This window comes from Mesorhizobium sophorae (assembly GCF_002270415.1).
GTDB classification, from domain to species: domain Bacteria; phylum Pseudomonadota; class Alphaproteobacteria; order Rhizobiales; family Rhizobiaceae; genus Mesorhizobium; species Mesorhizobium sophorae.
The window spans coordinates 288,358-346,028 of sequence record NZ_NNRI01000015.1 but is presented as its reverse complement, the minus strand read 5'-3'; the positions used below and the strand labels follow the sequence as shown (position 1 = coordinate 346,028).

At 60.8% G+C, this 57,671-nt stretch carries 47 protein-coding genes and 5 pseudogenes (1 of these 52 running past the window's edge); 36 read left to right on the top strand and 16 right to left on the bottom strand.

Annotated elements, in window-relative coordinates; all coding sequences use genetic code 11:
• From CGZ66_RS24355 to CGZ66_RS24335, 5 genes are all read right to left on the bottom strand, one after another.
• Positions 1-836, bottom strand: partial view of a biotin/lipoyl-containing protein gene (locus CGZ66_RS24355; RefSeq protein ID WP_095088779.1) — the 5' portion only. Its footprint begins 160 nt before the window's first position; the window shows 836 of its 996 coding nt (coding positions 1-836); it begins with the start codon at positions 834-836; the stop codon falls past the left edge of the window.
• Positions 826-1,821 carry an alpha-ketoacid dehydrogenase subunit beta gene (locus tag CGZ66_RS24350; protein ID WP_095088771.1) on the bottom strand — a complete coding sequence of 332 codons (996 nt, stop codon included), beginning with the start codon at positions 1,819-1,821 and terminating at the stop codon, positions 826-828. Before CGZ66_RS24350 ends, CGZ66_RS24355 begins: the two co-directional genes overlap by 11 nt.
• A 10-nt stretch (positions 1,822-1,831) precedes the next feature.
• Positions 1,832-2,821, bottom strand: coding sequence for a thiamine pyrophosphate-dependent dehydrogenase E1 component subunit alpha (locus tag CGZ66_RS24345; protein WP_095088768.1), 990 nt, complete (start codon positions 2,819-2,821; stop codon positions 1,832-1,834).
• A 29-nt stretch (positions 2,822-2,850) separates the two neighbouring features.
• The gene (locus CGZ66_RS24340; protein ID WP_095088766.1) at positions 2,851-4,149 is read right to left on the bottom strand and encodes a M24 family metallopeptidase; all 1,299 of its coding nucleotides are present in this window, start codon (positions 4,147-4,149) and stop codon (positions 2,851-2,853) included.
• Positions 4,150-4,292: 143 nt separating this feature from the next.
• Positions 4,293-5,261 (bottom strand): NAD(P)-dependent oxidoreductase, encoded by a 969-nt coding sequence (locus CGZ66_RS24335; RefSeq protein ID WP_095088764.1) that lies wholly within the window; start codon positions 5,259-5,261, stop codon positions 4,293-4,295.
• A 344-nt stretch (positions 5,262-5,605) separates the two neighbouring features.
• On the opposite strand from CGZ66_RS24335, the gene CGZ66_RS24330 reads away from it, so the two are divergent.
• The 5 genes from CGZ66_RS24330 to CGZ66_RS24310 all read left to right on the top strand — a co-directional run bounded on the left by CGZ66_RS24330 (position 5,606) and on the right by CGZ66_RS24310 (position 12,363).
• Complete coding sequence (locus CGZ66_RS24330) at positions 5,606-6,637, top strand: LacI family DNA-binding transcriptional regulator (RefSeq protein WP_095088762.1); 1,032 nt, start codon at positions 5,606-5,608, stop codon at positions 6,635-6,637.
• A 387-nt stretch (positions 6,638-7,024) separates the two neighbouring features.
• Positions 7,025-8,590, top strand: coding sequence for a sugar ABC transporter ATP-binding protein (locus CGZ66_RS24325; RefSeq protein ID WP_167392231.1), 1,566 nt, complete (start codon positions 7,025-7,027; stop codon positions 8,588-8,590).
• Positions 8,587-9,576, top strand: coding sequence for an ABC transporter permease (locus CGZ66_RS24320; RefSeq protein WP_095088758.1), 990 nt, complete (start codon positions 8,587-8,589; stop codon positions 9,574-9,576). The genes CGZ66_RS24325 and CGZ66_RS24320 overlap by 4 nt, the downstream gene beginning before the upstream one ends.
• A 41-nt stretch (positions 9,577-9,617) precedes the next feature.
• Complete coding sequence (locus CGZ66_RS24315; RefSeq protein ID WP_095088756.1) at positions 9,618-10,637, top strand: sugar ABC transporter substrate-binding protein; 1,020 nt, start codon at positions 9,618-9,620, stop codon at positions 10,635-10,637.
• A gap of 226 nt (positions 10,638-10,863) precedes the next feature.
• Positions 10,864-12,363: an amidohydrolase family protein gene (locus tag CGZ66_RS24310; protein WP_167392230.1), complete on the top strand. Its 1,500-nt coding sequence runs from the start codon at positions 10,864-10,866 to the stop codon at positions 12,361-12,363.
• A gap of 38 nt (positions 12,364-12,401) precedes the next feature.
• Here the strand turns inward: CGZ66_RS24310 and CGZ66_RS24305 are convergent, their stop codons facing one another.
• The 7 genes and pseudogenes from CGZ66_RS24305 to CGZ66_RS24270 all read right to left on the bottom strand — a co-directional run bounded on the left by CGZ66_RS24305 (position 12,402) and on the right by CGZ66_RS24270 (position 20,334).
• Positions 12,402-12,824 carry a hypothetical protein gene (locus CGZ66_RS24305; RefSeq protein ID WP_095088751.1) on the bottom strand — a complete coding sequence of 141 codons (423 nt, stop codon included), beginning with the start codon at positions 12,822-12,824 and terminating at the stop codon, positions 12,402-12,404.
• Positions 12,821-13,696, bottom strand: a complete 876-nt coding sequence (locus CGZ66_RS24300) for a hypothetical protein (protein ID WP_143748829.1) — start codon at positions 13,694-13,696, stop codon at positions 12,821-12,823. The genes CGZ66_RS24305 and CGZ66_RS24300 overlap by 4 nt, the downstream gene beginning before the upstream one ends.
• Positions 13,697-14,517: 821 nt before the next feature.
• A complete protein-coding gene (locus CGZ66_RS24295) occupies positions 14,518-15,864 on the bottom strand; it encodes an LLM class flavin-dependent oxidoreductase (RefSeq protein ID WP_095088745.1) in 1,347 nt (448 codons plus the stop codon).
• Between the two features lie 48 nt (positions 15,865-15,912).
• Positions 15,913-16,659, bottom strand: a complete 747-nt coding sequence (locus CGZ66_RS24290; protein WP_095088743.1) for an ABC transporter ATP-binding protein — start codon at positions 16,657-16,659, stop codon at positions 15,913-15,915.
• Positions 16,635-17,516 carry an ABC transporter permease gene (locus CGZ66_RS24285; RefSeq protein ID WP_095088741.1) on the bottom strand — a complete coding sequence of 294 codons (882 nt, stop codon included), beginning with the start codon at positions 17,514-17,516 and terminating at the stop codon, positions 16,635-16,637. The genes CGZ66_RS24290 and CGZ66_RS24285 overlap by 25 nt, the downstream gene beginning before the upstream one ends.
• Positions 17,517-17,547: 31 nt before the next feature.
• Entirely contained in the window at positions 17,548-18,600 is a 1,053-nt protein-coding gene (locus CGZ66_RS24280; protein WP_095088739.1) for an ABC transporter substrate-binding protein, read from the bottom strand.
• A 278-nt stretch (positions 18,601-18,878) separates the two neighbouring features.
• Positions 18,879-20,334, bottom strand: a pseudogene (locus CGZ66_RS24270) (ISKra4 family transposase).
• 303 nt (positions 20,335-20,637) lie between these two features.
• Between CGZ66_RS24270 and CGZ66_RS24265 the strand changes: the two are divergent.
• On the top strand, positions 20,638-21,381 hold the full coding sequence (locus CGZ66_RS24265; RefSeq protein ID WP_143748828.1) for a hypothetical protein: 744 nt from the start codon (positions 20,638-20,640) through the stop codon (positions 21,379-21,381).
• 187 nt (positions 21,382-21,568) lie between these two features.
• Here CGZ66_RS24265 and CGZ66_RS24260 read toward each other — a convergent pair whose 3' ends face one another.
• Positions 21,569-22,189, bottom strand: a complete 621-nt coding sequence (locus CGZ66_RS24260) for a TetR/AcrR family transcriptional regulator (RefSeq protein WP_095088733.1) — start codon at positions 22,187-22,189, stop codon at positions 21,569-21,571.
• Positions 22,190-22,301: 112 nt separating this feature from the next.
• Between CGZ66_RS24260 and CGZ66_RS24255 the strand changes: the two genes are divergently transcribed.
• The 14 genes and pseudogenes from CGZ66_RS24255 to CGZ66_RS24190 all read left to right on the top strand — a co-directional run.
• A complete protein-coding gene (locus CGZ66_RS24255) occupies positions 22,302-23,375 on the top strand; it encodes an efflux RND transporter periplasmic adaptor subunit (protein WP_095088731.1) in 1,074 nt (357 codons plus the stop codon).
• Positions 23,372-24,457 (top strand): efflux RND transporter periplasmic adaptor subunit, encoded by a 1,086-nt coding sequence (locus tag CGZ66_RS24250; RefSeq protein WP_095088729.1) that lies wholly within the window; start codon positions 23,372-23,374, stop codon positions 24,455-24,457. Before CGZ66_RS24255 ends, CGZ66_RS24250 begins: the two co-directional genes overlap by 4 nt.
• Positions 24,454-27,525, top strand: coding sequence for an efflux RND transporter permease subunit (locus CGZ66_RS24245; protein WP_095088727.1), 3,072 nt, complete (start codon positions 24,454-24,456; stop codon positions 27,523-27,525). The genes CGZ66_RS24250 and CGZ66_RS24245 overlap by 4 nt, the downstream gene beginning before the upstream one ends.
• Positions 27,526-27,827: 302 nt before the next feature.
• Positions 27,828-28,539: pseudogene (locus tag CGZ66_RS24240) on the top strand (IS6 family transposase).
• 55 nt (positions 28,540-28,594) lie between these two features.
• Positions 28,595-29,050 (top strand): annotated as a pseudogene (locus CGZ66_RS24235) (transposase); the annotation flags it as partial.
• A 296-nt stretch (positions 29,051-29,346) separates the two neighbouring features.
• The gene (locus tag CGZ66_RS24230) at positions 29,347-30,255 is read left to right on the top strand and encodes a hypothetical protein (protein ID WP_143748827.1); all 909 of its coding nucleotides are present in this window, start codon (positions 29,347-29,349) and stop codon (positions 30,253-30,255) included.
• Positions 30,256-30,306: 51 nt separating this feature from the next.
• Positions 30,307-30,693: a transposase gene (locus CGZ66_RS24225; RefSeq protein WP_095088884.1), complete on the top strand. Its 387-nt coding sequence runs from the start codon at positions 30,307-30,309 to the stop codon at positions 30,691-30,693.
• Positions 30,690-31,034 (top strand): IS66 family insertion sequence element accessory protein TnpB, encoded by a 345-nt coding sequence (gene tnpB / locus CGZ66_RS24220; RefSeq protein WP_095088723.1) that lies wholly within the window; start codon positions 30,690-30,692, stop codon positions 31,032-31,034. The genes CGZ66_RS24225 and tnpB overlap by 4 nt, the downstream gene beginning before the upstream one ends.
• Positions 31,035-31,109: 75 nt before the next feature.
• Positions 31,110-32,750, top strand: coding sequence for an IS66 family transposase (gene tnpC, locus CGZ66_RS24215; RefSeq protein ID WP_095088721.1), 1,641 nt, complete (start codon positions 31,110-31,112; stop codon positions 32,748-32,750).
• A 311-nt stretch (positions 32,751-33,061) separates the two neighbouring features.
• The gene (locus tag CGZ66_RS24210) at positions 33,062-34,564 is read left to right on the top strand and encodes a Ulp1 family isopeptidase (RefSeq protein ID WP_245331192.1); all 1,503 of its coding nucleotides are present in this window, start codon (positions 33,062-33,064) and stop codon (positions 34,562-34,564) included.
• 88 nt (positions 34,565-34,652) lie between these two features.
• On the top strand, positions 34,653-34,961 hold the full coding sequence (locus CGZ66_RS24205) for a hypothetical protein (RefSeq protein WP_095088717.1): 309 nt from the start codon (positions 34,653-34,655) through the stop codon (positions 34,959-34,961).
• Positions 34,886-35,209 carry a cold shock domain-containing protein gene (locus tag CGZ66_RS41380; RefSeq protein ID WP_095088715.1) on the top strand — a complete coding sequence of 108 codons (324 nt, stop codon included), beginning with the start codon at positions 34,886-34,888 and terminating at the stop codon, positions 35,207-35,209. The genes CGZ66_RS24205 and CGZ66_RS41380 overlap by 76 nt, the downstream gene beginning before the upstream one ends.
• A gap of 213 nt (positions 35,210-35,422) precedes the next feature.
• The gene (locus CGZ66_RS24195) at positions 35,423-36,379 is read left to right on the top strand and encodes an IS481 family transposase (RefSeq protein WP_095088714.1); all 957 of its coding nucleotides are present in this window, start codon (positions 35,423-35,425) and stop codon (positions 36,377-36,379) included.
• Between the two features lie 310 nt (positions 36,380-36,689).
• Positions 36,690-37,133, top strand: a pseudogene (locus CGZ66_RS24190) (CBS domain-containing protein); the annotation flags it as partial.
• A 302-nt stretch (positions 37,134-37,435) separates the two neighbouring features.
• Here the strand turns inward: CGZ66_RS24190 and CGZ66_RS24185 are convergent.
• Positions 37,436-38,077, bottom strand: coding sequence for a plasmid pRiA4b ORF-3 family protein (locus CGZ66_RS24185; protein WP_095088713.1), 642 nt, complete (start codon positions 38,075-38,077; stop codon positions 37,436-37,438).
• A 713-nt stretch (positions 38,078-38,790) separates the two neighbouring features.
• Between CGZ66_RS24185 and CGZ66_RS24180 the strand changes: the two genes are divergently transcribed.
• The 15 genes from CGZ66_RS24180 (at position 38,791) to CGZ66_RS24110 (ending at position 55,929) form a co-directional block, all read left to right on the top strand.
• Entirely contained in the window at positions 38,791-41,526 is a 2,736-nt protein-coding gene (locus CGZ66_RS24180) for a Ulp1 family isopeptidase (RefSeq protein WP_245331191.1), read from the top strand.
• Positions 41,527-41,702: 176 nt separating this feature from the next.
• Positions 41,703-42,419 carry a hypothetical protein gene (locus tag CGZ66_RS24175; RefSeq protein WP_095088709.1) on the top strand — a complete coding sequence of 239 codons (717 nt, stop codon included), beginning with the start codon at positions 41,703-41,705 and terminating at the stop codon, positions 42,417-42,419.
• 361 nt (positions 42,420-42,780) lie between these two features.
• Positions 42,781-43,137: an IS110 family transposase gene (locus tag CGZ66_RS24170; RefSeq protein WP_167392229.1), complete on the top strand. Its 357-nt coding sequence runs from the start codon at positions 42,781-42,783 to the stop codon at positions 43,135-43,137.
• 882 nt (positions 43,138-44,019) lie between these two features.
• Positions 44,020-46,047, top strand: a complete 2,028-nt coding sequence (locus CGZ66_RS24165) for a conjugal transfer protein TraG (RefSeq protein WP_095088705.1) — start codon at positions 44,020-44,022, stop codon at positions 46,045-46,047.
• A 119-nt stretch (positions 46,048-46,166) separates the two neighbouring features.
• The gene (locus CGZ66_RS24160; RefSeq protein ID WP_095088703.1) at positions 46,167-46,580 is read left to right on the top strand and encodes a CopG family transcriptional regulator; all 414 of its coding nucleotides are present in this window, start codon (positions 46,167-46,169) and stop codon (positions 46,578-46,580) included.
• Positions 46,577-47,545: a P-type conjugative transfer ATPase TrbB gene (gene trbB / locus CGZ66_RS24155; RefSeq protein ID WP_095088701.1), complete on the top strand. Its 969-nt coding sequence runs from the start codon at positions 46,577-46,579 to the stop codon at positions 47,543-47,545. The genes CGZ66_RS24160 and trbB overlap by 4 nt, the downstream gene beginning before the upstream one ends.
• A gap of 11 nt (positions 47,546-47,556) precedes the next feature.
• Positions 47,557-47,865, top strand: coding sequence for a TrbC/VirB2 family type IV secretion system protein (locus tag CGZ66_RS24150; RefSeq protein ID WP_095088699.1), 309 nt, complete (start codon positions 47,557-47,559; stop codon positions 47,863-47,865).
• A complete protein-coding gene (locus CGZ66_RS24145) occupies positions 47,865-48,137 on the top strand; it encodes a VirB3 family type IV secretion system protein (RefSeq protein ID WP_095088697.1) in 273 nt (90 codons plus the stop codon). Before CGZ66_RS24150 ends, CGZ66_RS24145 begins: the two co-directional genes overlap by 1 nt.
• A complete protein-coding gene (gene trbE / locus CGZ66_RS24140) occupies positions 48,131-50,581 on the top strand; it encodes a conjugal transfer protein TrbE (protein WP_095088695.1) in 2,451 nt (816 codons plus the stop codon). Before CGZ66_RS24145 ends, trbE begins: the two co-directional genes overlap by 7 nt.
• Positions 50,578-51,303 (top strand): P-type conjugative transfer protein TrbJ, encoded by a 726-nt coding sequence (trbJ, locus tag CGZ66_RS24135; protein ID WP_095088690.1) that lies wholly within the window; start codon positions 50,578-50,580, stop codon positions 51,301-51,303. Before trbE ends, trbJ begins: the two co-directional genes overlap by 4 nt.
• A gap of 30 nt (positions 51,304-51,333) precedes the next feature.
• Positions 51,334-52,656 (top strand): P-type conjugative transfer protein TrbL, encoded by a 1,323-nt coding sequence (gene trbL / locus CGZ66_RS24130; protein ID WP_095088685.1) that lies wholly within the window; start codon positions 51,334-51,336, stop codon positions 52,654-52,656.
• Complete coding sequence (trbF, locus tag CGZ66_RS24125) at positions 52,657-53,388, top strand: conjugal transfer protein TrbF (protein WP_095088683.1); 732 nt, start codon at positions 52,657-52,659, stop codon at positions 53,386-53,388.
• The gene (gene trbG / locus CGZ66_RS24120) at positions 53,378-54,406 is read left to right on the top strand and encodes a P-type conjugative transfer protein TrbG (RefSeq protein WP_095088680.1); all 1,029 of its coding nucleotides are present in this window, start codon (positions 53,378-53,380) and stop codon (positions 54,404-54,406) included. The genes trbF and trbG overlap by 11 nt, the downstream gene beginning before the upstream one ends.
• Positions 54,407-54,417: 11 nt before the next feature.
• On the top strand, positions 54,418-55,632 hold the full coding sequence (locus CGZ66_RS24115) for a TraB/TrbI/VirB10 family type IV secretion system protein (protein WP_095088678.1): 1,215 nt from the start codon (positions 54,418-54,420) through the stop codon (positions 55,630-55,632).
• A 12-nt stretch (positions 55,633-55,644) separates the two neighbouring features.
• Complete coding sequence (locus tag CGZ66_RS24110; protein ID WP_095088676.1) at positions 55,645-55,929, top strand: DUF2274 domain-containing protein; 285 nt, start codon at positions 55,645-55,647, stop codon at positions 55,927-55,929.
• Here the strand turns inward: CGZ66_RS24110 and CGZ66_RS24105 are convergent.
• Positions 55,904-56,209 (bottom strand): LexA family protein, encoded by a 306-nt coding sequence (locus CGZ66_RS24105; RefSeq protein ID WP_245330990.1) that lies wholly within the window; start codon positions 56,207-56,209, stop codon positions 55,904-55,906. The two genes, CGZ66_RS24110 and CGZ66_RS24105, sit on opposite strands and share 26 nt — an antisense overlap.
• Before the next feature lie 45 nt (positions 56,210-56,254).
• On the opposite strand from CGZ66_RS24105, the pseudogene CGZ66_RS24100 reads away from it, so the two are divergent.
• Positions 56,255-56,569 (top strand): annotated as a pseudogene (locus CGZ66_RS24100) (helix-turn-helix domain-containing protein); the annotation flags it as partial.
• Positions 56,570-56,681: 112 nt separating this feature from the next.
• Here CGZ66_RS24100 and CGZ66_RS40865 read toward each other — a convergent pair.
• A complete protein-coding gene (locus CGZ66_RS40865; RefSeq protein WP_095088674.1) occupies positions 56,682-57,557 on the bottom strand; it encodes a restriction endonuclease in 876 nt (291 codons plus the stop codon).
• Positions 57,558-57,671: the final 114 nt, after the last annotated feature.

Below are 57,671 nucleotides of genomic sequence, written 5' to 3'. Positions count from 1 at the left end.
AATCGCGTCGAAACAACGCATGTGCCGGTGAGGTCGCGCAGGGCCAGGCTGATCTCGCCATCCTCCGGCGTGGCTTCGAGGCGCGACAATGGACTCTGGTCCGGGTCGTGGAAATGCAGGCTGGTGGAGCCCTGTTCGACCCGTATGGATATCTGGCCGTGATCATCGGCCGTGGCCCTTAAGCTCGATGCGGCGAAGGCGGCCCATAAGGCGGCTCGTCCCGCCGTGCCACCTTCCTCCCCGAGCAGCCGAATCATCCCGGCAAGGCCCGCCGGTTTGATCATGGCTTCGATCTCCGAGAGCATCGCCGGAGCGGTGATCGCCGGGGCCGGCGGCAGCGCGTCGAGATCGGCGGCGTGGAAAGGTTGCCTCATGCCGTGCGCGACCAGCCGGCCGAGGTCAATGCCGCGCTCGGCCGCAAGGCGCCTGATCTTCGGCGAGGCAAGGATCCTGCCATCATCGGCTGCTGCCAAGAGCATCCGCTTTTCGAGAGGCGGCTTGGCCGCCGGCACGGCGGGCACCGCCGCGGGTATCGCAAGTTTCTCCGTAGCGGGTGGCGACGGCGCGGCCTTGGCCGGCGTGGAGCCAAGGTCCGGCTTTTCGCTGGATATGATCGCGATGGCGGAACCGACCGGGACATCATCGCCGGCGCCAGCCATCAGCGCGGCCACATAACCGTCATGCCCGGCCTCGACCTCCATCGTCGATTTGTCCGTCTCGACGTCGAGCAGGATGTCGGAAGCCTTCACCGCGTCACCTGGTGCCTTGTGCCAGGCGACGATCAGGCCGGTCTTCTGCGCCATGCCCAGCGCCGGCATGATGATCTCACGCCGCATGGAACAACTCTCCACGCACCGTCAGACGGCCTCGCTCGGCAACCGATTCCGGCGTCGGGACGGTCATGTCCTCCAGCACCGGGGAGAACGGCACCGGGACGTCCATCGCTCCGATCCGCTGGACCGGCGCATCGAGATGATAGAACGCCCTTTCCGCGATGCGGCTGGCGATCTCGGCCGTGACGCCAAAACTCTGGTGGCCTTCATCGACGACCATGGCCCGCCCCGTACGGCGGACGGAGGCAAGGATCGTCTCCATGTCGAGTGGCACGATGGTGCGCGGGTCGATGATCTCGGCGGCGATGCCATCGCGCTCCAGCAGGACGGCCGCCTTTTGCGCGACCTGCACCATCGAGGACGTGGCAACGATGGTGATGTCGCGCCCCGGGCGCAGCACCTCGGCCTTGCCGAACGGAATGAGGTATTCCTCTTCGGGCACCGGCGCCTTCTCCTGATACATCAGCTTGTCTTCGAAGATGACCACTGGATTGTCGTCGCGGATTGCCGTCTTCAGCAGGCCCTTGGCCTCGTAGGCGGAGGACGGCAGCGCGACCTTCAGGCCCGGTATGTGCGCGACGAGGGCATGCAGCGACTGGCTGTGCTGCGCGGCGGAGCGCCGCGTCGCGCCCAGATTGGTGCGCAGCACGAGCGGCACCTTGAGCTTGCCACCGGACATGTAGTGGGCCTTTGCAGCCTGGTTGCAGAGCTGGTCCATGACCAGGAAAAGGAAATCGCCGAACATCAGGTCGACAATCGGACGCGATCCTGTCATCGCCGCGCCAACCGCCAGGCCCATGAAACCGGGCTCCGAAATCGGCGTATCGATGATCCGGTCGGTGCCGAACTCCTCGACAAGGCCCGACAGGACCTTGAACGGGGTGCCTGCCTCCGCGACATCCTCGCCGATGAGAAAGACCGATGGGTCGCGGCGCATTTCCTCCGCGATGGCCTCGTTGACGGCCTTGGAAAGTGTGATCTCGCGCATATCGGTTTCCTCAGGCGACGATCATGTCGGTGAAGACATGGCGTCCCACCTGAGACGCATCGGGGAAGGGCGCCGCCAACGCATAAGCGACCGCGGCACCAGCCTCGGCACCCACCTCGGCATCGATCGACGCCAGCTCCTCTGGCGTTGCAAGCCCCTCAGCGGCCAGCCATCGACCGAAATTGACGATAGGATCGCGCTCTGTCTTCCACAGCGCTTCCTCATCCTTCGAGCGATAGTACTCGCGGTTGATGTCGCCGACGTGGTGGCCGTGGTAGCGGTAGGTATCGAGCTGGATGAAGAACGGGCCTTCGCCCTTGCGACAGCGCGCCACCAGCCGCTCCGCGAGCTTGTTCACCGCCAGCACATCCTGACCATCCACCTTGAAGGCTTCGATGCCGAAGGCCTCGGCGCGGGCGGGAAGCGACCCCGCCGCGATCTCCGCTGTCTTGGTGTACTCGCTGTAGCCGTTGTTTTCGCATGCGTAGATGACTGGCAGCTTCCAGAGCGCGGCCATGTTCATGACCTCATAGAGAAGCCCCTGCGCCGTTGCGCCGTCACCGAAGAAGCATACGGTCACGTCCTTGCGGCCGAGCCGCTTTGCCGAGAGCGCCGCACCGGTGGCTATCCCCATCGAACCGCCGACGATGGCGTTGGCACCGAGATTGCCGTTGGACTGATCGGCGATGTGCATCGAGCCGCCCTTGCCGCCGCAATAGCCTTCGGCACGGCCCAGAAGCTCGCAGAACATTTCCTTGAATTCGGCGCCCTTGGCCACACAATGGCCGTGGCCGCGATGTGTCGAAGTGATCTTGTCGTCGCGCGTCAGCACCTCGCAGATGCCGACCGCGACGGCCTCCTGCCCGGAATACATGTGGGTGAGGCCGGGCATCTTGGCCGACAGATAAAGCTGGTTGGCATTGTCTTCGAAGACGCGGATGCGCACCATCTGCCGGTACATGCGAAGGTAGGCTTCCGCGTTGGTTTTCCTGGCGTTCATCGGTTCGGGTCCTCCCGTCTCTTGCCGTCTCAGTACCGATTGGCGATCGGCAGGGTTTCGGCGGGGAACAGGCTGATAACCTCGCAGCCCTTGTCGGTAACGACCACCTCTTCCTCGATGCGGGCCGCTGAATAGCCGTCCGCCGCGGGGCAGTAGGTTTCGAGCGCAAAGACCATCCCGGTCTCGATTTCCATTGGGTGATCGAGGCTGACGGCACGGCTGATGATCGGCCGCTCGTGCAGCGCCAGACCTAAGCCGTGTCCGAACTGGAGCCCAAAGGCGGCCAGCTCGTTGGGGAAGCCAAGGCTCTCGGCGGTCGGCCAGACCTTGGCGACTACGTCGGTGGTGACGCCCGGCTTGATCAGCGCGATGGCCGCGTCCAGCCACTCGCGGGCCTTGATATAGGCATCGTTCTGCGCCGGCGTAGCCCGGCCGATGTTGAACGTGCGATAATAGCAGGTGCGGTATCCCTGATAGCTCTGCAAGATGTCGAAGAAGGCTTGGTCGCCGGGGCGGAAGTAACGGTCGGTGAAATTGTGCGGGTGCGGATTGCAGCGCTCACCGGCGATGGCGTTGATGGCCTCGACGTCGTCCGAGCCCATTTCGTAGAGCATCTTGTTGGCCATCGCGACGATGTCGTTCTCGCGGATACCAGGCTTCAGTTCCTCCCAGATCATGTGGTAGACGCCGTCGACCATGCTTGCCGCCTGGTTGAGGAGATGGATCTCGTCAACGTTCTTGATCTCGCGTGCGGACAGCATGACCTGCTGGCCGTCGACGACCTTGAGGCCGGCTTCCTGAAGCGCGAAGAACATCGCGGTCTCCGCGTAGTCGACACCGACCGGCATGTCGGCGACACCGGCCATCTTCAGCAAGTTGAAGATCTCTTCGGCGTAGTGCTTCATCAGGCCGAAGGACGGCGGGATCGTACCCCGCATGCCAACGACGCCAGCCCGGCAGCGCTCAGGGTCGAGCCAGTCACAGTACTCTCTATGATGAACGGCAGCCGAGCCGAAGTCCCAGACATAGGGCTCCTCGTCGCCGGCAAGAAGCGCGAAGCGGCACATCTTGTCGCGCTCCCACTCGCCGATCTTGGTGCCGCTGACGTATCGGATGTTGTTGACGTCAAAGAGCAGCAGCGCACCGCAGCCGGACTTGTTGAGGGCCGTCTTGGCGCGGCTTAGCCGATAGCGCCGCAGCCGATCGTGGTCGACCCGACGTTCGAAGTCCACGGCGGTATGGCCTAAGGCCGGCAGGTGCCGGTCCCAACGCCAGTTCGGATCGATATCGCCGGGTTGCAGGATGCGAGGGTTGAGGGCGCTGGACATTTTCTCTCTCCATTGAAGCCTCGGCGCGCGTGGTATTGCGCACTATGCTTGATTGCGTCGCTACACGAGCCGCGCCTTTCCAGACAAACCCTTGTCCCGCCCCCTAGCCGTTCTCGGCAGGAACGGGACAACTCGGCAGGCTCCTATTGACCGACGCTCTCGGGAACCTCCAGTCCCGTAGGTATAGGCACCCCCTCGCTCTTCAATTTGACCCCAGAAGCAAGCGCAACGGTCTCCAGTACAGCCGCGAAGTCTTTGCCAAGATAGTCCTTAGGATCGAGCTGCAGGTTCGCGGCGCCGAAATGCATCTGGAACGCCTCGCGAGTGATTGCAGTGACGGGCATGGGTACGTCGAGCACGCGTCCGGCCGCGAGCCCCAGATCAAGATCCTTGCGCAACAGCGCCGGACTGAAGGTGGTCGTCCAGTCGAGATTGACGAGAGCATCCGATTTGTACCGGGTGAAGGTCGAACCCATCACCGAGTCGTTCATGAAGTTGAGAAACGCACTCCGAGGCACGCCGGCCTTCTGACAAAGAATGGTGATTTCAGCGAGGTTCTGTATGACGACGCCAAGAAAGACATTGTGTGCGATCTTGCAGAAGCGCGCGAGTTCGCCGTCCCCCACATAGGACACGCCCCGCACGGCAAAAGCTGCAATAAGGTTCTCGACCTGATCGAAGGCGGGCCTCGGGCCCGACACAACGGCGCTCAGCTTGCCGGCCCGCACGCATTTAGCATTGCCGCTCACGGGCGAAGCGATGAGTTGGGCGCCACGTGCCCCTAGGCGTCGACGGAGGTCGGCCGATTCCTCGACCCCGATTGACGAGCAGTCAACGAAAATCTTTGGCATGGCGGTACCGCTAAGGACCCCGTCTTGGCCAAAGTAGACCTGCTCGACATCCGCCCCGGTTGAGACCATCGTAAACAGAACGTCGCAGCCTGCGAGTTCACGGGGCGAGTCTTTTAGTGTTGCCCCCAGATCGACCAAAGGCTCTGCCTTGGAGCGCGTGCGGTTCCAAATCTGGACGCAATGCCCTGCCTTCAACAACCGCTCCGCCATCGGATAGCCCATTCGGCCAAGGCCGATCCATCCGATCCTCAATTCTGTCATGATGCGCGCTCCGCTAACTGTTGTTTCATCGAGTGGCCTTTGTAAAAGAACGTCGAGCGGACAATTGGGCGCCACGGGCGATGGTCAGTTTGCCTTCTTGTCTGCAAACGTTTGCATGATATAGCACGCGTAATTTCCCAGCGTCAAATCGGAAGTGCTAAAAAGTGACGATGCCTCCTAAAGAAAGCTGCGGTCGCTACCAACAGGAGGACGAGGCGCGCATTATGGCTGTGTGGAGCGAGGCCCCTGAAGGCTTGAATTCGCATGCAGCTACTTTTTTGCCTAAATCGCGATAGACCCTTGGTGTCCATTGAGTCCTTCAATTTTTGTATGGCGGTTGCATCATGACGACGAAGAAGCGCATCACGCTGCGTGAAGTGGCCGAGGCCGTAGGTGTCCATGTGTCCACCGTTTCACGTGCCCTTGGTCCCAACACCCGGCATCTGATTAATTCGGACGTCGTCGAACAGGTCATCAGGGCAAGTCGACAAATGGACTACCGGCGGCATGCGGCCGCCTACTCACTGAAAACGAATCGTACGAAGACCGTCGGCGTCATTGTTCCCGACATCACCAACGCCATCTTTCCCCCGATGATCCGAGGCATAGAAGATTCGCTTTCCACGGCAGGATATCTGGCGATCGTAGGGAACACTGATGGCGATAACGAGCGAGAGCGCACTCTTCTTGATACTCTCGTTGGCCGAGGTATTGATGGATTGATCCTGGCGAGCGTCGAGCGCAAAGACGATGTGTTTGATCTGGCTGCCTCGGAAAGCATCCCGATCGTGACTGTAAATCGCAGACCGGACCGTGATTCCGTCCATTCGATCGTACACGACGAATCCGAAGGTGTTCGGCGCGCGCTCACCCACTTGGTGTCATTGGGCCACCGGCGGATTGCGATGATCGCCGGCCCGCAGACCCTGTCGACTGGCGCAGAGCGCTACGCAGCATTCGTGCAATCCAGGTCATCGTTGAACCTGGATAGCGACGAAAGCCTGGTGGCGTTCGCCCAGGCATACAACGAGTCTGCGGGCGAACATTGCGTCGAGGAACTCATCGCGGCAGGCCACACGTTTACTGCTATCCTTTGTGCAAACGACCGTCTTGCGGTTGGCGCCTTGGCGGCCCTGAGCCGCCGAAATCTTATCTGCCCCAAAGATGTATCTGTGACCGGATACAACGACATGCCGATGGTTGATCGAATTGATCCCCCTCTTACGACCATAAGGATTCAGCAATACAGGATGGGATTTGAAGCTGGATCGATGTTGCAGAAGCTTATGAATGGGGAATCGCCGGCTCAAGTCGTAGTCTTGCCCGTCGAATTGGTGATCCGCAGTTCGACGGCGAGGGTTTTGGACGGAAGATAAGCCTTCCTGCGCCTTATCGGTTTTCCACGGTAATGGTTGCCTATGACTGCGCTCATATGTCCTGCCCGTGGGGGATGGCAAGCTGAAGCATGGCGTTTTGACGCCCGGACGAGAACCTTGCTGCCGAGCCGGTCACGGAAAATCCCTGCGACAGTTGTGGTTGACTGCCCATTTTCTTTCGGCTACGTTGCAAACGTTTGCAGAGCCTGGCGACCAGACCGGCCTGCAGTGGGAGGAGACGATGAGCACGATACGGCCGCGCGCGATCCTAACGTCTGCAATCAAACACGTCCCGCTCGATTGCCACGCCATGATGGTCATCCATCCGTCTCGCAGTGTCTCCACCGCCTCCTGTTCCCCTCATCAAAAAATCGGGTGAAGCCGGCAATGACGAGCAACCAGCACGCTGCTCAGTTCAACGGCTTTCTTCCGCAAGCAGCCGGAATCGCTCTGTCGGCCACCGGCATTTGCCGGCACTTCGGCGCAACCCAAGCTCTCGATCAGATGGAGTTGCAGGTACTTCCAGGGGAGGTGCATGGACTCGTGGGGGCAAACGGGGCCGGCAAATCCACCCTCGTCAAGATTCTCTCAGGAGCACTGAAGCCCGACTCCGGCACCATCACTGTTGGCGGGTGGCATGGCGAATCTTTGACGCCACGTCGGGTCCAGCAGCTCGGGCTTGCGACGATTTTTCAGGAGCGCAGCCTGGCGCCTAACCTCACCGTCGTGGAAAACATTGTGCTAGGTCGAGAGCGGACCATCGCCGGCCTGTTCTTGACGCCGGATCATCAGCAGCACGATGTCGAGGACGTGCTTCGGCGTGTGGGCCTCAATGTTTCGCCGATGACGCCATTGTCGCAACTCTCGCCTGCTGCGCAGCAACTGGTCGAGATAGCAAAGGCACTCTATCGCGGCGCGCGGCTCATCATCATGGATGAACCGACCGCCGTGCTGGGAGCAGCGGAGACCATCAGACTTCTAGAGCTTGTCCGGGATCTTTCCAGCAAAGGCGTCGCTGTCGTCTACATCTCGCATCACTTGCACGAAACGCTCGCGCTGTCGGATCGCGTTACCGTCATGCGCGAAGGGCGGGCGGTTCTAACTGCCCCGTCTAACAGCATGACGCCGCAGACACTCGTCGAGGCGATGATCGGCCGGCATGTCGCCTTGGCCAGGCCAACCCAGTTGAAACTGGGCGATGTCGTCTTCTCTGCGCGGGCCCTCGGGCAAGGTCGGCGACTTTTCGGGATCAATCTAGACCTTCGCGCCGGCGAGATCGTGGGGCTGACAGGTCTGGTCGGCTCCGGCAGGTCCCGGCTCGCGCGGGTCATCTTCGGTGCGGAGCAGCCAGACAGTGGCGAGATGTTCCTTTTTGGCAAGCCCTACCACCCCGCCAGCCCGGCCGAGGCAATCACTCTAGGCGTAGGGCTAGTCCCCGAGGATCGCAAGACGGAGAGCCTGCTACAGCAAATGACTGTCGCTCAGAACGTGACGCTCACCCGGATGCCCGCGACGCCATATTGCGGTTTCATCCGGCTCGGCGAGGAACAAAGGACCGCCATGGCGTGGGTCAAACGCCTCAAGATAAGGTCGGCCCTGCCTGGGTTCCCTGTCTCCACCCTGTCGGGAGGGAATCAGCAGAAGGTCGCAATTGCGCGTTGGCTCCACACGAAGGCTCGCCTGATGATCTTCGATGAGCCAGGGCAGGGCGTCGACATCGGCGCTAAGGAGGAGATCTTGCAGACAATCGGCGCGCTCGCGGGTGACGACTGCGCGGTCTTGGTGATTTCAAGTGACCTGGAAGAACTCACCCAAGTCGCCAATCGTGTGCTTGTGCTGCGCCAGGGGCGCATTGCCGGTGAACTTACCGGCGCAGAGGTGACGGAGCAGCGGGTGCTAGAGCTGGCCATGGGAACCACTTTGCCGGTCAGCATGGATGAGCCGGTAGCATGACAAGTAACCCTGAAAATGCGGTCGGCGCCCGCACCAACGTGAAGCCCCGGCTACCTGCCCTTGGCCGAACGGTACGCGTCTATCGTTCTCGGATCGCGCTCGCCTCGGTCATCCTGCTGCTGATCGCAATCACAGCCACCCAGTCATCGGTATTCCTGACCGTTCACAATTTTGTCAATGTCGCGTCTCAGGTCGCGGTGCTCGGCGTTTTGGCTAGCGGTACCACGCTGTTAATGGTCTCGCGCGGCATGGATTTGTCGATCGGTTCCAGCCTTTCGCTGTCGGGGATGGTGCTGGCTTTCGTGATGCTGCAAGGCGCCCCGATCTGGCTGGCAATCGTGGCATGTCTTGCGGTTGCAGCGGCAGTTGGTGCGGTCAATGGCACGCTGGCCTCTTACTCCCCCATCCACCCCTTCGTTATCACACTTGGCGTTCTTACACTGCTGCAGGGACTGGCGCTTCTCGTTTCACAGACGCCCCTGTACGGGTTGCCGAACGAGTTTATCACCTGGGGCAGGTTGAAATTTCTCGGACTACCGATCGCGGTTGTCGTTTTCGCGCTTGTTGCCCTTTTTTGCCACATCCTTTTGCGCGCCACAAAGTTGGGCCGTTGGCTCTATGCCATCGGCGGCTCCGAGTCAGCCGCTCACCTCGCCGGTGTCCGCATTAGAACCGTTAAGATCGGCATTTACACGCTCAACGGTCTGCTTGTCGGCATTGGTTCGATCTTGCTGGTGAGCCAGATCGGTTCGGCTGGAGCCACCATGGGGGCAGGGCAAGAGCTCAGCGCCATTGCCGCCGTCGCCGTCGGCGGAACCACGTTGGCGGGCGGCAAGGGCGACATGATCGGAACTCTGCTTGGCGTCCTGTTGCTCGGGTTGATCAGCAATGCTCTCAACCTAATGTCGATCAGCCCCAACTGGCAGTACGTGCTCCAGGGTCTCGTCATTGTCACCGCAGTCATGGCGCAGCGAGACGCAAAATAAGCAATCTCAGCCAACCGTAAGATCAAACAGGGAGGAAAATCATGAATGTGGAGACAAAGTACGGGGCGATCAGGAAGAATCTTGTCGGGCGAAGCGGTGTTGGCCTAGCACTTGCGGCATTTGTGTTCGTGCAACCTGCAAGCTCGGCAGACGGACCTTTGACCGGAAAGACCGTCGCGTACATACAGACCTACAGCAACCCTTACTATGACGGGACCGCCGATGGTGTGAAGCTTGCCGCCAAGAGCTTCGGTGCAAGCACGCTCGTTCTTGTCTCGAACTTCGATCCAGCAACCGAGCGCGCGAATGTTCAGGATGCCATCACAAAGAAGGTTGCCGGCGTGGTGCTCGAACCTTCGACGGCTCAAAGCTCCGCGTCCAACTTGGCCTTGTTGAAAGAAGCTGGAATCCCCGTCGTGGTCCTCTACGGATACTCTCCGGACTTGCGCGCGGAGGCGGCCGGCTTCGTCCATGTCAACTATTCCAAGACTGGTGAAGCGGCAGGTGCTGCCCTCGCCAAGGCTCTCCCTGCTGGGGGCGTGGGCGTGATAACCGGTGCGCTCGGCCGTGGCGACGCTGAAGAGATGCTGGAGGGTTTCAAGCGCGGCCTCCGGGATGACAGCAGGATTGTCAGCGTTGTCGATGGTCTCTGGGATCGCCAAAAGGCATTCAAGGCAGCACAGGACATCGTCACCAAAACGCCCGACCTGAAAGGACTGTTCGTGATGAACGAGCCTATGGCGGCAGGTGCCATCCAGGCCATTGGCGATAAGGCGTCGGAGATCACAATTGTAAGCCAGAACGGTTCGCCCGAGGGCATCACACTCATCAAGCAGGGCACGCTTGTCGCTACATCTGCCTGGTCGCCAGTGGTTGAGGGGATCATTGCGACCCGGATTCTCGATGACACTCTCAACGGAAAGCCACTGGCGGACTCCGACAAGGTCTGTCTTGTTCCATACGTCACCGTCACCAAGGACAATATTGCCGAATCTCCATCTTGGACGCCTGATGAGACGACACTGGCAAGTGCCATGGCCACCAAGTGCGGCCGTCCATGAAGGTCCTCATTGAATGAGGTCAAAGCGTCGATAGGCAGCACGAGCAGGCGGCGCGCAACAGTTTGCGCGCTCGCCGCTCCAAGGTGGCCATCGGCGATTGCTAGGAACAGTATAGGTATCTCGAGGCAGGGGATCGGCAATGAGCCTTCACATTGACAGTCACGCGGCACCTCATCGGGGCAATCTACCGGCTCCACCTGTGTTCAACCCCCGGGCTTGTTCGTGCATGAGCCACTGGAACCCCCATTTTCAGTTGCACCAACACACTGTTGCGGCGGCACCTATCGCCGCGACAAACGGCGCGCCGGGCCTGTCGAGGTTGCGTGCCACAAACCCGGCAGGCGTGGCGGAACCAAAGCCCGGGAAAGGCCAGCGGATTCTGATCCGCGGCGGTACCGTCGTCACAATGGCTGATGACCATCGTGACTTCGCCCCCGGCGACATTCTGATCGATGGGGATCGTATTGTTGACATCGATCATAAGATCGACGCCACCGACGCTTTCGTCATTGACGCTACGGGTATGATCGTCGTTCCAGGTATGGTCGATACGCACCGCCACACCTGGCAGTCCACGGTCCATACGCTCGGACCGGATTGGCTGCTGTCCGACTATTTTGGCTTCATGCGCGGCGTGATCGGGCGCGTATACCGACCGGAAGACCTTTACATCGCAACCTTGCTCGGCGCGCTTGAGGGCATCGATTCCGGCACAACAACGCTTGTCGACTGGGCGCATCTGATGAACACTCCGGCGCACGCTGACGCCTCGGTGCTTGCGCTCAAAGATTCAGGCATTCGTGCAGTCTTTGGGTATGGAAATAGTAACGCGGGCTACGAATTTCCAAATACGCATCGCCTCGATACGATCGATGCGAGACGGGTGCGAGATCAGTACTTCTCAGGCGCCGGCGGGCTGGTCACCATGGCGATAGCCGCACGTGGCCCAGACTACTCATCCCGGGAAGTTTGGATGGACGACTTCAAGGCGGCCAGGGAGCTGGGGCTGCCGATCACGGTGCATGTTGGCTCGAACGGGTCCTACTCCTATTCTGTCGGCCAGCTTCACGAGGCAGGGCTTTTGGGTCCTGACATTACCCATGTCCACTGCAATTCGTTGAAGAGCGACGAATACAAGATGATTGCGGACACCGGCGGGACCGTGTCGATCTCCGTTGAATCGGAAATGCACCTCGGGTGCGGCGCCAACCCGCTGTCGCGGCTGCTGGCCAATGGAATCCGACCGAGCATCTCGACTGACGTGCCGAGCGTGAATTCCTGCGACATCCTCGGTGCGTTGCGAATCACCCTTGGCACTCATCGCGGCCAAATATCGCAACAGATGCTCGACCATTCGGGCGAGAAGACTGAATCACGGCTAACGACCCGTGATATCCTGGAGTTTGCCACCCTGCGAGGCGCAGCCGCGGCGGGTCTGTCAGGAAAGACGGGGATGCTTGCCGCAGGGATGCAGGCTGATATCGTCCTTCTGTCCTACAAGCGTGTAGGTCTCTTCCCGCTTCACAACCCGACTGCGCTCGTGGTCATGAATGCAACTCCAGCGGACGTGGACACCGTCGTGATTGCCGGCAAGATCATGAAGCGTCATGGCGTACTGGATGTCGATCTCGCCGCGATTACGCGTGCGGCCGAGGCGAGCGCTGACTACTTGTACTCGCAGTCAAAAATGAAACCGCGTCCGACCTGCTATAGACTAGGGGCCTAGAGAGCCGAGAGCGTGTGAGACCGGTAATTTCTCTGGGGTTACGCGGCGCGCAGAAGGGGTGGTTTGGGCTTGAATAATGGGGGCACGTTTGGCTCTGGCTGTCGGAAGGGTGCCCGCAACCGATCGCGAAGTTCGCAATTGATCTCCGCCGTCCGGACTTGCATGAGCATGTGGGCCCCGTAGGAGGACCTGCGCATCTGCTGCTTTTTGACCATCCGCTTGCCGACGAGTGAATTCACCGCCGACTCGGCCAGAGCGGAGGCAACGCGAAGCCCAGCCCGATAGCGCTTTCCATAGTTGACGATCGCGCCGCGATTTGAATGGATGAGCTGCGAGGCGAGGCTATAAAGCCGTGCAATCGAGAACTCGCCGTCCCTTTGCGAGTCTTTCAGTCTCGCCAGGAGTTGCTCCAGGTCGCGGATCGCGCCATCGACCCGCCCGTGCCAGAGACGCCACTTCACGGCTCTGATGTCCCTGTCGATGGTTGGAAGCACTTCAAAAGGGTCGGACTGGGAACGATGTGATCGGCGATCTGCTGCATGGGCTGGATCTTCATGGCAATGTGGAACCAGTCGATGATGTGGGCTGTCGGCTTCGGCATGGCGCGGGGCAGCCGCTTCAGGATTTCGGCGCCGTCCGAGATCACGGTGACGTTGCCAAAGCCGCAATAGCCTTCTTGCTGAAGTGCGTGGAGGGCTCGATCCCGGATTGCAGCCTGGTCGGTGTTGCTGGTCACGAGGTAGCGGCCACCGACATCACCCCGACCGCCGCGGCCGCATCGAGCTACAACGAGCTCGAAGTTTCGCGCGGAATTGGGATCGGCGCTGCGAACATGTGCCGTATCGATGCTGATGACGAACTCTTTGCGTCGGTCGCCGGGAAGCTGCATTTCAAGCTGGCTTCGATCGTGCCTTTGAGCTCGCGCGCGCCTTTCTTCCTTCGCGATCTGTTCATCGAGCCGTTCACCGATCCTGATGGTCCGCTTGCGCACGGTCACGTACGTCTCGGTGGGTTCAATGGGCAGAAATTCGCCAAGCACCTTCGCTGCCTGCCGATACGGCATCATGCTTCCCAATCGTGCCGTGAGTTCAATCAGTTCAGGCGTGGCTCGATCAGGGCAGATCTCGTTGAGTGGTGCGAAGGCAGCGACCATGCCAGGATGGCAATCCCGGCAGAGCATCCAACGGGGATTGCGAACCTTCACGGTGCCGAAAACAGTTCTGATTTTGCGCGTCCCATCGCTGCCTCCTTGAAGAAGCGACGGTGATGGACTGCTTGGGCCTAACAACCCGTATTCGACCCCAGAGAAATTACCGGTCTCGCAGCGAGCCAAGCGCGAATCTCAAATTAAATGCAAATTCTCAATTGTCTGCTGACGCATAGATCCTCTAGTCGACGAATCGCAAAGGAACGATATCGCGTGCTTTGCTGAGTGCACCTGGGACGACGAGGTATTGGATGCCCGACAAAATCAAGTTGATCCGACGCTCGGCGCTCAACACGGGCCGCGGCGCTAACCTCTCCGGATAATGACGAAGCATCGAAACAGCCGTTGCCGTCCCTTTTCCCAGTTAGCAGCGCTCCATTTTGAGGGCTCGATGAGGGTATGTTTGACCGGAGACCGGCTGACGTAACGCGGAGGCCGTCGCCAACGGATGGCTGAAAGCAGGCCTCGCACAGTTGTTGCGATGCCGGATGTGCTCTTCGCACGCTATCCGGCGCTCCGTGCACTCGCCGCAGGTTCTCATCTGCTGCGCGCTTCGCCCTGCGGACAGCAGACAGCGAAGCCTCCACTGCCTCGAAAAGCTCGCGAGGGTGGCTCAATTCCGTGACCGGCTCGCCATTTTGGGGAGGTAATCCGTGCAGATGCCTGGCGTTGATCATCCAATCCATCTCCTGACCGCTTCATTTGGCACCGACCTCTTTCAGCCGGCGGATCCTTCCGACCGCCGGATCATGTTGACGATCCCTCGGGAGATTTGCCTCTTGTAAAGAACATGACGGTCTGCGCCGTCTTACCTACGTTGCTGTTACTCTACCGTGCAGTGGCCTTGGAAAATATGACAGATGGACCACAATAATCGGGTTTAAGCTGAAGATTTCTCAGCGAATCCTGAAAAAAGGGAACAGCAGGTCTTCGATCTTCATGATGCATCAAGCGGTCGCCCTTTGCAGTCCGCTGAATGTGTTTTGCGGACGCGGCAGACCGAAATGGTCCCGTAGCGTTGCCCCGTCATAATCGTGCCGGAAAAGTCCGCGCCTGCGCAAGATAGGCACCACCTCCTCGGCGAATATGTCGAACCCGCCCTGTAGATAGGGCGGCATGATATTGAAGCCGTCCGCGGCACCATTGTCGAACCATTCCTGGATTTTGTCGGCGATCTGTTCGGGTGTCCCGGCCTGGACCCAATGCCCGCGCGCCCCGGCGAGGCGGTGCAGCAACTGGCGGATGGTTGGATTCTCGCGCTCAATGATGTCGAGTACGACGTGGAAGCGGCTGCTCGCGCCGCGCTCGCCCTCAACGCGGATGAGCTCGCGCGGAAATGGCCCGTCCAGATCGTAGCCGGAAAGGTCGGCGTCTACGATGCGGCGTAGCTGGTGAAGAGAGTATTCCGGCTGCGTCAGCTCATTGAACTCGTCATACAGTGCCCGAGCTGCCGCCTCGGTTGAACCGATGAAGGGACTGATGCCGGGTAAGACCTTGACGTGATCAGGGTTGCGGCCAACCGACTTCACGCGCGCTTTGATGTCAGCGTAAAATTCCTGCGCGTTGCCGAGTGTCTGATGGGCTGTAAATATCGCCTCGGCATAGCGGCTTGCGAATGATCGTCCGTCTTCCGATGAACCCGCCTGGACGTAGACCGGACGCCCCTGTGGTGAGCGCGGAAGCGTGAGCGGACCCTTCACCCGATGATATTTGCCGATGTGATTGATTGAGTGGATCTTGTCAGTGTCGGCAAAAATTCCAGAGTCCCGGTCCGAGACGAGCGCGTCGTCCTCCCAACTGTCCCAGAGCTTGGTCACCACATCAACGAATTCGCCGGCGCGCTCGTAACGGTCGGCATGGGTTGGATGTCGGTCAAAGCCGAAATTCAGCGCCGCGGACGCATCGCCCGTCGTGACGATGTTCCAACCGGCGCGGCCGCCGCTCAGATGATCGACCGAAGCGAACAGCCGGGCGAGGTTATAGGGTTCGTTGTAGGTGGTCGAGGCGGTCGCGATGAAGCCGATGCGTTGCGTCACGGCGGCAAGCGCCGAAATCCAGGTCAGCGGCTCCAGCCTGAAGCGGCTTGCGTAACGGATGTTGTCTGCGAGCGCCGGCCCATCGGCAAAGAACAGCGCGTCGAACTTGCTCGCCTCGGCCTTTTTCGCCAGTTCCTGATAATAAGCGATGTCCAGCATTCTCTCAGGGGCGGAATCCTTGTAGCGCCAGCCGGCTTCATGATGGCCGCCAGGATAGATGAAAAGATTGAGCTTCAACTGTCGTGATTCGGCGGGCATATGGGGGTCCTCTTGGGTGGTGACTCTGAGCGACAGGTTTTCGACCGGTCAGACCGGCAGCACAGGCTTCGTCTCGACGCCGAGATGACGCAGAAGTTCGGAGCGAATCTCGCCGAACCGGCGATCGCCATGATCGCGTGGCGTTGGGATATCGATTGCGATGTCGGCGACGATCCCGCCCTTGTCGAGAACCAAAACCCGGTCCGCCAGCGTCACAGCTTCGTCAACGTCATGGGTGACCAATAGGACCGCCGGTTGGTGACGGGCACAAAGCTGACGCAGCAGATCGTGCATGCGCAGGCGGGTCAGCGCGTCGAGTGCGCCGAACGGCTCGTCCGCTAGCAGCAGTTCGGGATCACGGACCAGCGAGCGCGCCAATGCCACCCGCTGCTGCTCGCCACCAGAGAGCTCGACCGGCCAAGCGTTCTCACGGCCGCCCAGGCCAACTTCTTCGAGAGCAGCCCGTCCGCGTTTGGCGGCGTCCGGTAGGTCGAGACCAAGAATCACATTCTCCAGCACTCGTTTCCATGGCAGCAGTCGGGCATCCTGGAACACCACCGATTTCTTATCGGGCGTTTCGAGCCGGCCGGACCCGGAAACTTTGTCATCGAGATCCGCGAGCGCGCGCAGCAACGTACTCTTGCCCGATCCGCTACGGCCGAGAAGGGCGACGAACTCCCCCTTGTCGATGTCGAGACTGAGCCCGTCGAGAATGGTTCGTGGCCCGAAGCTTCTGATAAGGCTCTCGACCCGCACGACGGGTGCGCCGCTCAATCCGCCAAGGTGCGACGCCATGACAGCGACCTTTCCTGGAAGAAGCTGACGATGCCGTCTGAGGCGAGACCGAGCAGCGCGTAGAGGACGAGGCCGACGATGACGATGTCGGTCTGGCCGTAGTTGCGTGCGAGATCGATCATATAGCCGATGCCGCTCGTGGCATTGACCTGTTCGACCACCACCAGGGACAGCCAAGCATAGGTCACCGCGAAACGCAGGCCCAGGAAGAAGCCGGGCAGGGCGCCTGGCAGGATGACCTCGCGGATGAATTCGCCATAGCCCATTCGCAGGGTCTGGGCCAATTCGACATAGCGGCTGTCTATGCTGCGCAAGCTGCTGTGGGTCTGGATATAGATAGGGATCAGGACAGCCAGCGCGATCGTCGTCACTTTCATGCCCTCTCCGATGCCGAACCACAGCATCAGCAACGGGATCAGGGCGAGCGTCGGTATCGCCCGCTTGATCTGAACAGGGCCGTCGATGATCGCCTCGCCAAGCCGGGACAACCCTGAAATGAGGGCAAGCACGGTCCCGATCAGTACGCCGAACACCAGCCCCTGCGCCGCCCGCCAGGCAGACGTCATCAGATGACCCTGAAGCTTGCCTTCTGCGATAAGATCGACGGCGGTGCCGACAACCGACCAAGGCGCCGGCAGCGTCCTTGGATCGATCAGGCCGGCGACACTGCCGATGGACCAGACCACAAGAAGAAGTGCGGGCCCAACCAGCGCGCCAAACGGGATCGCACGCCCAAGCGCCAGGCGACGCCTCGTCCCGGTCTTGCGGGGCTTTACGGCGGGCGGGATCAACGCCCTTTCATCAGATGCATACCCAATGGTGGGCGCAACCGCGGCGGGGTGTGAGAATGCGTTCATCTGCGTCGTCTCCAGTCTTTAGAAACGGGCGTCATAACGCGTTCAGCGCATTTGTGGCGATCTTCTCGAAGCGCCTGTCGAAAAGATCCTCGGCCTTGATCGGGGGCCTGTTCAGTTCCCGAGCCAGGAGATCGATCGTCGCCTGCTGGCGCGCGATCACGTCGTTCCAGTCGGGCGGGATGTCGAACTGGCCGTCGGCGTCGACGAGATACTGGCCATCTTCGCTGTTGAGCCCCTGCGTGGCGACATAGTAGCCTTCGATCCACTCTTTCGGATGCTCCTCCACCCATCGGGTCGCAAGTGCCCAGTAGCGCACATACTCGCCGAGCGCGGCAGCTTTGGCCGGGTCGTCCAGCACCGACTGTGGCGCATAGAGATGGGCTGGATCGTCGCGCAAGCCATGCGGGATGGTGGTAGCGCCGTCGGCACCATACTGGTGCAGATAGTGCTTGATGAGGACGCCCCAGATCGGCGCGACATCGACTTGCTTGCTGGCAAGTGCCACCGGATAGGCATCGCCGTTGCTGGGCAGTTCGATGAGATTGACGTCCTCCTTTTTCAGGCCGGCGGCCTGCAGCACCCTCAGCACCAGCGCGCCCTGCGCCTGGCCGGGGCTGAAAGCAATCCGTTTGCCGCGCAAGTCCGCGAGCGTCCTGACCTCGACGCCGGGTGCAATGCCGAGTTGATAAATCGGGTGCGCAACCGGATCCTTGCGGAACTTCGCGGCTATGATCTTGACCTTGAGCCCGGTCCAGGTCGCGTGGATGGGCGGAATGTCGGCGACCGATCCGACGTCCAACGCATTGGCGCGAAAAGCTTCGATTGTCTGTGGACCGCCGCTGATATTGGCCCATTCGACCTTGAACGGCAGTTGATCGATCAGACCCGAGAGTTCCAGCGCCCTTTGCGTCTCGGGATCGCCGATGCGAAGCACGGTGCCCTCCGGGATTTCGGTCGGTAGTTTACCCGCGTCCGAACTACCCGCCTGAGCCCCGAAAGGCGGGGAAGAAGCGACCAAGGTCACCGCAAAAGCGGCCACGAGGGCGCCAAACCTTCTTCTCGAAAATCTCTCCACAGCTAACATCCTCGTCTTGCTCCAATTTGGAAATGGCTTCCAATTTTCGCGGTTTATTATGTCTATCAATTTTGTAGACGATAAAGTATCGGATGCTGTTCTTTGCCGCCGGAGGGAAACGCTGTTCGCCTCCGATGCCCATTTGGGGGCATGCGTCGCTCGACACGCCAAGACGTCGCAACTGGCGGGTGATAGTCCCGCCCGACTCGGCCTTCCATGCCCAGACGCGGTCGACGAAAGATTTGCGCCCCATGTCGCGACGATTGGGACCGGTAACTTCTCTGGGGTTAGGCGGCGCGCAGAAGGGGCGGTTTGGGCTTGAATAATGGAGGCACGTTCGGTTCTGGCTGTCGGAACGGTGCCCGCAGCCGACCGCGAAGTTCGCCATTGATCTCCGCCGTCCTGACCTGCATGAGCATGTGCGCACCGTGGAGAGGCCAGCGCATCTGCTGCTTCTTGACCATGCGTTTGCCGACAAGCGAATTCACTGCTGACTCGGCGAGGCTGGTGGCGACACGAAGCCCAGCTCGGTATCGCTTGCCATAGTTGACGATCGCGCCGCGGTTCGATCTGACATAGTTCAGGAGCTGCGAGCCGAGGCTATGAAGCCGTGCGATCGAGAACTCGCTGTCTCCTTGCGAATCCTTCACTCTCTCCAAGAGTTGCTCCAGGTCGCGGATCGCGCGATCGACGCGCCCATGCCACAGGCGCCACTTCACGGCTCTGACGTCCCTGTGGATGGTTGGAAGGGGCCTGGCACCGTCCGCGAGATCGAACCATGTGGTCGGCGATCTGCTGCATTGGTTGGAGCTTCATGGCGATGTGGAACCAGTCGATCATATGGGTGGTCGGCCTTGGCATGGCGCGGGGCAGGCGCTTCAGGATTTCGGCGCCATCCGAGATCACGGTGACGTCGCCAAAGCCGCAATATCCTTCTTGCTGAAGCGCGTGGAGCGTTCGATCTCGGATTGCGGTTTGGTCGGTGCTGCTGGTCACGAAATAGCGGCCACCGGGTTCGCCTCGACCGCCGCGACCGCATCTGGCTACAACGAGTTCGAAGTTTCGCGCTGCATTGGGATCGGCGCTGCGCACATGCGCTGTGTCGATGCTGATGATAAACTCTTTGCGCCGATCGCCGGGAAGCTCCATTTCGAGCTGGCGTCGATCATCAGCTTGCGCCCTTGCGCGCCGTTCTTCCTCTGCAACCTGCTCGTCCAGCCGTTCACCGATCCTGATGGTGCGCTTGCGCACGGTCGCATGCGTCTCGGTAGGCTCAATGGGCAGAAATTCGGTTAGCACTCTGGCGGCCTGCCGGTACGGCATCATGCTTCCCAGCCGCGCCGTCAGTTCCATCAGCTCGGGCGTCGCCCGATCCGGGCAGATTTCCTTCAGTGGCGCGAAAGCAACGACCATCCCTGGATGGCAATCCCCACACAGCATCCAGCGGGGATTGCGCACCTCCACCGTGCCGAACACAGTTCGGATCCGGCGCGCCGTATAGTCTTTGACCGGCCGGAACATGTGGCAGTCCGGGCAAACCCGCCGAAACAGAGCATAGGCATTCACCTCCTGGTTTACGACCGCGCTCTGCAGCGCCGTCATGATCTTCTTGCCGACTTCGATCGACAGGCCGATTTCGCCGTCGAACAGGCGCTCCCAGCTCTTGTCGACCCGGACCTCCCGACGACAAACGTCGCCGAACTCGCTCTTTCCCTCGATTGTAATTGTCCACTCCACCGCCATCGTTGCTTCTCCGAACAAAGCGACGGTGATGAACTGCTCGGGCCTAACAATCCGTGCTCAACCCCAGAGAAATTACCGGTCTCTCGCGCGGGAGCACCAACAGAAGCGCGATCAGGTGCTTGCCGGGCTTGAGCGGGCCAGCGACAGCGTCGAGACGAGCGCTCCCACGAGCGGCAACCGGGATGTTCGCAAGACGACGGTCAGGCTTCATGACGGTCGCACGGTGAACTGCAGCACGACAGCTACTACATCTCGGTGAAGACGCCCAATGGCCAGGGAGGGGGCCAGGAGAAGGCTGGCTCCGTGCGCGATGGCCAGGGGCTGCGCACGAATGTGAGCCGCAATGCCAGGACGGGCGCGGTGACGACGCGCACCGATGACGACCTTGGCAGCGGCGACGTGGTCGAGCGGACACGGCTTGCGAGCGGCGTGGAGATCGACAGGACGACGCACCGCGACGGCTCGAGCCAGACGGTTGTGACGACGGTCGACGGCAGGAAGACGACGCTTGGCGCGGGTCAGGATGCCATGGGCAAGGATAGCCCGGCAATTGCCAGGGCTGTTGAGCGGGGCGACAGCCTGGATGCGATCGCGGCGCGGCAAGGTGTTGGGCGTGAGCAGATCGAGGCCGAGCTTGCGGCTGTCGGGCTTGGGGTGCGCAGCGGCGACAAGGGAGGGGTGAAGTCGACGGAGCTGGTAGCCGCGATGCCAGACGAGATCTCGCGCAGCGATGACGCCAAGGGCAAGGTGACGATCGATGTCGTGGATGGGCAGGGGCGTCGCCGGCGCACGATCACACAAGACCTCGATGGCCACAAGCGCAAGACGGTCGAGGAGACGTTCAACGGCTATACGCTGACGACGGCCGCTGACGGCCACATGCGGCTGAGGCAGGACGCGACGGGGCGGGAGTGGACGATCAAGGCGGGGAGCGCGGGGGCCGCCCTTGCGCATACGCTGCTTGCGATCGACCCGCACAGCCGCGATGCGCGCACGGGCAAGATTGATTGTCCAGGCAGCGATCGAGACCATGCTTGGGGCCGATGAGCTTGACCGGTTGCAGCACGATGGGGTCGGAACAAGAATTGTTCCGGCAGACACGCGGCCTTTATCAACCAAAGACAGCTACGGCTGATTTGATGATGATACCCCCGCGGGGCTTCGGCGCATTTGGCGTCCCGTGGCGGCGCGAAAGACGCTCAATCGAAAACTCAGGCTATGACCGAAACTAATCTCATCCCGCTCTAGCGGCAGCGAGACCGTGCATAACGAGATCGAGATGGGCTTCGATATACCTCGGCGTTTCGAGATCGAGACGACCGTCGTGCATCAATGTTTCGACGATCAAGGACAACGCAGGCGCAAGTATGACGCGTGCAACCGCCGCAGGCCCGTCCCGAAATTCACCCTGACGGACACCTTCGTCGATGAGCGCCTGCGTCATGGCGAGGATCGGCTCAATGAGTTCGACGTGATGCGCATTAATGAGCTGGGGAAAACGTACGCCCTCAGAAATGGCGAAGCGGAGCAATTCCCGGGTTCTGCGATCCCCCATAACGTGTTCGTAGAAAAGCAGGATCAATGACCTGAGCCGCTCGGCGTAACTTCCCGTCAGATCCTTGGCGTCGGCTAGGACGTCCTCGAACGGTAGCGCGATATGCCGTGCCATGGCAGAAAACAGAATTTCCTTAGTGGGGAAGTAGACGTAGACCGTCCCCTTTGTCACGCCTACCCGTGCGGCGATATCTTCCACGCGCGCCGCCGTGTAGCCTTGCTCGATAAATTCCTCAAATGCAGCATCGAGGATCTGGGCAGGCCGGAGGGCCTTCTGTTCAGCGCGCGTCAGCTTGTTCATGTTCACATTACCTAACCAAGAGATCCTATAGCCTAACACGTCATAATTATTTCATTGACTTTCTGGTAAGTCAACCGTAATCAGCTGGAAAAAGCGACTTGAGAGGCGAATTATGGGACAATTGACAACGGGATTTTTTTTAGGGTTTTCAATGGCATGGCTCGCGGCTTGCGCTCCTAAGGAAGAAACTCGACAGAAAGATACGCGACACGTGGAGACGGTAGCTGTTCAAGCCGTACCGGTGTCGGAAACCATTTCGACGACCGGCGAGATCCGTGCCCGAATCCAGTCCGATCTTTCATTCCGCGTCAGTGGCCGCATCATCGCGCGGTTGGTGGATGTTGGTGATCGCGTCAAGGCCGGGCAGATTCTCGCGCGCCTCGATGCGCAAGAGCAGAAGGCTGACCTCCAGGTTGCACTTGCTAACCTCCAATCTGCGGAAGCGCAGCAAACGCAGGCCCGGCAGGCATTTGACAGACAGCAGAGCCTTTTTGCCGCAGGCGTGACCAAGCGGGCTGCTCTAGATGACGCACGCGAAGCCCTTTTGACGACAAGGGCCACGGTTCAGTCGGCGCAGGCCCAGCTGGATACGGCCCGCGATACACTTGGCCAGACGGACCTCAGGGCGGATGCCAACGGAATCATTACCGCCCGCAATGCCGAAGTAGGTCAGGTGGCGCAGGCTGCCCAACTTGTTTTCACGCTCGCCCATGACGGTCCCCGAGATGCCGTGATCAATGCCGACGAGTCCGCTCTTATCGGGCGCGAGCTCGAAGACGTTGCCAAGGTCAGGCTCCTGTCGGGCAAAGACGAGTTTCGGGCCAAGGTCCGAGAGGTGTCGCCAACCATCGATACCACGACGGGGACGATCCGGGTGAAGCTCGCTCTCGAAGATGCGCCTGACGCTCCCCTGGGAAGCGCCGTGATTGCCACCGCGCGGTACAAGCCCGAGGCCGTCATCGAGTTGCCGTGGTCGGCCATGGCCTCCTATGCGGGGCGGACGGCCGTCTGGCTCGTCGATACGAAGACGAGCGTCGTCTCCCTCCATCCCGTGGAGGTCGCGGCCTATACCAGTGGACGCTTCTCCGTCCAATCTGGCCTGTCTATGGGGGACATTGTTGTTTCCAACGGTACGAAATTCCTCAGCGACGGCGACGTCGTGTCTTACGAAAGAACCGCCCGATGAAAATCGATCCTCGCCTGACCGCGCTTTTGGCGGCGGCCGCGTTGCTGTCCGCTTGCCAGAAGGAAGAGGACGCAGCATCGGTGCCCGCTCGCCCCGTCATCTTTCAGATAGCCGAACCATTCGCGCAGGCGGCATTCACTCTGCCCGGCACTGTCCAAGCCCGCATCGAGACCGAGTTTAGCTTCCGCATTTTGGGCCGCGTCATCGCCCGCAACGTCCAGGTAGGCGACCTTGTCAAGAAGGGCGACGTCCTGGCAGCCATCGATCCGGTGGCGCTCGAGCTCTCTGTCAAAAGCGCGCAGTCCGATCTCGCCAATAGTCAGGCGCACCTGGCCAACGCCCGAATCACCGAAGACCGGCAGAGAACTCTGCTCGAGAGACAAACCGGGGCGAAGGCCACCTTCGAAACTGCCGAGCAGGAGCGCAAGACCGCAGAAGCCGCGGTCGCCAAGGCCCGGGCAAATCTCGACAAGGCGAACGAACAGCTGAGCTATTCTCGCCTGCTCGCCGAGTTCGACGGCGTCGTCACCGCGACGACAGCCGAGGTGGGGCAAGTCGTCTCGCCGGGGCAGGGTGTCGCGACGGTCGCGCGACCGGAAGAGCGCGACGCGGTCGTCGATGTGCCCGAAGCCGCCGGTGACCAGTTGACGCTCGGCGCATCCTTCGACGTCGCCTTGCAACTTGATCCCCGCATTCACGCCAGGGGCGTGGTCCGCGAAATCACGCCCGAAGCGGACGACGCGACGCGTACGCGACGCACCCGGTTGACGCTGATCGATCCGCCTGAAGCACTCAGGCTCGGCTCGGTCATAGTGGCCAGATCCATGGGGGAGGCCAAGACTTTGATCCGGCTGCCCTTGTCCGCGATTCGGACCGAGGGATCGAAGGCATTCGTTTGGATCGTCAACAACACGACCGGCAAAGTCACTTCCGGCCCGGTCAGGCTTGCCGAACAAACTGTTCCAGGTGGCCCCGTCACCGTGATCGACGGGATTAACCCTGGTGACAGAATCGTCACCGCTGGCGTCAACACGCTCGAAAACGGCCAGGCCGTTCGCGTCGACCAGGAGACCATCAATTGAAACCGTTCAACCTCTCAGACTGGGCGCTCGATCACCGTTCACTCGTCTGGTATTTCATGATCGTCTTCATCCTTGCAGGCACGTTTTCCTACTTCAACCTCGGTCGCGAAGAAGACCCTGCCTTTACCATCAAGACGATGATTATCAACGCGCAGTGGCCGGGCGCGTCTGCGGAAGAAATGACCCGTCAGGTAACGGACAGGATCGAGAAGAAGCTGGAGGAGCTTGACGCGCTGGACTACACGCGAAGCGAGACGATCGCCGGCCAGACCACGGTCTACGTCGAATTGCTTCCGACCACCAAAGCAAGGGACGTGACGGGCAACTGGCTTCGCGTCCGCAACATAATCAACGACATCAAGGGCGAATTTCCCAGCGGCGTCGTCGGTCCGTTCTTCAATGACACCTTCGGCGACGTTTATGGCAACATCTATGCGTTCACATCCGACGGCCTGACGCAGCGCCAGCTTCGCGATCTGGTGGAAGACTCCAGGGCGAAGCTTCTAACGGTTCCGAATGCGGGCAAGATCGACATCATCGGGGCTCAGGATGAAGCCGTCTATCTTGAATTCTCGACGCGCAAGATCGCAGCGCTCGGCATCGACCGCCAGTCCGTCATCGAAACGCTTGAAGCCCAGAACGCTGTGGCGCAGTCCGGCTTCGTTGATGCAGGACCAGAGCGGATCGCGTTGCGCGTCAGTGGCCAATTTACGAGCGAAGAAAGCCTGAAAGCCATCAACCTCAGGGTCAACGATCGATTTTTCCCGCTGACCGACATCGCGACGATCAAGCGAGGTTATGTCGACCCGCCGGCCTCGCTCTTCCGCTTCAACGGACAACCTGCAATCGGCCTGGCAATTGGCATGACGGCGGGTGCCAATCTGACGAACTTCGGCAAGGCGCTGGACGAGGAGATGAAGCGCGTCGTGGCCGATCTTCCGATAGGCGTGAGTGTTGAACGGGTTTCCGACCAGCCGGCCGTGGTGGAAGAAGCAGTGTCCGGCTTTACCAAGGCACTGTTTGAGGCAATCGCTATCGTTTTGGCGATCAGCTTCATTAGCCTTGGGCTGCGCGCTGGGCTGGTGGTCGCGATCTCGATCCCGCTCGTACTGGCGATCACCTTCGTCGTCATGGAATATACGGGCATCTCTCTCCAGCGCATTTCGCTCGGCGCTTTGATCATCGCGTTGGGGCTCCTCGTTGACGACGCCATGATCGCCGTCGAAATGATGGTGGCGCGCCTGGAGTCAGGCGACGAGCTGCGCAAAGCCGCCACCTATGTCTATACGTCGACTGCCTTTCCGATGCTGACAGGCACGCTTGTCACCGTCGCCGGTTTTATCCCGATCGGCCTCAACAGTAGCGCAGCGGGCGAATTCACCTTCACCCTGTTCGTCGTCATTGCCGTTTCGCTCGTGGTATCCTGGGTCGTGGCCGTCCTGTTCACGCCGTTGCTGGGCGTGGCGATCCTGCCCAAGACGATGAAGTCGCACCATGAGCGCAAGGGACGCGGCGCACGGGGATTTGCCTGGCTGCTGGGAGCTGCCATGCGCTGGCGCTGGGTTACGATCATCGCCACCATCGCTGTTTTCGGCCTCTCGCTGGGCGGTCTTGGCCTTGTGCAGCAGCAGTTCTTCCCGGCGTCCGACCGCGTCGAGTTAGTCGTCGACTGGAGTATGCCCCAAAACAGCACGATTACGGAAACGAACCGCCAGATGACGGATTTCGAACGAGAGAAACTCGTCGGCAATCCCGATATCGACCATTGGACCACACATGTCGGGGAGGGCGCGCCGCGTTTCATCCTGTCTTATGACGTGCAGACCCCGGCTGTCTGGTTCGGGCAGGTCGTCATCGTGGCCAAGGACCTGGAGGCAAGGGACAGGTTGCGCACAGACCTGCAGGCTTATGTAGCGAAGACCTTTCCCGGTACCGACGCTTTTGTCAAACTCCTGGATATCGGCCCACCGGTGGGCAAGCCCGTCCAGTACCGCATCAGCGGCCCGGACATCCAGACGGTGCGTGAGCTGTCGCATCGCTTTGGAGCCATCGTCAACCGGCATCCTCTCATCGCCAACATGACCTATGACTGGAACGAGCCCTCGCGCGTCGTGAAGGTGGACGTGCTCCAGGACAAGGCTCGCCAGCTCGGCGTCTCTTCAGAGGATATCGCTAACGCACTCAACAGCATCGTCGAAGGGTCCTCGGCGACGCAGATCCGCGACAGCATCTACCTCATCGACGTGATCGGCAGGGCCCAAGACGCTGAGCGTGGCTCGATCGAGACGCTAAGAGACCTCCAGCTTCCGGGATCAAACGGCAAATCCGTACCGCTCTCCGCAGTCGCCAAGTTCCGCTATGAGCTCGAACAGCCTATGATCGCGCGAAGGGATCGCATTCCTACGGTCACGGTGAAGGCCGCGGTCACCGGGCCGACACAGCCCGCGACGATCGTGGAACAGCTCAAGCCCCAGGTCGAAAAGTTCACGAAAGCTCTTCCTGCGGGATACAAGGTCGAGATCGGCGGCTCGGTAGAATCGAGCGCCGACGCGCAGGGACCGATCGCCGCGGTCGCCCCGCTGATGCTGTTCGCCATGGCGACGATCCTGATGATCCAGCTCCAGAGCTTCAGCCGCCTGTTCCTGGTTTTCGCAGTCGCTCCGCTCGCGCTGATCGGCGTCGTGGCGGCACTCCTGCTCAGCAATGCGCCGATGGGCTTCGTAGCGATCCTCGGCGTGCTCGCACTGATCGGTATCCTGATCCGCAACTCGGTCATCCTCGTCGTCCAGATCGAGAATCTGCGAAGCGAGGGCGTGCCGCCGTGGCGTGCGGTTGTCGAGGCCACGGAACACCGCATGCGGCCGATCTTGCTGACCGCCGCGGCCGCGACGCTCGCCCTCATCCCCATCTCCCGGGAAATTTTCTGGGGGCCCATGGCCTATGCCATGATGGGCGGGATTGTGGCCGGCACGGTGTTGACGCTTCTCTTTCTCCCGGCCCTATACGTGGCCTGGTTCCGGATACCACGAGAAGATCCGGATGCCTCCCCAGATGCTGCACGTGCTTGATTAGCGAAAGGGCGCTTGCGAGCGCCCTTCTTTCTCCAGATTTACCCTAAGGCACGTCGATGCACTCCCTCCTCTCGATCTACCCGTGCAGATCACGGTACAGCCTTGTCATTCTTGCCGTCACGGTCAGCCTGATGGGATGCGCTTCTCGGCCAACATCCGCGGTGCTTGAGCCCGCGGCGATCAAGCAGGTCCAGGGCGAGAAGGATTGACCTTTATGAAGGCTATGATTTCTTCGATCTGGGCATCGTAACATTAACCGACGGTCGATTTAGGTATGCGATGAGTGGGCATGACGACTGTTGCCCCTTGATCGACTTTATCGCCGCCACCGTTTTCCCGCTGACGTGATTGCCCATGCGGTCTGGCTTTATTTCCGGTTTCCGCTCAGCTTGCGAATGGTCGAAGATCTGCTGGCTGCCCGTGGCATCACGGTCTCCCACCAGACGGTGAAGCTGTGGGCGGAGAAATTCGGAAGGCATTTTGCCAATGACATCCGGATGCGCTCAGCCGGAAAGCTCGGCGACAAATGGCACCTCGACGAGGCCGTCATCACCACTCGGCGCGGGGAAAGAAACACTGCCTTTGGCGTGCGGTCGATCATGACGGTTTCGTTCTCGACGTTCTGGTGGAACGCCGCCGCAATGCCAAGGCTGCCAGGCGTCTGATGCGAAAGCTTCTCAAAGGTCAATGCCGCTCGCCGCGTGTGATGGTCACTTGCAAGCTTCGATCCTACAGTGCTGCCAAGCGCGATATCATGCCGGGCGTCCAGCATCGCTCACACAAGGGCTTGAACAATCGCGCTGAGAATTCTCACCAACCGGTCCGACGGCGCGAGAGGACTATGAAGCGGTTCAGGTCAGCGCGACAGCTTCAACGCTTCGTCTCCATCCACGATCCCATCGCCAACCTGTTTCACATTCCCCGCCAAAACATTCCACTGACCATCATCGCGAGCTGCGAGGAGCTGCGATGCAGATGTGGCGTCAAATCGCCCGTCTTCAGAGCACCTAATGGTAGAGACCCGCAGACGGCTCTGTGCCGGTCGTCACTAAGTTTACAATGCCACAGCCGCGACGTCGATTATGGCCACAAGCTCAATTTGACCACCGGCCGAAGCGGACTGATCCTTGACCTCGTCATCGAAGCCGGAAACCCGGCCGACAGCGAGCGGTTCTTGCCGATGCTGGAGCGCCACATCGGCATCTGGGACCCGCGGCAGGCGGCGGCCGACGGCGGCTATGCCAGCCGCGAAAATCTGCGCCGGGCCAAGGCCTGCGGCGTGCGCGACATGGCCTTCCACAAGAAGAGCGGCCTCAAGGTCGAAGACATGGTCAAAAGCAAGTGGGTCTATCGCAAGCTGCGCAACTTCCGCGCCGGCATCGAGGCCGGCATCTCCTGCCTCAAACGTGCCTACGGCTTGGCGCGCTGCACCTGGGGCGGGCTCGACCACTTCAAGACCTATGTCTGGTCCTCTGTGGTGGCTTACAATCTCGCACTCTTCACCCGCCTCAAACCGGTCTGACGCCACTCATCGGGTCGCGTTCAGTGGCACGCCGGCAGGCGCTGGCCGATACCCTATGCTGGCATGGCCGCACCAAATGCTCTCGCTCGCGATCTGCACGCCTCGTGCCATCACGCGCTGCCAAGAAGCACCGGTTGTGCGGCCAGAACGACCCTTCAAACCCCATGCCGCCGCAATCCAACCCGCAGGACAATCGGTTCCGCAGTACGCGGCACAGTGTCGACATTCCTCGCGCTCACTTTGGCGCGGCCATGCAAGGTTCTCCATCTGACTTGCGCAACAGGGCACTGGGTAGCATGCGCGACACAGCGTCATCGGAACCGAAGCCTGCCGCGCGCACGAAGGATAGAAAAGGCGGTGGACTGCTTTCTCGGGTTAAGTCGGGGCTTGGCAAAGTGTTTGGAGGAAGTCGCGGTGAAAAGTCGTTGGGCGGCTCAGCGTCGGATGCAGTCGATTCAGAGCTTCGTATCTACGCCTATAAGCGCACCCGTGCGTCCGAAGAGGACGCAGCCCTCATTTCCGAGTTCGTGCGCGCGGCGGCAGGAAGTTATGCTTCCGGTACCCTTCAGGGGATGGTGCAGCAACTGAGCCGGTTCAGCGAGTTCCTCAACTCTAAAAACTTGACACTGGCCGGTCTGGTTGAAAGCCCTGTTCAGTTGAAAGCCCATGCGGATGAATTTGTGAACGCGGGGGGCATCAAGCGAGTGCGTGCGGCATTGGAAGCGCTTCGGAAGTTCCGCGCCGGCGAGTTGTTGCCTCGGCCTTCTGCGCCACCTCGTCGTTCTCAGCCGCCTGCTCCTACCGGAGACCCGCTACTCATTCACCAGTTCGCGGCAGCAGCCCGGGCACTTGAGGTGCCCGACAAAACTATCAGGTCTCATACGCAGATTCTTAATAGCTTTTCCAAGTGGCTCACGGCCAACCAGAAGCCATCCCTGACGTCTCGGTTTCGAACCGAAGAAATAGCCGAGGACATCATGGCATTTGGCGAGGAGAATGACCCCAAGGGCCGCCTCTTTACGGCCCTCAATCATCTCCGAAGGATTCAGCCTGACTCGGCAGGGTTCGAAGCGCTCGGATCCGGGCCCCGCGTCATGGGGCGCCGTACTTTGAGCGCTTATGAGAGCGACGCCGACATCATCGACGACGCGACCAACGAAGCCTTGCGTAAGCTTGGACGTAAGCGCGTAGGCATCCCCACGTAGCGTGCAGGCGGTTGATCGCTCATTTTCAGCATGAATCATGCGGAGAATCCTGTGAGCGACAGTATGAGCCATCATCGAACATTCGAGATTTTGACGGCGGAGCCTGTGCCGTCCCGACGCAAGCCGCGCCATCGGTCGGAAGACGAGAAAGCACGGCTTGTCGCCGAAGCGTTCTCGCCAGGGGGCAATGTGTCGGCGGTTGCGCGTTCCGAGGGGCTGGATCCCTCGCAGCTCTATGCGTGGCGCCGCAAGGCGCTTTCGTCGGGCATGGTTGCGCCACTGACGGAGGCAGCGAGCAAGCCGGCGAAGTTCACGCGCTTTGAAGCGGTGGGCAGCGACACGGTGGAAATCGTCATTGGCGATGCAGTGGTGCGCGCCGGCAGCGATGTTGATCCCGATCGCCTGGCGAGGATCATCCGCGCGGTTCGCAAGGCATGATCGCTTCCGGTGTGGTGGTTTACGTGTCGTGCCAGCCGGTCGACTTCCGCAAGGGCGCGGCATCGTTGATGGCGCTGGTCAGGGACGGCGGCCTGGACCCGTTCTCGGGGGCGCTTCACGTATTCCGTTCGAAGCGTGCGGACCGGGTTCGCATCGTGTGGTGGGACGGCAGCGGGGTTTGCCTTTATTCGAAAACGTTGGAAGAGCACAGCTTCTGCTGGTCTGCGATATCGGCCGCGCGCATGCGTCTCGACCACGCCCAGTTGATGGCGCTTCTGGCCGGGCTAGACTGGAAAAAGATGCGTCCGGCCAGGGTCAGGCGGCCGTTATCGACGGGCTGAAACCGGCTGCGGCAAGATGAATCATGGGGCTGTAACGGTTGGGAAAGCGGCTGTTTTTGTGCTCTGCTGCTTGCCATGGTTCTACCGGATCTTGCCCTTCCCGACGACGTTGATGCGCTGAAGGCGATGATCCTTTCCATGGCTCGCGAGCAGGCTGCGAGCGAGGCCCGGATCGCAGTCGCCGAAGCTCGGATCGCAGCATCTGAGGCGGAGGTCGCCCGGCTGAAAGCCGTCGAGAAAAGCGCCAACGAGCGTATTGCCAACCTCACGTCGATCCTGAAAGTTTTGCAGCGCACGCAACATGGCACGCGTTCCGAGCGGCTACGCCTGGCTATCGACGACGAGCAGGCCTCCTTTGTCTTCGAGGAGGTCGAGACCGGCCTTTCGGCGATCCGGAGCGAACTTGCTCACGCGGCCGGGAACAAGCCGAAGCGTGCCCCGCGCCCGCGCAAGGGTTTTGCCGCCCACCTCGAACGCATCGAGGACGTTATCGAGCCGGAAATCCCGGCCGACTGCGAGGAGTTGGAAAAGGTTCTGATCGGTGAGGATCGCTCTGAACGGCTGGACGTCGTGCCGCCGAAGTTCCGGGTCATCGTCACGCGCCGTCCCAAATACGCCTTCCGGGGCCGTGACGGCGTGGTCCAGGCTCTGGCGCCGGCGCACATCGTTGAAAGCGGCCTGCCGACGGAGCGGTTGCTCGCCTATATCGCTGTCTCGAAATACGCCGATGGCCTCCCGCTTTACCGGCAGGAGGCGATCTATCTGCGCGACGGTGTCGAGATCAGCCGGTCGCTGATGGCGCAGTGGATGGGACATCTGGGCTTTGAATTGCAGATGCTCGCCGATTATATCCTGGAGCGTGTGAAGGAGGGCGAAAGGGTCTTCGCCGACGAGACGACCTTGCCCACCCTTGCCCCTGGGTCCGGGAAAACCACGAAAGCCTGGTTGTGGGCCTACGCGCGTGATGATCGACCGTTCGGCGGGACCAGCCCACCGATGGTTGCTTATCGCTTTGAAGATAGCAGGGGCGCCGATTGCGTGGCGCGTCACCTCGCTGGATTCGGGGGCATCCTGCAAGTGGATGGCTACTCGGCCTATACTAACCTGGTCAAGGCACGGGCCAAAGCCGGCGGCAATGAAACAATCCGGCTCGCAGGGTGCTGGGCGCATCTGCGGCGCAAGTTTTACGATCTGCACATCAGCGGGATCTCACAGGCCGCGACGGCAACGATCACCGCCATGACCGAATTGTGGAAGGTCGAGGACGAGGTTCGCGGCAAGGATGCTGGGAGCCGCGCCGCGCTGCGTCAGGAAAAGTCCGCGGCCATTGTCGCGAGCCTCTTCGACCTGTGGGAAAAAGAACTGCACAAGGTCTCCGGAAAATCCAAGACTGCCGAGGCGATCCGCTACGCGCTCACCCGGCGGGAGGCGCTGGAACGCTTTCTGATGGACGGTCGTATCGAGATCGACTCCAATATCGTCGAGCGTGCAATCAGGCCCCAGACAATTACGAGAAAAAATAGTCTCTTCGCTGGAAGCGAGGGCGGTGGACGCACCTGGGCCACCGTCGCGACACTTCTGCAAACCTGTAAAATGAATGGCGTCGACCCACTCGCCTGGCTCTCCCAGACCTTGACCCGCATCGCTCAGCGCTGGCCCGCAGCCAAAATCGAAATGCTCATGCCCTGGAACTTCAAACCAGACGCCGTCAGCTAACCGCTTACGCTTGGACCGGCAGCGACTGCCAAAGAGAGGGCGCCTATCCTCAAGATCGCTAGCAATCAGCGCAAGCTTAGTGACTGGCTGAAAAGAGAGGGAAAGGAGAGCATAGCGAGTCGACTCAACGGCAATGAGCAGCAGAAAAAACAACTGCAGAAAGATATTTCGGAGTTCAAGCGAGCCATTGGCCAACCGTACGTCGGGTTGGGTATCAACAAGCTTCGGCACCCCAGGGCGACGAACTCCAGCACGGGCTGCATCCTTATGACGATGCCGCCAACATCATCGATGGCTTGGTCGAGGGAGAGTTGAGCAAGCTCGGATCCGGCCGGACTGCCAAGACCGTCCGCAATACTGCTTCGGGGCAACGAAAGTTCAGCGATTGGCTCCGAACAATGGGCAGGGAGAGCATCGCGAGCCGGATCAACGGCGATTGGCATCAGCGCGAATCATTGGACAGAGATTACCAGGAGTTCACGAAAGCCAACGGCAACGTTGGCATTGGCTTCAAGAGGCTTGCGCAGTATGTGCAAGTCGTCGAGGCAAACAGGGCGCTGGGTGTAGCCTTCCCTGACCAGCCGGGTCGGGAACCGCAGCTAGCCGGCGCGAGCTTATCCTGGTCACCGCGGGTGCCGTCAGACTTTGACCTAAATGAGTGGCCGACGCCGGAAGGCCCGCAGGCCGGACGACACGAAACGGCTGTGTCGAGTTCGACCCGGTCGCCGCGAGTGCCGCCCGACTCTGAGGCGAGTATGCGGCCAACCCCGGAGGGCGCGCCAGCTCGGTCGTCAGAGATCTACCGCGGCCTCCATTCTTTCGTTGATCTGCCGTCCACACCGCAGGAGACGCGTGACGACGCTCAGTCAGCGCAAGTGCCTGGTCCGGCCGCCAGTCCGCCGTTCTCCATCGGGCCATCAGGCGAGCCTCTGGAGCTCGAGGATATCGGATATCTCGTCGGCGAGGATTGGCAGCATGGCTCACAGCCGGTGCCGGACTTCCTGCTCGATGTACTGGACAACAAGATGCTGTTGCCGAGTCCGCGCATGGTTCCGCGGCCTGTCTCTATCAACGGTGAGACCTACTCTATCACGTTGGGGCCGCGAGGGCGCCGCGATGCTCAATTTATCCATCATCCTCGCCCATCCTCGGTTCCAGATGCTCAGATCGGTGCTTCGGCTACGAGTGCCTCTTCCCACGACCGCGGACGGGTGCTCGGAGCCAGAGAATGGCTCGGCGACGATCATATTCAGCGGGATTACGAGTTCGTGGCGCAGGAGTTGCGTGGGACTAATCCGGATCTCGCCGCCCGGACGCGGTTCGTGGATCCTCTGATAGCCTTTCAGCTTAACCACGGCGCCGATAGCGACGCGCTACGCGCATTCCATCGCATTGTCCATGATCGGAATGGTAACGATACAGCCGACTGCCTGTTCCTGCTAGTGAACAATGCCAGTGCTATTCGCGAAGGCGACCATTGGTCGCTGCTGCTGGTTGATCGCCGCAATCAGGAAAGGCCGGTCGCCTATCACTACGACTCCCTCCGCCCGCTCCACCACACCATTGCAACAGAGCTCGCAGAACGGCTGGGCGCCAGCAGCCTGCAACCAATGGGCATGGCCCGGCAGCGGAACAGTTTTGATTGCGGCGTCTTTGTGCTGGATGCCACGCGGGAGCTGGCTCGACGGTTGGCCCAAGAACCGCGGCCACGCCGCGAGTCGCTGCACCTCGACAATCTCGTCGCCGATCGGCGGGCACTTCAGGAGCGGCTCATGGCTCAGCCGCCTCCGCGAGACCAGTCTGCTGGCCCTTAGCGAACTCGATGATTGGGCTGATCAAGTTGTTTGGAGCGGCTCTCGCCGGCAGAGAATCGGACAAGAATAGCCGCCGCGGTACCAGGACGTGACCGACGCAGATCGGCTGGATCTGTCGCAAACGCCTTTAAGGGGGAAGAACGGGCGGCTTTCGGATACACTTCACCCTGCCCTCGAACCTGTCGCAGACGATGGTCTCGGCAACGACCTTGTCGATCCCGCCACTATCACCATCGAAGCGGACAACCACGCTGAGATCGCCTTTGGCGCCCTGCAAGCTGGCCTCGATCTCACCTATGGAGCGGAGCGGTCAAGTGGTTTATTCCCGAAAAGGGCTTCGGCTTCATTGCTCCCGAGAACGGTGAAAAGGACGCCTTCGTTCGCGCTACTGCGCTGATCCGCTCAGGGCTAAGCGTGCTGATGGAGGGGCAGAAAGTGTCTTTCCAATACGGGCAAGGCAAGAACGGCCTGGAGGTTCGGAGCATTCGCCTGGTCCAGGCGGCGATAGATCGGCCTTGGCCGAAACTACCTTCATACAAAAGAAAAGCCCGCTGCCGGGAGGAGGTGGCAGCGGGCTCGATTTTCGAATACGGCGCGGGAGGAGGTGCACCGCATTCAGTATCGGCATCCATCTGGGAGGAGTAGATGGCCGACAGCAAGATGATACCCACGGGCCGCCGATATTGCAATGCACAATTTCGTATCGCAAATGTGAAGGTGACGACAAGCCTGCCTGGCAACAAGCCCGATGGTTCCATCTGCCCCAGGCGCTAGCTGTGAGCTTTCAGGAGGTTGTCCATTCGGACCGGACCGAGGAGACTGGAGTTACCAGGCTTCAGCACACATCGGAGGGTCCGAATGAACATCCACAAGAATGCCCGTCTCACGCCGCTGCGTCGAGAGGAGATGGCGCTTTCGGTGATAGAATGCGCTTTCTCCAAAGCTCATGCGGCGCGCGTCTACGGCGTGTCGGCCAAGATCGTGGCGCGCTGGGTCGAGCGCTATAAGGCCGAAGGGCGGGTCGGCATGATCGACCGTTCTTCGCGACCCGCCCATATGCCACGGGCCACCGCTGCGTTGATCGCCGAGCGCATCATGGCGCTGCGGCGGCAACGTTGGACCGGCAAGCACATCGCCCACCAGGTCGGCGTCTCGCCCGCCACCGTTAGCCGCGTTCTCAAGCGTGCCGGACTGTCGCGGCTCAGGGATATCGAACCGGCCGAGCCGATCCGACGCTACGAGCGCGAGCATCCCGGCGAGATGATCCACATCGACATCAAGAAGCTCGGTCGTTTCGAGCGCATCGGTCATCGCATTACCGGCAAGCGCACCGGCAATGCCAGCTCGCGCGGCAGCAGTTGGGAGTTCGTCCATGTCTGCATCGACGACGCCTCCCGCATCGCCTTCTCGCAGATCCTGCCCGACGAGAAAAAAGAAAGCGCTATCGCCTTCCTCAAGGCGGCGGTCGCCTATTACGCCAGCCTCGGCGTCGCGATAGCCCGCGTCATGACCGACAACGGCTCCTGCTATAGATCGAAGGCCTTCGCCAAGGCCTGCCGCGATCTCGGCCTCAAGCATGTCAGGACAAGGCCTTACACGCCCAAGACCAATGGCAAGGCCGAGCGCTTCATCCAGACGGCGCTGCGCGAATGGGCCTATGCCATCGCCTATCCGACTTCAGATCACCGCGCCGCCGAACTGCCTGTCTGGCTGCACAGATACAATTGGCATCGCCCACACGGCAGCCTAAAGTCCAAACCACCCATCAGTCGCCTCGCCCTAACCGAGGACAACCTGTTGAGGCTCCACAGCTAGCTAGGCCGATTTGGCGTGCGGCCTCGCCGCGGCCGCCGCCGCATGAAGCGGGCTGCTTGCCAAACCGATCCGAAAACCCGCGTAACCTGCTGTAAAGACCGGTTCGGCCGAGCCGAACCGCACCGATCCGTTTGGCGGCATCGCGAAATATTATTTTCCCGAAGCTGCGGGTTCTTGGATCCGGTTGGATTCCCAATTCAACGGTATGGCGGGATTGCAGGCAATCGCGCCTGACTGACGCGTTCCACATCAAGTCTGAGGTTTTCAGGCATCCCATGGCCTTCCACCTTTTTGTCCCCATCCTTGCCGGCGCGACGATCTCGAGCGGCTGCTGCGGCAGGTCGAGTTGCAGGCGACGGTGCGCTCACACCGGACCTTGCTGTGCGAGGACATCATGTCGCGCGATGTGACCAGGCGCGGTATTTGCTGCTTGATTACAACATCCGGTCGCTACCGGTCGTCGATCTGGAAGCGAGGCTGGTCGGCGCCGGGCGGGCTCAGGGAGCTGGCACGAGCGGCGGACGCTGTAATGAGCGTGACGTCGCCGGCGGCGACCGCTACGGCAAGCGCACCCGCGATGAGCCTGCTGCCGGTGCTCACCGACGGTCGCAGCCACGCCGCCATCATCGTCGATGACGACAGGCGCATCCTCGGCCTGATCACGCAGACCGACCTGCTGGCTGCAACCGCGCCCGCGCGGGCTGCAGACCAGCCGCAAGGTGCAGACAAGCCATTGGCGGCAGCGCTACAATAGTCGCCACCCCCGAAAAAAATGTTCGGGAAGCTTTCCCGGCAAGCCTGTCCAATGTTCGACCGGGTTTCGATCCGGAGCCTATATTTGTTTAGGCGACATTGCCCGCCGCCCGCTTCCGGCGACATACAGCTTGTCCGCGGAGGCCGAGGACATTGTGCAGGAGGGTCTATGCCAGGGACCTTTCGTCCATATCAATCCCGTTCGCGGCGAGCCTCGCTCGTGCCCATTGTCGAGTCGAGCAGGCGGAAATGTCGGCTGCTCGATGGGCTGAACTCCTCCCAAGCAGACCGGGCTTTCTCAACTTACCGGTCGCGCTCGCCGGCCCTACGTTTGGATTTTGGCTGGTGAAGGCGTCGCCGGACGTTCGGCTTGAGCGCGTTCCTGACGTCCTTGTCGGCGACCGTCAGATCGAACCATTGAGGATCGAAATGGCCACCGCACCACCGCCTCATGTCGCGATGCTCGGGATCTTCCCGGTCGGCCATGATGGCCAGGAAACTCTCAAAACCGCCGATGCCGCCGACATCTTCCGGTGGCCTGGCGTGGGCGCCGTCGATGCAAGCCGCTGTCCTCGGAATCGGATCGAGGGTGAGGAATTTCTCGATGGTGACTAGATGCTCCCAGTGATCGCCGAAGTCGTAGAGATAGATGAATGAGAGGCCTGGATGGTGCTCGAAATCAAGAAGCCGGACCTCATTTTCATCGAAGGAACGGGATCCGCCTTCATATTCCATCTCGCCAAGCTGTTCGGGATCGCCATAGGACAAACCGCCAACCCGAAACTCATGCAGGTGGTAGTTCCACCAGTTGAAGGCGGCCTGGATGACGAGATGCAATTGTCCAAGATGCCAGTTCCACGGAACGACCACGCGTCGCCAAACCGCCGGCTCGATGCCGGCGAGCTCGATCCTGATTTGTAGCGCATTGGGTTCCTGGAAAAGCATGACGTTACTTGGAACTGTTTTGCCTCAAGATTGTCAACCTCGGTGTCGCGCCACTTTCGAACGCAGTGTCGAAGTGCGTCCGACCGCGGTGAAGAGCAATTCGACACGCTTGGCCAGATTGCGCATCTCCTCTGGTACCCGGCAAATAGAGCATCGGCGTCGCTGGTTCGCGCCGCGACGCAAATCGCCCGACGCGACCAGCGGCACGCGCTTATCGGCGACCCCAGCCGCAGCACCGACCGCAGGTTAGGCGAGGCGAACGGACCCTCCTACCCGTTCTCCCGATGCAAGGTCCCCAGGCTTGCGAGACGTCGTTTCACTATAGACGGCGCACGCGGTCCGGTATCCGCTGCATCTCGCTTTCGCGCAGCGCGGCCGCGACCTCAACCGGCATGCCGTGCTGGGGATCGGTTTCGTGTCCGGCCGGGTCCCAGAGGTGGTCCCCCACAAACTTCAGCGCCAGGCTTTTCGAGGCCGGCCACGGGAAAGAGGCACCGGTCGCGGCCGGCGCCTAGGCCTCAAGGGTTCTCTTCGAATTCACAGAACGCCTACGTCAGGTCAAAGTCAGCTAGGCTGCGTATCGTTGCTGCAGGGCTTACCAGACCGCACTCAATGAGCCTCTCAGGAGTGAGAATCGTTATGTATGGTCGAATTGGTGGCTCTCTGCGCAGACTTGCGAGCAGCCCATATTTCATTTTCAAATGGAGAGCGGTATGGATGGTTCGCAGTTCAATCCTCGGCAGTTGAATCCGTTTGCATCAGGCTTCGCGCAGCAGAATACCGAGATGCCGGTTGGGCAACAGGCGGACGACTCGAGCCGGCAAGCGAGCTTTGAGCAGCAGCTGAGCCAGTTACAGCCCCCTTCGTCTGAGGAGGGCGGTGGAGGGATCCAGAGCGCGGGCTTGCGGGATAACCCGTTCAGTGGCCCGGAGGCGGCGCAAGGACCGGGTCCATGGCGCAATAGCGGTAGACAGCAACCGGAGTTTGCGGTGAATAAAGAGGTCCGCGTGGGCGCAAAGCGCGAACGCTTTGGGCCCTTTGCCGAGGACAAGGAGCTTGTTTCCACCTTCAAGAAAGCAGCCCGCGAAGCGCAGACGCACGAGAGGACTGTCAAGAGATTGGTAGGTGATCTGCACCATTTAAGCGGCTGGCTGTTCCAGGAAAATCGGGGCCCTATAACCGGCCGGTTTGACCGCGATTCGCCTGGCCATGCTTCTTTTGTCGCCGATGTGCGGGACTATCTGAAGGATGGTGGCCGCTTTGCTGTCGTTGCGCAGCTGAACAAGGTTGCCCCCGGGAGCCTTCCTTCACGAGACCAGCTAATTGGGGAGCTCCCTGCCGAAGACGCCGATCTCTTGGCAAGGTTCCGGGTAGGCGCCGAGCAGCGCAATGCCGCCAAAGGGGACATCAAAAACAGTCTTTCCAGATTTAGGGTGTTTGCTCGGTGGCTCCAAGCAAACGATAGGGACCCTCTAGCTTCTCTGTTGCGAGGCGGTTCGCTAGACAATGAAATTTCGGAGTACAGAAGCCTGGGGGGAGACCCTCAGAATCGCCTTAAATGCGCTCTGGCTAATCTCCCGCGGCTCTTGCCTGGGGGTGAAGAAGCCGAAGCGCCCGGATCCGAACCCCGTGGCATTGGGCGGCCCCGTCACCTGGCTCCTTATCCCGAAGACGGCCCCCTCATTGATGGTGCGCTCGGCCAAGCCTTGAACGATCTTAGGAACCCGACTGCGGCGCAGAGGCAGTTTGCCCAGAAGCGGGCTACACGTCTTCGTGCGCTGAGTGAGTGGCTTCAAAAAACGGGCAGGGGGGGGAGCATAGCTGGTCGACTTAACGGCTCTAACAATGAGCAGTTAACGCTGCGGAACGATGTGGAAGCGTTCAAACTGACTGGAAGCAGAGTACACGCTCCCGATTTGTCGCATCTTGGGAGCTACTTAAAACTCGTCGAGGCGAACCAAGGGTTGGGGCTGCAATCACATGAGCAGTCGGCTTTGCCAGCCGCGCAGACAGCTCGGCAGACCGGCGCGCTGAAGGAGCTCGCCTCGCTGCCCGCTACCCCGAGCGAGGGAGCTCGGGCGTTCTGGAGCCAGGCGATGCAAGAACCCCCGTCATCATCAACTGCCATGGCTCCCTCAGACGTCTTCCGTGAGGTCGCGGGGCGCGACGATGCTCACTTTGCGCCAGCGCACTCTGCCAGGGCCCGTTCTGACACCTACGGCGGTCTTGAGTCAATCGTTGATCTGAATGCGCCCACGCCATCCGAATTGCGCGACGATGCTCACTTCGCGCCAGCGCACTCTGCCAAGGCTCGCTCAGACACCTACGGGGGTCTTGAGTCAATCGTTGATCTGAATGCGCCCACGCCATCCGAATTGCGCGACGATGCTCACTTCGCGCCAGCGCACTCTGCCAAGGCTCGCTCAGACACCTACGGGGGTCTTGAGTCAATCGTTGATCTGAATGCGCCCACGCCATCCGAATTGCGCGACGATGCTCACTTCGCGCACTCTGCCAAGGCTCGCTCAGACACCTACGGGGGTCTTGAGTCAATCGTTGATCTGAATGCGCCCACGCCATCCGAATTGCGCGACGATGCTCACTTCGCGCACTCTGCCAAGGCTCGCTCAGACACCTACGGGGGTCTTGAATCAATCGTTGATCTGAATGCGCCCACGCCATCCGAATTGCGCGACGATGCTCACTTTGCGCCAGCGCACTCTGCCAAGGCCCGCTCAGACACCTACGGCGGTCTTCCATTGGTTGATCTGACAAGGCCCACGCCATCCGGATTACGCGACGAGGTTAATTCTGTGCGGGCATTCTCGACCACCTCCTCCGATGCTCAGATCGGGGCTTTGGATCCGAAAGCCTCGTCCCACGACCGCGGGCTGGTGCTCGGGGACACGCAATGGCTGGGCGACAGGCATATCCTCACGGATTACCAGCTCCTGGCGCAGGAGTTGCAGGGGACCAATCCGAGTCTCGCCGCCCGGACGCGGTTCGTGGATCCCCTCGTAGCCTTTCAGCTGAACTGGGGCGACACGCTAAGTACATTCCACAGTATCGTCCATAATCGGCAGGGTAACGATACAGCCGACTTCCTGTTCCTGCCAGTGAATAATGCCCATGTTTCGGATCCTAATCAACGCGGCAGCCATTGGTCGCTGCTGTTCGTTGATCGCAGCGACCGGCAAAAGCCGGTCGCCTATCACTACGACTCCGCGCAAGGATACAACGCCCGGCCTGCAGAACAGCTCGCAGGACGGCTGGGCGCCCGCCTGGAGTCACCCCTCATGGCCCAGCAGCAGAACAGCTATGATTGCGGCGTCTTTGTCGTGGACGGTATGCGTGAGCTGGTTAGGCGATTGGCGCAGGGAGGGCATTCTATCCACCTGGACCAGCTCGTCGCCGATCGGCAGGCACTGCAAAACCGACTCAGGAGTTGATGTCGGCTTCTGCTGATAGAGCTGGCTGAGGCGACTCTCGCCGACACCAGCCAGCGAAGGACACGCGCGAATGCGAGCTTGAGAAGTTGCATGCTCAGATCGGCCAGCTGACGATCGAGCGTGATCTTAGACTAGCCCCGACCTGTACAGTCTGTTTTACAGAGGATTTCATAGCCATGTTCTTCCGGTCCTTGTTACTCGTCCGCCTCCTCGCCTTTGGCAGCTCAGCCGCCATCGTGCCCGGCACGCAAACTACCATGGCGCAGAATCTGTCCACTCCGTCGCCATGGCCGGACACGCCGACATCACGACTGGAAGCTCTTGCAGTCCTTCAAGCCCTGAATGCCGATCTCCTCAGCAATGCCAGTGCTACGCTGACACTTGATCGCTGGTGCGCAACACACAAGCTGGCGCCGGAAGGCTCGAAGATCGTGGCTCATCGTGTACATGGTCAAGACAAGCCGGCGGATGTCCATATCCGTAAGCTACTTGCCGTAGGCTCGGACGAACCCATAGCCTATCGGCGCGTTCGTCTGGCCTGCGGCGAGCACGTCCTGTCCGAGGCGGACAACTGGTACGTGCCGGCAAGGCTGACGGCCGAGATGAACAAGGCGCTCGATACGAGCGATATAGCATTCGGTCGAGCCGTTCAGGCTCTAAATTTCAGTCGCACGAACCTATCGGCGAAGCTGCTTTGGTCCCCTCTCTCGAAAGGATGGGAAATGCAAACCAGCCTGCCGGCTTCCGGTACTGGATCTCTTGTCCCTCCCCCTTTCCTTCTCGAACATCACGCCGTGCTCAAACTACCGGATGGCGTGCCATTCAGTGCATTGATCGAAAGCTATACCAGCCGCGTGCTGGATTTCCCGGCTCCGCGTCCGTCTTCGCAATAGGCACTCTCCTGCTGCGAACATGAGCCGTCGGTCGGGCACTGCCCGGAAATAAAAAGCCATGTAGTTCGAGCGATCTGAACGCGTATAGAGGTTGTTTCAGCACGGTGGAGACTGGCCACGATCCCGGATAGCTTGATCTCCGGCCGCCGCGTCGCCCGCGAACCCACTATTACATCCCATACATGAGGTTGCTGCTCCCATCGGCGGAATGAGGCCATCTGCCCTGGTTTGTCGAAGACCTAAGGAGAGCAGCGATGGAATATTACGTTGGAGTGGACGTCAGTCTCAAGAGCACGCACATCTGCATTATGGTCAGGATCGACAGGTGGTGTGGCGCGGGAGCGCGGACACGCAGCCGTCAATGATCGCGGAGCGGCTGAAAAGATGGAACGGTCATCTTGCGAAAGTCGGCCTTGAGACAGGCTCGATGACGCCTTGGCTCTACCACGAGCTGAAGGATCAGGGTTTTCCGGTCATCTGCATGGATGCGCGGCGTGCTGCAGATGCCCTGAAGGCGCGGCCTGAGAAGACGGACAAGGCGGATGCGCAGGCGCTTGCCGAGATACTGGCAAGCGGTTTGTATTCTGCGGTGCATGTGAAGACCATGGAAAGCCACCGGCTGAAGGCGTTGCTTGGCGCGCGTGAGCAACTGGTCAATGTCAAGCGCCAGCTTTACGGGCAGGTCCGTGGGCTCCTGCGCAACAGCAGCCAAATGTAGAGAACGCAGCAGCGAAATGTAGAGAACCATTGGTCATAATGATTGACCGACATGCAAAATCGCCGCGCGGGTGGTCGAGATGAAAACCCAGATCCGCCTGCACCTGCCGACCTCCTGCCCCGACCAGCGCATCCTGCGCATCGTCCTCAATCGCATTGCGCGGCTCGTGACATAGCCGACGGGGCGCAGACGTCCCGAAACAAACCCGCCGACCGCAACCTGCAAACCCAGCCCTCCATCACGACGGATCATCGCCGGCGCCTGACGAGGGTTGTCAAAACGCACCGAAACGGCGACCTGATCACCGCCTCAGGCCGCCAAAAGCTCATCGCCGTGCATCAAGGCGGCTAGCATTCGGTGGTTTTTGAAAGCAGCCCGTCTTGATTGACGGTCTTTCGGCAATTCCGGATCACGGTCCGATCCTCTGATCCCAGATTTGTCGGGTGCTACGTCGGGCATGACCGTCCCTCGAAGGGGCCCCCGGGCAGGCTCCCCGCGCCTCGTGGCCTCTTTTTTGCTGTCGCCTCTGCAAGCGTGAATCAACCCGGATCATTCGACCGGGTTGGCCGAACCTTGGCGCCTTCGGGAAATTGTCTTGCGCCGTACAGAGAGCGCAGCCCTTGTAGTTGGCCAGGGTCTGCAGAAAATCTAGCAGAAGGTGCTGTTTCAGTTCGTCCGGGATACCTCCGGACGCGTCGAATCCGAGAGCATAGCACCGGCCTTATGTCTTATCGATTGAACAGCGGCGCGTTCCCGCGTTTCAAATCTGAGCAATACCCAATGATTGCCCCATCGCACCTCGTCGTGCGTACGGTGGGTTTTACTCCCTGTGCTTTGGCCAGATGCTTGATCCGCCTGTCCAGAACAGCGGAGCAAAAGCCAATGACACCGACGAAGCTGCTGATTGGCCAGATCGTGGTTGTGTTTGCTATCGCAGTCCTCGGCGTATGGACGGCAACACAATGGTGCGCCCACATGCTGGGCCATCAGCCACCACTCGGCGCCCCATGGTTTGTCGCGGCCGGCTGGGCAATCTATAAGCCGTGGAAACTTTTCGAATGGTGGTTCCATTTCGACGCTTACGCGCCAGAGGTCTTCGACAAGGCGGGCGCACTTGCCGGCGCCAGTGGCTTCCTAAGCTGTGGCGCTGCTATGGCCGGTTCACTTTGGCGTGCGCGGCAGCGTGGAGCGGTCACTACCTACGGCTCTTCACGATGGGCCGAAAAGTGGGAGATTGAGAAGGAGGGGCTATTCAGGACGGCCGGCGTTTTCCTTGGCAAATTGAAGGACCAGTATCTGCGCCATGACGGCCCAGAGCATGTCATGGCGTTTGCGCCAACACGTTCCGGCAAGGGTGTCGGGCTGGTTCTGCCAACCCTCCTTTCCTGGACCGGCTCGGCCGTCATTCACGACATCAAAGGTGAAAACTGGCAGCTGACCTCCGGCTGGCGCTCGAAGTTTTCACATTGCCTTTTGTTCAATCCTACCGATTCAAGGTCGGCGCGCTACAACCCGCTGCTAGAGGTACGCCAGGGCCTAGACGAGGTCCGCGACGTCCAGAACATCGCCGACATCCTCGTCGATCCGGAAGGCGCGCTGGAGCGGCGAAACCATTGGGAAAAGACCAGCCACTCACTGCTGGTCGGCGCCATCTTGCACGTGCTCTACGCCGAAGAGGAAAAGACGCTAGCCCGTGTCGCTACCTTCCTCTCGGACCCACAGCGCTCGTTTGCTGCAACGCTGCAACGGATGATGACCACCAACCATCTCGGAGCTAGTGAAAAGCCTCAGGTCCATCCTGTCGTGGCCTCGGCGGCTCGTGAGGTGCTGAACAAGTCAGAGAATGAGCGTTCAGGCGTTCTCTCGACCGCCATGTCATTTCTCGGGCTCTATCGCGATCCGACCGTAGCTGCGGCAACATCGGCTTGCGACTGGCGCATTGCTGACCTCATGGATGCAGAGCGACCAATGTCGCTTTATCTGGTCGTGCCGCCATCGGACATCTCACGTACCAAGCCGCTGGTGCGACTGGTGCTCAATCAGATCGGCCGGCGGCTCACCGAGCGGCTGGAGGGCGATCCAAAGAAGAGCCGCAAACATCAACTGCTCATGATGCTCGACGAATTTCCGGCGCTCGGACGGCTCGATTTTTTCGAGACTGCGCTCGCCTTCATGGCCGGCTACGGCATTCGCGCCTATCTGATCGCGCAATCCTTGAACCAGATTTCAAAAGCCTACGGCGAGAACAACGCCATTCTCGACAACTGTCATGTGCGGATTGCCTTTTCGTCCAATGACGAGCGCACGGCAAAACGCATCTCCGATGCGCTCGGCACGGCGACGGAGCTCAGATCCATGCGCAACTATGCCGGCCATAGGCTGGCGCCCTGGCTTTCCCACGTCATGGTCAGCCGCCAGGAAACGGCACGACCTCTGCTGACGCCCGGGGAGGTAATGCAGTTGCCGCCGTCTGACGAACTGGTGTTGGTTTCAGGGCTGCCGCCGATCCGTGCCAAGAAGTTGCGCTATTACCAGGATCAGAATTTCACCGAACGGTTGCTGCCTTCGCCACTGCTTCGGGACGGTCCTTACGCTGATTGCCCTGCGTCGCGTCTGGATGATTGGAGCGGACAGGTGTGCGGCGTTGATCGCCGTCTTGTTCCCGGCGACGAAAGCGGCGTGGCAACCGAAAACGACGGCGGTGTTCAGCAGCAGCGTCATCCAGGTCTGCCCGATGAACACCCCGTCGTCTCTCAGCAGCCGGATCAGGACGATCTCTTCAAGCCCACCGACGATGACAGCGAGGCGCTCCCCGACAAGCTCGTTATGGACCGGATTTCCACTGCCGCGCGTGCCTACGGCATCAACGAGGGAAGGGGCGACGACAAGGACATCGTGCCCGGCTTCTGAACCCCGCTTCGAGTTGGGCGCACCTCAGCGTAGATAACGGCCATACGCGATTTCGGGCACCTCGACGATGCTTGTTCCGTCGCCGGTGCAGCAAGCGTCGGTCAGCCGGAACGAGCCGCATGAAGCCCCACCGCATCCGTCATCAGTTTCTGCTTGAACCCGGGCTGAGCGAGAAGCTGGACAACCTCAGCCGCGATCCATCGACCACCAAATCCGCGGTCGTCGCGAAGGCGGTTGAGGCCTTCATAGAGCGGCGGGGCGAGAACGATCTCGACCAGCGCTACGGCAAGCGGCTCGATCGTCTGTCCCGCGAGCTCGATCATATCAGGCGCGATGTCGAGATGGTTCTGGAGAGCCTGGCGCTCTTCATCCGTTTTTCGATCACGCTTCATGCCCACACGCCGGTTCCGGACAGGGCGACGCAAGCGATTGCCCAGGAGCGTTTCGACAAATTCGTCGAGCAGGTCGGTCGCCAGATCGCCTCCGGGAAAAAATCGCTTGGCGAGGCCAATGGCGGGGGAAGGGAAGGATGAGTTCTCATCCCGAGGCCGACCATCGCCGCCGCGCCATGCTGCGCACCGCCATGGGCCCAGCGATCACCGAAGCCCTAGCCGATCCATTGGTCATCGAGGTGATGGTCAATCCCGACGGTGCGCTGAGGCTCGACCGGCTGGGCGAGGGGCGGGTCGACACCGGCGTGCACATGCACCCTTCCGAGGCGGAGCGCATCATTCGCCTGGTCGCCTCCCACGTGCGCGCCGAAGCGCATGAGGACAATCCGATTGTCAGCGCCGAACTGCCTTCGGGCGAGCGCTTCGAGGGTCTGCTGCCGCCGGTCGTGCTGGCACCATGCTTTGCTATCCGTAAACCGGCCGCAAAGCTCTACACTCTGGCCAACTACGTGGCCGACCGCATCATGTTGCCGCTGCAGGCCGATGCGCTGAAAAAGGCGGTCCGCGAGCGGCGCAACATTCTGGTCGCCGGCGGCACGTCGTCGGGCAAAACAACCCTTGCCAACGCGCTGCTGGCCGAAGTCGCCGAATGCGACGAGCGGGTGATCCTCATCGAGGACACGCGCGAACTGCAATGCGCGGCGAAGGATTGCGTTGCCTTACGAACGAGGCGGGGTTCGGTAACGCTTGCCGATCTCGTGCGCTCGACGCTGCGGCTTAGGCCCGACCGGATCATCGTCGGCGAAGTCCGGGGTGCGGAAGCGCTCGACATGGTGAAGGCATGGAACACAGGGCATCCCGGCGGCATCGCCACGGTTCACGCCAATTCGGCGCGCTCCGCGCTCTATCGCATCGAGCAGCTCGCGCAGGAAGCCGTCGTCACCGTTCCCCGCCGCCTCATCGCCGACGCCATCGATCTGATCGTCTTCATCGCCGGGCGCGGCTCGTCGCGCCGCATCGACGCGATCGCCGAGGTCACCGGTCTTGACGGCAGCGGCGATTACGCCGTCACCCCGCTCACGCTTCCGCAACTCCAGCAGCTCTGAAAGGTCATCTCATGCGCAAGAAGCTTCGCTTTCTTTCGTCCGCCGCGTTCGCGTTTTTTCTCACGGCACCGGCTTTCGCCGCGGGCTCCGGCATGCCCTGGGAGCAGCCGCTGCAGCAGATACTGGAATCGGTGCAAGGGCCGGTCGCCAAGATCGTCGCGGTGATCATAATCATCACCACCGGCCTGACGCTTGCCTTCGGTGATACGGCGGGCGGCTTCCGCCGGCTGATCCAGATCGTCTTCGGTCTGTCGATCGCCTTCGCGGCATCGAGCTTCTTTCTCTCCTTCTTCTCCTTCGGCGGTGGGGCACTCGTCTGATGGCCAGCGGAGAGCAGCATATTGAGGGCTTCGAGGTTCCTGTTCACCGGGCATTGACTGAGGCGATCCTGCTGGGCGGTGCGCCTCGAGCGGTTGCGATCCTCAACGGCACGGTGGCTGCGGCCCTCGGTCTTGGCCTGCAGCAGTGGATCGCCGGGCTGGTACTCTGGATTGCCGGCCACACGCTCGCGGTCTTTGCCGCGCGCCGGGATCCGGACTTCGCGAGCGTGCTTGTCCGTCATCTTCGCATGAAGGGATGGTTTGCATGCTGAACCTTTCGGAGTATCGCGGCAAAGCCGACCGGCTTGCCGACCATTTGCCTTGGGCCGCACTGGTCGCGCCGGGCATCGTGCTCAACAAGGATGGCAGCTTTCAGCGGACGTTGCGGTTCCGGGGTCCCGATCTCGAAAGCGCGACCGAAGCCGAACTCATCGGGATCTGCGCACGGGCGAACAATGCGCTCAGACGCCTTAGCTCCGGCTGGGCATTGTTCTTCGAGGCGGAGCGCATAGAAGCGCTGGGCTATCCGCATTCGCGGTTCCCCGATGCGGCGTCGTGGCTGGTCGACGAAGAACGGCGCGGGGCCTTCGAGGGCAAGGTCGCGCATTTCGAGAGCCGCTATCAACTGACCTTGCTGTTCATGCCGCCGCCGGACGGCCAGGCGCGGGCGGAAAGCGCGCTGGTCGACTCTCATCATTCCGAAGGCGAAAGAGACTGGCGCCAGGAGCTGGCGCGGTTCCGTGACGAGACCGACCGGGTTCTGGGTCTACTGTCGGGCTTCATGCCGGAAATGCGCGCCCTCGATGATGCCGAGACGCTGACTCACCTGCACGGCACAATCTCGACCCGCCGCCATCCAGTCGCCGTACCGGAAACGCCTATGTATCTGGATAGCATGCTGGTCGATGCGCCGCTCACCGGCGGCTTGGAGCCGATGCTGGGTGAGCAGCATCTTCGCACACTTACCATCCTCGGATTCCCGAACCTCACGCGGCCCGGAATTCTGGACGCACTCAACAACCAGGATTTCGCTTATCGCTGGGTGACGCGCTTCATTCCGCTCGACAAGACGGAAGCCACCAAGACGCTGACGCGATTGCGCCGGCAGTGGTTTGCCAAGCGCAAATCGATCGTGGCTATCCTGCGCGAGGTCGTGACCAACGAACCCGTTCCTCTCATCGACAGCGACGCCGACAACAAGGCACTCGATGCAGACGAAGCACTTCAAGCACTGGGCGGCGATCATGTCGGGTTCGGCTATCTCACCACTACTGTGACGGTGTGGGACGAGGACCACCAAGCCGCCGAGGAGAAACTTCGCGCGGTCGAGCGCATCGTCAACGGACTTGGCTTCACTACGATCCGTGAAAGCGTTAATGCCGTGGAAGCGTGGCTCGGCTCGTTGCCTGGTCATGTCTACGCCAACGTTCGCCAGCCGCTCATTCACACACTGAATCTTGCCCATCTCATGCCGCTGTCATCGGTGTGGGCCGGGCCGGCGACGAACGAGCATCTCGCCAATGTTACCCAGACCGAAGCCCCGCCGCTTCTCGTTGCCGAGACCAGCGGGTCGACTCCGTTCCGGCTTTCCACTCATGTCGAGGACGTCGGCCACATGCTGATCGTTGGACCGACCGGCGCCGGCAAGTCGGTTCTGCTAGCACTGATCGCTTTGCAGTTCCGGCGCTATGCCGGCGCGCAGGTCTATGTCTTCGACAAAGGCAATTCGGCGCGTGCGGCGACACTTGCGATGGGTGGAGAGCATCATGTGCTCGGCGCGGACGGTGCGTTTGCCTGCCAGCCACTGCGAAACATCAGCGACCAGGCTACCCGCGGTTGGGCGGCCGAATGGATTGCAGGTCTGATTGCCCATGAGAGCGTCACCGTCACACCGGAGGTGAAGGAGGCAATCTGGTCGGCGCTCAACAGCCTTGCCACGGCGCCGACTCAGGAACGCACGCTGACCGGCCTGTCGGTCCTGCTTCAGTCCAATGCGCTCAAGTCTGCGTTGATGCCCTACACGCTCGACGGTCCCTTCGGCCGGCTGCTCGATGCCGATATCGATCGGCTGGCCTTATCGGATGTGCAATGCTTCGAGACCGAGGAGCTGATGCACAGCCAAGGCGCTGTCCTGCCGGTGCTCACCTATCTTTTCCATCGCCTCGAGGAGCGGTTTGACGGGCGGCCGACGCTGCTCATGCTCGACGAGGCGTGGGTCTATCTCGACAACCCGCTTTTTGCCGCCCGCATCCGCGAATGGCTGAAGGTGCTGCGAAAGAAGAACGTGTCGGTTGTCTTCGCCACCCAATCGCTTGCCGACATCGTGGGCTCTGCAATCGCGCCCGCAATCATCGAGAGCTGCCCACAGCGTATTTTTCTTCCCAATGATCGTGCGGTGGAGCCGCAAGCGCGGGCAGCCTACGAACGCTTCGGTTTGAACGAGCGGCAGATCGAACTGATCGCTCGCGCCACGCCGAAGCGGCACTATTACCTGCAGTCGCGCCGCGGCAACCGTCTTTTCGAGCTCGGGCTCGGCCCGATCACACTCGCGCTGTGCGGTGCTTCCGATCCGGCCACGCAGACCCTTATCGAAAGGGTCCTGTCCGAGCACGGACAGGACAGCTTTGCCTCTCGTTTCCTGAATGCACGCGGCCTGGATTGGGCTGCCGAGCTTCTCCAGCAATTCCCTCAACCAGACACGGAGCAATCGTCATGATGGGACGCCGCCTTTTCACCAGCCTGATCACCGTTTCCCTGATCGCCAAACCGATGGCCGACTACGTCCAGCCAGCCTACGCCCTCATCGTGTTCGATCCGTCGAACTATACCCAGAACGTGCTAACGGCGGCACGCTCGCTGGAGCAGATCAACAACCAGGTCCAATCGCTTCAGAACCAGGCGACCATGCTGCAGAACATGGCGCGCAACCTTCAGCATCTGGATTTTTCTTCCGTTGGCCAACTCACCGGTGCGCTCCATCGCATCGACGGGCTGATGGATCAGGCGAGTGGCCTGAGCTTTGATCTCGACAAGCTTCAAGACCAATGGCGCAATCAATACCCGGAAAGCTATGACGCGACGATAAAGGTCAGCGATGTGGCGGGCGCTGCACGCGAGCGCTGGCAGAGCGCCATGCAGGCGTTTCGCCAGACCATGGGTGTCCAGTCGCAGATCGTCGAGAACGTCCGCGGCGACGGTGACCTGCTTACCGATCTCATCAACCGCAGCCAGGGCGCGGCCGGTGCGCTTGAGGCAAGCCAGGCAACCAACCAGTTGATCGCGCTTTCGACCAAGCAGCAGATGCAGATTCAGACGCTGCTCGCGACGCAGTTTCGAGCTGAAGCCGAGGATGCCGCTCGCAAGGCACAATCCGAGGAGGCCGCCCGCGAGACAACCGAGCGCTTCCTGGGCACCGGCACAGCCTATCCCGGCAACTGATCACCATTTCTTCACGACGAGGAAGGCGGCATGAACGACCTTGGGGTCATCGATCGCTTCATGGAGACCTTTGTCCGCTATATCGACAGCGGGTTCGGTCTGCTCTCGGGCGATGTCGCCTTCCTCACCACGACCCTGATCGGCATCGACATCACACTTGCCGGCCTGGCCTGGGCACTCGGCGGCGAACCCAACGTTCCCGGCCGGCTCATCCGCAAGGTACTCTATGTCGGCGTGTTCGCCTTCATCCTGAACAATTTCAAGAACCTTGCCGACATCATCTATCGGTCCTTTGCCGGTCTCGGCATCAACGCGTCCTCTGGCAATCTCTCCGCCGACAATCTTTTGCATCCGGGCCGCATTGCCGCGACTGGTTTCGAGGGTGCCTGGCCGCTGCTCGATCAGGCAAGCCAGCTCCTGGGCTTCCCAGAAATCTTCGGCAATGCGCTCACCATCTTCGTGCTGCTTGTGGCCTGGTTCCTGGTCATCATCGCCTTCTTTATTCTTTCCATCCAGCTCTTCATCACCATCCTCGAGTTCAAGCTCACCACTTTGGCGGGCTTCGTTCTGGTTCCATTCGCACTCTGGAACCGTTCGGCGTTTCTGGCCGAGCGTGTGCTCGGCAATGTGATCTCGTCGGGCATTAAGGTGATGGTGCTCGCCGTCATCGTGGGCATCGGCTCCACGCTCTTCGGCGAGTTCGCTTCCGCGCTGCAAGGCAAGGAGCCGGACCTGGCCGCCGCCATGTCACAAGTTCTTGGTGCGCTGTCGCTGCTTGGGCTCGGCATCTTCGGGCCAGGCATCGCTTCGGGCCTTGTCTCTGGCGCGCCGCAGCTTGGCGCTGGCGCCGCACTCGGAACCACTGCGGCTGCCGCCGGCGCATCACTCGTTGCCGGAGGCGCGGCATTTGCCGGCGCGCGCATGGCAACCGGCGGCAGTCTCGCCGCAGTCCGTGCGGGCACCTCGATGGGATCGGCTGCTTCCACGGCTTGGCAGCTGGGGCGCGCAACCTCGCTCGACTCTGGCCTGTCCGGTGTAGCTGCTGGACTGCAGGGTGTGACCAGTGCCGCCGGTGGCGCCGCGATGCGAGCTGCACGATCTGCCGCGGGAACGTTCGGGCGCAGCGCCGACGCCGGCCGCGAAGCCGCCTGGACCGCGACTGGCGGTACGCCGACCGCGTCAATGGCCGGAAGCCCAGCCGGTACAGCCACTGATGCCGCTCCCAATTGGGCAAGGCAATTGCGTTCCGAACAGACCGCCCGCGCTCATCGACACGCCGCAGTGCAGGCGGTCCGTGATGGCGACAGGCCGGGTGGCAGCGCCAATCCCTCTCTCAATGACAAGGACGACTAGATGCTCTTCAAGCGACCCGTTCAACGTTACGGCAAGACACCCGAACCGGTCACGCCGTATCAGAAAGCCGCCCAGCTCTGGGACGAGCGTATCGGCTCATCTCGGGTGCAGGCCCGCAATTGGCGGCTCATGGCCCTGGGCTGTCTCGTCTTGGCGACTGGACTTTCCTGCGGACTTGTATGGCAGTCGATGCAAAGCCGCGTCGTGCCGTACGTCGTCGAGGTTGACCGTTTTGGTGAGGCGCGCGCCGTCGCGCCGGCAATCCAAAACTACCAGCCCAACGATGCCCAGATCGCCTGGCACCTCGGCCGCTTCATCCAGAATGTTCGCTCTGTTTCGACCGATCCGGTGCTGGTGCGGCAGAATTGGCTGGCGGCTTACGACTTTGCCACCGACCGCGCCGCTCTCTTCCTCAATGAGTACGCCAAGGCAAACGACCCCTTCGGTCAGATCGGCACGCGCAGCGTGTCGGTGCAGGTGACCAGTGTCGTCAGGGCCTCCGAAAGCTCTTTCCAGGTCAAATGGACCGAGCAGGTGTTTGAGCGCGGCAGCCTGGCCAGCACGACGCGCTGGACCGCGATCCTTACGATCATGATCCGACCGCCAAACAACACGGACCAGCTACGCAGCAATCCGCTCGGTGTCTTCATCAACGCCATCGACTGGTCGCGTGAGCTCGACAGTGCGGCGCCGACATCCGTTTCCCCGAAGGAGTCCTCCGATGACAAATAGAGCCCCATCGTTCCGTGCTGTGCTGATGTTGTCGGTCTCAGCAGCAGTCTTATCAGCGTGTGCATCGAAACCAGTGCCGCCGCCTCAGATTTCCTATGACGCTGCCGACTTCAAGCCAACTGCAATTGAGAAGGCGCCGGAGAACCAGGTCAAAATCGTCGAGGTGCCGAAGCCACTGCCGCTGCCTGGCCAGTTGCAGCCCGAACCGGGCAAGGTGGTGGAAGACAAGCGCGCTCCAGAAGAACGCGTCGCAGATGCCAACAAGGCGGCCACGCAGCAACCCACCAGGTATGGCTATGTTAACGCGGTGCAAGTCTATCCCTTTGCGGATGGCGCGCTTTATCAGCTCTATGCCGCGCCGGAGCGAGTCGTCGACATCGCCCTGCAGTCAGGGGAGAAGCTGACATCCGTGTCGGCCGGCGACACGGTGCGCTGGGTCATCGGCGATACCGTCAGCGGCACCGGTAACAACCAGCGCACCCATGTGCTGGTAAAACCCTTCGCGCCGGGGCTCAGCACCAATCTGGTCATCACAACGGACCGGCGGACCTACCATCTGCAACTTCAAAGCACTGAGAAGACCGCAATGGCGGCAATCTCCTGGACCTACAGCGAGGACCAGATCATCGCGCTGCGCCGAAGCAACGCTCAAGCCGAAGCTGCCACGTCGGTTGCGTCGAATGTGGCACTGGACAACATTCGCTTTCGCTATTCGATTACTGGCGACACCCCGGCCTGGAGACCGAAGCGCGCCTTCGACGATGGCAGCAAGGTTTATATCGAATTTCCGGGTCGCATCGATCAGGGCGAAGCACCACCACTCTTCATCGTCGGTCCTGACGGAACTAGCCAGCTCGTCAACTACCGCATGCGCGGCAACTACTACATCGTGGACCGCCTCTTCGCCGCAGCCGAGCTGCGCCTCGGTGCGAAGCAGCAGCAGGTGGTGCGCATTACAAGGACCGACGGCCGGCAACCGCCGCGGCGGATGACACTCTTTCCACGTCTTGGCAGGTGAGGGGAGCACTCATGACCGATACTTCCCGACCCGATGCGCGGCCAAAACTCGATCCCGAGCAGTTGCAGTTGCGGGCTTCCCCCCGCCGCGCTGTGCGGTTCAGGCGCGGCGTGATCATTGCTATCGCTGCACTCGGATCTGGCGCCATATTCGGCGTTACCATGATGGCGCTCCAAGGACCGGCTTGGCGTATCAAAGAGCAGGCGGTAGACCTGTACAATACCGAGCGGAAGCCAACCGCCGAAGGACTTGAAACGCTTCCCAAGGATTATTCCGGGATCACGCCGAAGGCTCCGGTGCTTGGGCCACCATTGCCGGGCGATCTCGGCCGCGCCATCCTCGAACGTCAGCGCCAGCTCGGCATCGCGCCGGGGCAGGAGGCATCGGCCGAGGAACAGCGCCTCGCCCAGCAGGCGATCGCGGCGCGCGAGTCGCAAGTCATGCTCAGGATCGAGAATCGGCTCGAAACGTCGCCTGTTGCAGGCACAGGGCCAAGTAAGCAGCAGCCGTTTGAGGCGCTCGCACAATCCGATGCGACACGCCAGTCGGCTTCGGTGGCGACGACCGAGGGTGACCAAAACAACCAACAGCGCAAGCTCGATTTTATCAACCAGAAAAACGCCAGTGGAATCTACAATCCGCATGCGCTGCAGACGCTGGCTTCCCCATATCAGCTCATGGCCGGCAGCGTGATCGCCGCTAGCCTGATCACCGGCATCAATTCCGACTTGCCAGGTTTGGTCGTCGCGCAGGTCACCGAGAATGTGCACGACACGGTCACGGGCCACGCCTTGCTCATCCCGCAGGGGTCAAGGCTGATCGGCACCTATGACAGCGTCGTCGCTTTTGGCCAAAAACGCGCGCTGCTGGTTTGGCAACGCATTGTGATGCCTGACGGCTCGTCGATCGAAATCGACAATCTGCCTGCCACAGACACCGCCGGCTATGCGGGACTTGAGGACAAGGTGGATTTCCACACATGGCAGCTGATCAAGGGCGTTGCGCTAGGCACTCTACTGGGCGTCGGCACCGAGCTGAGTTTTGGGGAAAACGAAAGCGATCTTGTCAAGGCAATCCGGGAATCCACTCAGCAGAACGTCAGTCAGGCCGGCCAGCGCATCACCGAAAAGAACCTGAACATCCAACCCACCATCACCGTCCGTCCCGGTTGGCCACTGCGCGTCATCGTACATAAGGATCTCGTGCTGCGGCCGTATTCGGGTTGAACAGGAGTAGTCATGGCCAACCTGAAACTCGGGAAGCTTCCGGACCGGACCCCTTCCAAGATCACCATCACTGTAAGCGCCGGCCTGGGCCAAGCACTGAACGACTATGCGGCGCTTTACCGCCAGACCTATGGCGAGTCTGAAACGGTGGCCGAGCTCATCCCGTTCATGCTGGCGGAGTTCCTGGAAAGCGACCGCGCGTTTGCCAAGGCCAAAAAGGACGGCATGCCAACCTCAGACACGTCGGAGAAATCACGGCGCCAATCAACGCCTAGTACCTCTGCACAGAGGTTATGACGGGTTGAACCGGCTGAAGTTTGGGTAGGATGTCGTGGTCGACGAGCAGTTGGATGCTGCGCGCGACACCTGGTTGCCTGCGGATGAGGCCGGAGCGTTCGAGGGTTAGCACCATCTGGTGGACGGACGGCGGGGTGACGCCGAAATAGCGTTGCATGTCGCGTTCGGCCGGCGGCTGGCGGTTGATCTGCATATAAGCCCAGATGAAGGCGAGGTACTGGCCCTGTTTTTCGGTGAAGCTGGGACCCGCAGGCGTTTGCCCGTCAAGTAATTGATTCAATTTTCGATTCATCCGGAACCCTTGGCAACCGAGGAGGCTTTCTAGATGAATCCACGCTATCGTGTCGATCTCGACCAACCCGAACGCGATGAACTCACAGCGATGCTGGCAGGCGGCAAGCAGCCGGCTCGCAAGCTCAAGCGGGCGCAGATCCTGCTCGCCGTCGACGCGGGCTTGGGTGACGAGGCCATTGCCGCGACGGTGGTGGTCGGCGGCTCCACTGTCTATCGCACCAAGCGCCGCTTCGTGGAGATGGGTCTGGAGGCGGCGCTCAGCGAAGAGCCACGCGCAGGCGCGCAACGCAAGCTGACGGGCAAGGAAGAAGCCCTGCTGGTGGCCACCGCCTGTTCCAGTCCGCCGCCTCGACCTAGTGAGTGTCTACTTGCCCCAACCGATACCGACTCGTCCCACTTCCAGTCCATTATGTCGAAGCCCTGCGGAGAAGCGCGACGACCAAGTCGATAACCATTCGTCATGGAAACAGCTCGCGCACGGACACCTTCGGCCGCCGCTCTTCGATCGCGATGCGGAGCTTCTTGGCCACGATCTTTTCGAGCGAAATCCGGCGACGCAACGCTTCGACGACGTCCATGCCGTCCATCATGACGATGCGCCTAGCGACGAAAGCTTGGAGTCCTTCCGGAGTGAATCCCGAATATGAAACGAACAGGCCACGCGCGCCTTCGAAGTGTTGCCCGATCAGCTCTTGGAACGACCGGAGTTCAGCAGCGCCGGTCTGGCCATTGCGCCATTTCGCTTCGAGGAAATAGACGGTGTTGCCGTGCAGGAAGCTGCCGTCGATCTGCTCGCCTTTGAGCTTGAAGGCCTTTCGCGGTTCTAACCCCCAGGCATCGAACCAGCGCTTCAGAAACTTCTCAAAAGCGTAACCACGCGCCTGTGCTGCATCGTCCATTCCATGCAGCACCATGAACTCGTTTTCGAGATCGACCTGTGTGGATTCGGTTAACCCGCGGCCCAGCGGCGCATTGGGTTCAGGGGTGGCCGCGCCCGGAATCGGCTTGCCGCCCAGCCGCTCAACCAGTGCGCTCAGTCGCTCGCGCCCCTGGGGAACGCAATCTTCGTGTCCCGCAATATAGGCCACGCGATATTCCCAAAGGCCGTGCAGCGCCTTTACGATCGCGCTCTTTTGGGCCTTCTGCATAAATGCGCGCAGGCGCTTGCCCTTACTGTTGGCGTTGTCGATCAGATAGGCGTCGTTGTAGATATCGACGCCCACATCGTCCCGGAAGAATTCTTGGTAGGTGCGGTTAGTGAAGTCCATGACGTAACCGTCGCCGAACAGATCGCCGACAAGCTTCAGATCTACCGCCTTGATTTCGCCGCTCATCGACTCACTATTCCAATTATCTCAGCGACCAATTTGATCCAGCACCGAACACGAACGCAATTGCGTTTCTGTTGGTGCATCCGCCTGTCCACATTCCCGCTGACAGCCCGTTCT

Excerpts from the sequence above, each read along its gene's own strand:
- CGZ66_RS24350 (WP_095088771.1), bottom strand. The coding sequence starts at position 1,821 with ATGCGCGAGATCACACTTTCCAAGGCCGTCAACGAGGCCATCGCGGAG.
- CGZ66_RS24345 (WP_095088768.1), bottom strand. The coding sequence starts at position 2,821 with ATGAACGCCAGGAAAACCAACGCGGAAGCCTACCTTCGCATGTACCGG.
- CGZ66_RS24340 (WP_095088766.1), bottom strand. The coding sequence starts at position 4,149 with ATGTCCAGCGCCCTCAACCCTCGCATCCTGCAACCCGGCGATATCGAT.
- CGZ66_RS24335 (WP_095088764.1), bottom strand. The coding sequence starts at position 5,261 with ATGACAGAATTGAGGATCGGATGGATCGGCCTTGGCCGAATGGGCTAT.
- CGZ66_RS24330 (WP_095088762.1), top strand. The coding sequence starts at position 5,606 with ATGACGACGAAGAAGCGCATCACGCTGCGTGAAGTGGCCGAGGCCGTA.
- CGZ66_RS24325 (WP_167392231.1), top strand. The coding sequence starts at position 7,025 with ATGACGAGCAACCAGCACGCTGCTCAGTTCAACGGCTTTCTTCCGCAA.
- CGZ66_RS24320 (WP_095088758.1), top strand. The coding sequence starts at position 8,587 with ATGACAAGTAACCCTGAAAATGCGGTCGGCGCCCGCACCAACGTGAAG.
- CGZ66_RS24315 (WP_095088756.1), top strand. The coding sequence starts at position 9,618 with ATGAATGTGGAGACAAAGTACGGGGCGATCAGGAAGAATCTTGTCGGG.
- CGZ66_RS24310 (WP_167392230.1), top strand. The coding sequence starts at position 10,864 with ATGAGCCACTGGAACCCCCATTTTCAGTTGCACCAACACACTGTTGCG.
- CGZ66_RS24295 (WP_095088745.1), bottom strand. The coding sequence starts at position 15,864 with ATGCCCGCCGAATCACGACAGTTGAAGCTCAATCTTTTCATCTATCCT.
- CGZ66_RS24290 (WP_095088743.1), bottom strand. The coding sequence starts at position 16,659 with ATGGCGTCGCACCTTGGCGGATTGAGCGGCGCACCCGTCGTGCGGGTC.
- CGZ66_RS24285 (WP_095088741.1), bottom strand. The coding sequence starts at position 17,516 with ATGAACGCATTCTCACACCCCGCCGCGGTTGCGCCCACCATTGGGTAT.
- CGZ66_RS24280 (WP_095088739.1), bottom strand. The coding sequence starts at position 18,600 with ATGTTAGCTGTGGAGAGATTTTCGAGAAGAAGGTTTGGCGCCCTCGTG.
- CGZ66_RS24260 (WP_095088733.1), bottom strand. The coding sequence starts at position 22,189 with ATGAACAAGCTGACGCGCGCTGAACAGAAGGCCCTCCGGCCTGCCCAG.
- CGZ66_RS24255 (WP_095088731.1), top strand. The coding sequence starts at position 22,302 with ATGGGACAATTGACAACGGGATTTTTTTTAGGGTTTTCAATGGCATGG.
- CGZ66_RS24250 (WP_095088729.1), top strand. The coding sequence starts at position 23,372 with ATGAAAATCGATCCTCGCCTGACCGCGCTTTTGGCGGCGGCCGCGTTG.
- CGZ66_RS24230 (WP_143748827.1), top strand. The coding sequence starts at position 29,347 with ATGCGCGACACAGCGTCATCGGAACCGAAGCCTGCCGCGCGCACGAAG.
- tnpB (WP_095088723.1), top strand. The coding sequence starts at position 30,690 with ATGATCGCTTCCGGTGTGGTGGTTTACGTGTCGTGCCAGCCGGTCGAC.
- tnpC (WP_095088721.1), top strand. The coding sequence starts at position 31,110 with ATGGTTCTACCGGATCTTGCCCTTCCCGACGACGTTGATGCGCTGAAG.
- CGZ66_RS24195 (WP_095088714.1), top strand. The coding sequence starts at position 35,423 with ATGAACATCCACAAGAATGCCCGTCTCACGCCGCTGCGTCGAGAGGAG.
- CGZ66_RS24185 (WP_095088713.1), bottom strand. The coding sequence starts at position 38,077 with ATGCTTTTCCAGGAACCCAATGCGCTACAAATCAGGATCGAGCTCGCC.
- CGZ66_RS24180 (WP_245331191.1), top strand. The coding sequence starts at position 38,791 with ATGGATGGTTCGCAGTTCAATCCTCGGCAGTTGAATCCGTTTGCATCA.
- CGZ66_RS24175 (WP_095088709.1), top strand. The coding sequence starts at position 41,703 with ATGTTCTTCCGGTCCTTGTTACTCGTCCGCCTCCTCGCCTTTGGCAGC.
- CGZ66_RS24170 (WP_167392229.1), top strand. The coding sequence starts at position 42,781 with ATGATCGCGGAGCGGCTGAAAAGATGGAACGGTCATCTTGCGAAAGTC.
- CGZ66_RS24165 (WP_095088705.1), top strand. The coding sequence starts at position 44,020 with ATGACACCGACGAAGCTGCTGATTGGCCAGATCGTGGTTGTGTTTGCT.
- CGZ66_RS24160 (WP_095088703.1), top strand. The coding sequence starts at position 46,167 with ATGAAGCCCCACCGCATCCGTCATCAGTTTCTGCTTGAACCCGGGCTG.
- trbB (WP_095088701.1), top strand. The coding sequence starts at position 46,577 with ATGAGTTCTCATCCCGAGGCCGACCATCGCCGCCGCGCCATGCTGCGC.
- CGZ66_RS24150 (WP_095088699.1), top strand. The coding sequence starts at position 47,557 with ATGCGCAAGAAGCTTCGCTTTCTTTCGTCCGCCGCGTTCGCGTTTTTT.
- CGZ66_RS24145 (WP_095088697.1), top strand. The coding sequence starts at position 47,865 with ATGGCCAGCGGAGAGCAGCATATTGAGGGCTTCGAGGTTCCTGTTCAC.
- trbE (WP_095088695.1), top strand. The coding sequence starts at position 48,131 with ATGCTGAACCTTTCGGAGTATCGCGGCAAAGCCGACCGGCTTGCCGAC.
- trbJ (WP_095088690.1), top strand. The coding sequence starts at position 50,578 with ATGATGGGACGCCGCCTTTTCACCAGCCTGATCACCGTTTCCCTGATC.
- trbL (WP_095088685.1), top strand. The coding sequence starts at position 51,334 with ATGAACGACCTTGGGGTCATCGATCGCTTCATGGAGACCTTTGTCCGC.
- trbF (WP_095088683.1), top strand. The coding sequence starts at position 52,657 with ATGCTCTTCAAGCGACCCGTTCAACGTTACGGCAAGACACCCGAACCG.
- trbG (WP_095088680.1), top strand. The coding sequence starts at position 53,378 with ATGACAAATAGAGCCCCATCGTTCCGTGCTGTGCTGATGTTGTCGGTC.
- CGZ66_RS24115 (WP_095088678.1), top strand. The coding sequence starts at position 54,418 with ATGACCGATACTTCCCGACCCGATGCGCGGCCAAAACTCGATCCCGAG.
- CGZ66_RS24110 (WP_095088676.1), top strand. The coding sequence starts at position 55,645 with ATGGCCAACCTGAAACTCGGGAAGCTTCCGGACCGGACCCCTTCCAAG.
- CGZ66_RS40865 (WP_095088674.1), bottom strand. The coding sequence starts at position 57,557 with ATGAGCGGCGAAATCAAGGCGGTAGATCTGAAGCTTGTCGGCGATCTG.